The sequence below is a fragment of the Actinomadura sp. 9N215 genome (assembly GCF_044326345.1).
GTDB lineage: Bacteria > Actinomycetota > Actinomycetes > Streptosporangiales > Streptosporangiaceae > Spirillospora.
This window is the reverse complement of sequence record NZ_JBIRBA010000034.1, coordinates 57,672-110,944: the sequence shown is the minus strand read 5'-3', so window position 1 is coordinate 110,944 and position 53,273 is coordinate 57,672. Positions and strand designations below refer to the sequence as shown.

The window sequence follows — 53,273 nt, the reverse complement described above, 5'->3', positions numbered from 1 at the left end:
CCGCCACCCTGCGCGCCCACCTCGGCTACCGCGCGCGCCCACCTCGGCCAGCGTGCGCACCCAGCTCAGCCAGCGAGCACGCCCACCTTGGCCAGCATGCGCACCCAGGCTCAGCCAGCGTGCGCACCCACCTCAGCTACCGTGCGCGTTCAGCTTGATCAGTGTGCGTGCCCGAACTCAGGCAGCGTGCGCGCCCACCCCCGCCACCGTGCGCGCCCACCTCGGCTACCGCGCGCGTCCACCTCGGCCAGCATGCGCGTCCACCTTGGCCAGCGTGCGCACCCAGGCTCAGCCAGCGAGCACGCCCACCTTGACTAGCGTGCGCACCCAGCTCAGCCAGCGAGCGTGCCCCTCAGCTGCTGTGTGCGTTCAGCTTGATCAGTGTGCGTGCCTGGGCTCAGGTAGCGTGCGCACCTACCTCAGCCACTGGCCCAGCCACGCGACAACCCCAATCGTCGCGATCGCGACCGAAGGCAGGTTCGAGCTTGCGAGAACCTGATCGCGCAGCGAGCCGCTAGGCGAGTCGGATGCGATGCAGCGATCGCACCGCGTTTCTCGACGATGGAGGGCCCCCAGGGCCCGAAGGAGGAGAGAAACGCAAAGCAAACAAGAGGGCTTCCGCCACTCGGGGGCAATGGCGGAAGCCCTCGATATGGTCTTCGTCACGGCGCCCCGAGACGTTACGGATTTCAACCGAAATTTTCAGATCTTCCCCCGATCGCCCCGAACGTCCTGCATTCATGCAGGTCAGCGAGGTGCGTCCCGGGCGGGCGGGGACGAGCGAGGGCCCCGAACCTTTCTCAGCGAAGGTCCGGGGCCCTTGATCACGTCCCTGGGGCGCGTGCTAGCCGTCGCCGCCTCCGGGCCAGGGCAGCTCGGTGCCGGGGGTTCCGCCGGTCGGCGGTGTCTGGGTCGGCTTCTGCGCGACGAAGATGGTGACGGCGTCGCCCGGTGCAACCGTCGCGTCCGGCGTCGGCTGCTGGTCGTAGACGAAGCCGGGAGCGACGGGCTTGTCCGGCGGCGCCGGGCCCCTCTCGACGTTGCACCTCAGGCCGAGGCCCTGCAGCTTGGCGCAGGCGGCGCGCTGGCTGTTGTTGAACAGGTTCGGCACCTTGAGGTTCGTCGGTCCGTTGGACACGAGGACGGTGACGGACGAGCCCTTGGGCGCCTTCGAGCCGCCGGGCGGGTCGGTGCTGATGACGTTGTTGCGCGGGACGCTGTCGCTCGACTCCACCTTCTTGTCGACCTCGAACCCGCGTTCCTCCAGGAGGTTCTTCGCCGTCCCGTACGACTTGCCGGTCACGTCCGGGATCGCGATCTCCGTGGGCGGCTTCTTGCCCTTGGAGACCACCAGCGTCACCGTCGCGCCCTTGTCGGCCTCCGTGCCGGGACGCGGGTCGGAGCTGATGACGAAGCCCTTCTTGATCTCGTCGCTGTACTCGGTCTTCGGATCGCCGACCTGGAAGCCGAGCTTGGTGAGCTCCGCGTTCGCGTCGCTCTGGGACGTGTTGACGATGCTCTGCGGGACGGCGACCTGGTCGGTCCCGCCGCCGCCACCGCCGCTCAGCATCCAGCCGATGAGCGCGGCGCCGCCGATGAACAGCACGGCGAGGCCGACCCACAGCGCGGCCTTCTTGCCGGCGCCGCCGCGTTCGGGCATGTCGTCGTCGTACCGAGCGGGCGGGATGCCGTAGTCGTCCGGTGGGCGCCGCACCTGCGTGCGCGCGGGGCCGCCGCCGGGGTAGCCGCCCATGACCTGCGTGCCCTGCGGCTGCGAGCCCATCATCATCGTGGACGCGGCCGTGGACGCCACCGGCTGCCCCTGCAGGACGCGCTGGATCTCCTGCCGGAACTCCGTGGCGTTCTGGTAACGGTTTTCTGGCTCCTTCGCCATGGCCTTCAGCACGATCGCGTCCGCCCACTGCGGGATCTGCGGATCGACCCCGGACGGCGGGACGGGCTCCTCCCGGACGTGCTGGTACGCGATCGCGACCGGGGAGTCGCCGGTGAACGGCGGCTTGCCGGTGAGCAGCTCGTACAGGACGCAGCCCGTCGAGTAGATGTCGCTGCGGGCGTCGACGCGCTCGCCGCGGGCCTGCTCCGGCGACAGGTACTGCGCGGTCCCGATGACCTGCGCGGTCTGCGTCATCGTGGCGGCGGTGTCGGCCATGGCGCGGGCGATGCCGAAGTCCATGACCTTGACCTCGTGCTGCCGGGTCAGCATCACGTTGGCCGGTTTTATGTCGCGGTGGACGATCCCGCCGCGGTGGCTGTAGTCGAGGGCGCGGAGGATCCCGTCGGTGACCTCCAGGGCCTTGTCAGGGAGCAGCGCGCGGTTCTCCCGCAGCAGGTCGCGCAGCGTGCTCCCGTCCACGTACTCCATCACGATGTACGGGATGGAGTTGTCGCCGATCATGTCCTCGCCGGTGTCGTACACGGCGATGACCGAGGGGTGGTTCAGCGACGCGGCCGACTGGGCCTCGCGCCGGAACCTCGCCTGGAACGTGGGGTCACGGGCCAGGTCGGACCGTAGCGTCTTGACCGCGACGACGCGATCGAGGCGCAGGTCTCGGGCACGGTAGACCTCGGCCATGCCGCCCCGCCCGATCACCGTATCGAGCTCGTAGCGGCCGCCGAGCAGCCGAGGTTGACTCATATGTGCACTTTCCCTCGTACGTCTACACCTTGTCCTCCGAACCTAGCTTCCCGGTCTGGGTCACAGAGGGATGCGGGCTCGGAGTTGACGGAGTCGTGGCGCTCTCCGTCGGTGTGGGTGTTGGGTCTGGGGCGGTGGGCTTCGCCCTGTGCGGATTCGTAGGTGGCTTCTCTGGAGGGGACGTCTGGCGGGTCCCCGGCGTTGACGGACGGATCCTATGCGTCCGGTGCCGCTGCGTGACAGCCGGCCTGGGTGTGGCGCGGGACCGGTGCTCGGCCGAACCGCCCGGCGAGGCGACCGAACCGTCGACGGTGCCGTCCCCGACGGGCCGGGTGGCGGGGGCGTCGGGTGGGTCCCGTTCGTCTCCGCCGGATCCCGCGAAGGCGAACCCCTTCCACAGCGACCCGATCACGATGGCTGTGACGACCAGCAGCACGGCGGCGACCGACGTGTACGCCAGTGCCGTCCGCCTGCCGGGGCGCCTACCGGGGCGGTGGTGCTCGCGCACTGACCCCCTGGTGAGGTTATCCGCCGCCCTACCCTTGTCGAATCCCGACAAAGTAGTCGATTGGGTAACAATGTTGGGACTTGCCGTCGAGGGGCGGTTCGCGGGAGCCGTCCGGGCCGTCCTGCCGGTGCTGAGGCCCGCGCGGATCGCCAGGGCCCGGTCGGCGACCGTCCCCGCGTCCGCCGGACGGCCCGCGGGGTGCTTCGCCAGCATCTCCATGACCAGGTCGCGGGCGTCCGCCGGGAACCGCGCCGGCAGCTCCGCCGGCGGCTCCCTGACGTGCCGCAGCGCGACCTCCACGGGCGTCGAGCCGTCGAACGGCGGCGCCCCCGTCAGGCACTCGTACGCCACCACGCCCAGCGAGTACAGGTCGGCGGACGGCGTCAGCTCCAGCCCCTGCGCCTGCTCGGGGGAGATGTAGTGCGCCGTCCCCATGACCATCCCGGTCGCGGTCTGCGACGCCGCCGCCAGCCGCCGCGCGATCCCGAAATCGGTGATCTTCAGGATGCCGTCCGGGGACACCATCAGGTTCGCGGGCTTCACGTCCCGGTGCACGACCCCCGCCCGGTGCGCGACGGTCAGCGCCCGCCCCGCCTGCACCAGCAGGTCGAGGACGGCCTCCAGCGGCAGCCCGCCGTCCCGCCGGAGGATCCCGTCCAGCGGCTCGCCCGCCACCAGCTCCATCACCAGGTACGTCCGGCCGTTCTGCTCGCCGAAGTCGTACGCCTGCGCGATCCCCGGATGCCGCAGCTCCGCCGCGAACCGGGCCTCCGACTCGAACCGGCCCCGGGCCGACATGTCCGACACGAGCTCGCGCCGCAGCAGCTTCACCGCGACGGGCCGTCCTGCCACCTCGTCGGACGCCCGCCAGACCTCGCCCATCCCGCCGATGGCCAGCCGCTCAAGCAGCCGGTACCGACCGTCAAGGACGAGGCCCGTACTCACTTCTGCAGGACCTTGGCCATGATCGCCGCGGCGATCGGACCGGCATTGGTCGCGCCGTCGTTCGGACCCTCGGTCACCACGGCGAACGCGTAACGCGGGTTCTCGACCGGGCTGAACCCGACGAACCAGCGGGAGTTCGGGATGCCGGACGCCGCGTCCTGCTCGGCGGTACCGGTCTTACCGGCGACCCGCTTGCCCTGCAGGTTCGTCGCGGTGCCCTCCGACACCACCGCCCGCATCATCTCCGCGAGCTGGTCGGCGTGGTCGCCGCTCATCGCCTCCCCGAACTCCTTCGGGGACGCGTTGTACAGCTCGCTCTGGTCCTTGGCCCGCACCTTCTGCACCACGTACGGGTTCATGATCTTGCCGTCGTGGGCGATCGCGGCCGCGACCATCGCCATCTGCAGCGGCGTGGCCCGCACGTTCTCCTGGCCGATGCCGGAGCGGGCCGTCCCGTCCTTGCCGGTCTCGACGGTGTTGCCCTTCGCGTCCGTGACCGACACCGGGACGTCGCTCTCCGCCGCGAACATGTCCGGCTCCAGCTTGACGCGCTCCCCGAACCCGAACTTCGTGGAGCCGTCGTGCATCTGCTGGATGCCCAGCTGCAGCGCCAGCTTCGCGAACGAGGTGTTGCACGACTCGGCGAACGCGCCCTTCAGCGGCGCGGAACCGGCGCAGCTGCCGCTGTCGTGCGAGTTCGGCAGCGGACGGTTCGACTCCGGCAGGATCAGCTGTCCCGTGTCGACGGTGGACGAGATGTTCAGGTTGAGCTGCTCCATCGCGATCGCCGACGTGACCGCCTTGAACGACGAGCCTGGCGGGAACGTCTGGCTCAACGCGTTGTCGATCAGCGGCCGGATGACGCCGCTGCCCTTGTTCAGCTCCTCCAGCCGCTTCCCGCCCTTGTCGCCCGTCTGCGGCGCCACCTCGTTCGGGTCGAACGACGGCCACGACGCCGCCACCTTGAGCGCGCCCGTCTTCACGTCCATCACGACGGCGCCGCCGCGGCGGCCCTGCTGCGTCTTCGCCTTCAGTTGCTCGTACGCCGTCCGCTGCGCGTCTGGGTCGATCGTCAGCTCAAGGTTCGCGCCCTCCGGCTTCTTCCCGATGAACGTGTCGAACCAGCGCTGCTGCGTGATCCGCTTGTCGTTGCCGCCCAGCAGCGAGTTGTAGGCCCGCTCGACCTGCGTGGCGCTCCCGCTCGTCGAGAAGACCCCGGTGACCGGCGCGAAGATCGGGCCGTCCTTGTACTTCCGGCCGTACTTCGGGTTGTCCTTGCCGGTCTTCTCCGACACCACGAGGACCTCGCCGCCCGCGGAGATCTGCCCGCGGGGCGAGTTGAACACGTCCGCGAACTGCCTGGCGTTGTTGTCGTCCTCGCGCAGATCCTCCGCCTGGCTCCCCTGGACGTAGTTGACCTGCGCCATCAGTCCGAAGAACAGCAGCAACGCGAAGATCGCCACCCGCCGAACCGGCTTGTCCATGTTCATGGGACGGAACTCACCTCGTGCTCACGATCTGGGTCATGCCCTCGTCCTGGATCGCCTGCGGTGCGGGCTTGCGCGCGTCATGGCTCATCCGCACCAGGATGGCGATCAGGATCCAGTTGGCCATCAGCGACGAGCCGCCCTGGGACAGGAAGGGCGTCGTCAGGCCGGTGAGCGGGATGAGCCGGGTGACGCCCCCGACGATCACGAAGACCTGGAGCGCCAGGACGAACGACACACCGCCCGCGAACAGTTTCAGGAACGGGTCGCGCGCCGCCACGGCCGTCTTCATCCCGCGTTGCACGATCAAGGCATAGATCAGCAGCAGCACCATCAGCCCGGTCAGCCCGAGCTCCTCGCCGATCGAGTCGAAGATGAAGTCGCTGAACGACAGCGGCGTCCGCCACGGCTCGCCCTGCCCGAGGCCCGTGCCGAGCACGCCGCCCTCCGCGAGCGAGAACAGGCCCTTCATCAGCTGCGCGCTGTCGGAGTACTCGCCGCCGAGCTCGGCGCACGCGGAGAAGCCCGGCGAACCCGAGCCCTGCGCGTCGTACCTCTTGTAGATCTCGGTGTTGGGGTTGACGGGGACGACCTTGCCGCTCTCCAGCAGGCAGCCGCCGTCGAAGTACGGCTTCGGGTTCTGCCAGATGTCGATGCGCTGGTTGACGTGCCCCATGAACGGCAGCAGCGTCGCGACGAACACGCCCACCGCCAGCAGCCCGACGCCGATCACCACCCAGGAGACCCGCTGCGTCGCGATGTAGAGCATCGAGATGAACAGGCCGAAGAACAGCAGCGCGGTGCCGAGGTCCTTCTGCATGAACAGGACGCCGAGCGAGAAGAACCAGAGCACCATGATCGGGCCGAGGTCGCGGGCCCGAGGCAGGCTGAGCGGCCCGATCTTCTTGCCGATCAGCGACATGGCCTGCCGCTTGTTCACCAGATAGCCGGCGAAGAACACGACGAGCAGCAGCTTGGCGAACTCGCCCGGCTGGACCGAGAACGGGCCCAGCTGGATCCACACCCGGGCGCCGTTGATCTCCGCGCCGATGCCGGGCACGATCGGCAGCAGCAGTAGGACGACGGCGGTCAGCCCGATCAGGTACGTGTAGCGCTGCGCGGTCTTCGGCGTGAACGACAGCCGCGCGTCCGTCTTGTCGGTGTCCCGCATGATCAGCACGGCGGCGACGAACAGGCCGATGCCGACGAACGTCCACATCAGCTGGCTGGGCGCGTCCGCGGCGTCCTTGAGGATCTTCTTGCCGGCGACGGCGGCGGCCTTGCGGTCGGCGCTGGTGTCCAGGTCAAGCCGGTAGATCATCGCGAGCCCGACGCCGTTCAGAGCCACCGACAGCGGCAGCAGCAGCGGGTCGGCGTACGGGGTGAACTTCATCTGGGCGAAGTACGCGGCGAGCGCCAGCACGGCGAGGCCGCCGCCGTACACGAACAGGCCGGCGGGGATGCTGCCGTCACGGGCCAGCCCGACCTCCGCGAACGCCGACAGCGTCAGCACCATCGCGAAGATCAGCAGGGCGAACGAGGCCGCGTTGCGCCGCTGGTACGGCAGCCGCGCCCTGATCTGCTCCCCGATCGACTGCATCTACGATTTCCCTCCGTTGGAGGGACAGTCCCGAGGCTTGTCGGGTGTGCGCTGGTTGCACATGTCGCGGCGGACCGTCATCTCCTGCAGCCTGGCCTGCGCGCCCGCCCGGCCGATGATGTCCTTGACGTTGCCCTTCACGATCGCGCCGGCGTCGGACACGGTCAGCTCGGAGAACCGGACGTCGCTGGGCCTGGTCTCTTCCTTGCAGTTCTGCTGGCTCCGGCCGCGCACGATCGTGACCTTGCCGGACTGGTTGACGATGCTGTACTTGCACACCCGGTCGACGAGCATCTTCCACTCGCCGGGGCCGTCCACCGTGTAGGTGTCCTTCACCTGCTGCTGAAGGTCCTGGGGGAGGTCCTCGACCATGATCGGCTGGAGGTTCTTCGTGTTCGCCCGGCGGGACATGTTGAAGCCGAGCACGTCCTGCGGCGTCCCGCGGAACAGGACGGCCTGGCCCTTCTCCGCACCGATGTAGTAGCCGTTCCGGACGTTCTGCACCAGCACGAACCCGCCCGCCACGACACCGACGACGACCACGCCCGCGACGACGACCAGCCACGTCCAGCGGCGCATGCCGCCCCGGCGCGTCCGCATCGGCGCCTGCTGCATCGCGCCGCCCGGCATCGGCGGGCCGCCCATCGGGTCGCTTATCGGCGCGGGCGCGGGTGCCGGCGGCGGTGGCATCTCGTCGACGGCGACCGGCGGCTGTGGCCTGGTGTCGCGGAGCTGCGCGGCTCGTCCCGCTGGTGTGTCCGCAGCAGTCGTGTTCGCGCCAGGTCCCCCGCCCGGCGGCTCCGGCGGGGTGGCGTTCGCCGCCGCGCCCACCGCGTGCCCGGGCCCGCCCGTCGGCGGCTGCCGCTCCAGGTCGACGACGTCGGCGACCACGCAGGTGATGTTGTCGGGACCGCCGCCCCGGTTCGCCAGGTCGACGAGCTGCCGGACGGCCTGCTCCGGATCGTCCACGTCCGTCAGCACCTGGAAGATCGTCTCCGCGGTGACGACGCCCGACAGGCCGTCCGAGCACAGCAGGTAGCGGTCGCCGACCTGCGCCTCCCGGAGTGACAGATCGGGGTCGACCTCGCCGCGTCCGTCCAGGGCGCGCAGCAGCAGCGAACGCTGCGGATGGGACGCGGCCTCGTCGGGGCTGATGCGGCCTTCGTCCACGAGCGACTGCACCAGCGTGTGGTCGTGCGTGATCTGGAACAGGCTGCCGTCCCGCAGGAGATAGGCGCGGGAGTCGCCGATGTGGACGAGCGCGACCTGGTTGCCCGCCCACAGCATCGCCGTCAGCGTCGTGCCCATGCCCTGCAGCGCCGGATCGGACTCCACGATGCGGTGCAGGTTGTCGTTCGCCGCCTTGACCGTGTGCTCAAGCGCGGCCAGCAGCTCCGTCGCCGGCAGGTCCTTGTCGAGCGCGCGCAGCGCCTCGATCGCCGCTGCGCTGGCGATCTCGCCGCCGACGTGCCCGCCCATCCCGTCGGCGACCGCGAGCAGGTGCGCGCCCGCGTACGCCGAGTCCTCGTTGCCCTCGCGCAGCATGCCGACGTCGGAGCGCGCGGCGTAGCGGATTCCCAGAGTCATTTGCGCAGCTCGATCACGGTCTTGCCGATACGGACCGGTACGCCCGGCGGGACCGGCATCGGCCGGCTCACCTTCGTGCGTCCGAGATATGTGCCATTGGTCGAGCCGAGATCTTCCACGATCCACTGACCGTCCTGCGCATAAAGTCGGGCATGCCGGCTCGAAGCGTAGTCGTCGGTCACTACCAGCGTGGCGTCATTCGCCCGACCGATGGTGATGGGGACCCCCGTGAGGTCGATGACCGTGCCGGCCCGTTCGCCCTGCACGACCACCAATTTCGTCGGGGCGCCGTGCTGGGCGCTGCGCTGCTGCCGCGGCGGCTTCGGCTGCCGCGCCTGCCGCTCCCGGGGAGGCCGCGGCTGGGCCGCGCGCTGGGCCGCCTTCGTCGCGGCCTTGGAGCCGAACAGGTCGGCCCTGATCACGCCGACGGCCGCGATGACGAACAGCCAGAGGACCGCGAGGAACGCCAGCTTGATCAGCGTGAGGGTGAAAGGGGACATCGGAGTCGGGGTTACTCCCTATCGCGGCGGAACACAAGAGTGGTCCGGCCCATCGTGACCCGGGAGCCGTCGACGAGCGTGACCCGCCGGATCGGCTGCCCGTTCACAAACGAGCCGTTGGTCGACCCTAGATCCACGAGAGCGATTTCGGGACCTTCTACTCGTATCTCGGCATGGTGCCGTGAGACTCCGGGATCGACAAGGCGCAGGTCGCAGTCCGTGCCGCGACCGAGCAGAGTCACCGGCGTATTGATCTCATAGGTGCGCTGAGTCGTGTCCGACCCCTCGACGGCGGTCGTCACCAGCAGCCGCGGATGCCCCCCGAACACCCCCCCGCGCGCCCCCTGCGGCACATCGCTCACCGGCTGGCGGATCTCACCGCCCTCCACCGTCGACCCCCGGATCACCCCGGACCTGATGCGGAACATGCCCGTGGCGAGATCGCCCGCGTTCTCGAACCGCACGCGCACCGGACCCACGAAGGAGTACCCCTGCTCCTTCGCGTACTCGCGCGCGAGGTTCGCCAGCTCCTGGCTCAGGCTGTCGGCGTACACCTGGAGCCGCTGCCCGTCCTGCTGAGAGATCTCGACGACGAAGTCGTTCGGAACGAGCGTGCGGCCCTGCGCCACGATCGCCGCCCGATCGTCCATCTCGCGCTGCACAGCACTGGCCACCTCGACCGGCTGCAGCTCAGACTTGAAGGCACGGGCGAAGGCCCCTTCGACCATGCCCTCGAGCCGTCGCTCGAAGCGCTGAATGACGCCCACGGGCACCTCCCTTCCCCACTGGTAGACGATCGTATCGGTGCGAAGGTTCGCCTGGCGTTACTGGATACCTAACCACTGCCACCCGCGTGCTAGCCTTTTCAGGCACCCGGAAACGGGTGCACACCCATGGGCGGGTGGCGGAACGGCAGACGCGCACGGTTCAGGTCCGTGTGTCCGAAAGGATGTGAGGGTTCAAATCCCTCCTCGCCCACGAATGAGTTGGGAGTGGTGTGGTCGGAGCCCTGGGGCTCCTTCCCTGCCACTCCTTCTTTGTTTTGGCCCAGGGGGCGACCCCCTGGAACCCCCGATGTGGGGGGCTCCGCCCCCCACGCCCCCCTCCCGGTCGAGGTCGGGGGCTGCGTGCAGGGCTTACCCATATCGTGACAGAACAGGCCCGACCGGCGGCTATTGGTTGGGCCTGCTTTTGCACGGGTTGACGGTGTGTGGACCGGGCTTTGGCTCAAGAGTGCGGTCTGGTCATGCGGCTGTGCGGCGTAGGGCGTAGAGGGTGGCTCCGATGGCTAGGACGGCGGCGCCGGTTATTACGGACGAGAGCGGTAGCGCGAAGGCCAGGGTCAGGCAGCCGATCAAGCCGGCGATCGGCACCAGACGGGGTGGGCGGCCTTCAGTCGGGGTGAGGGTCCAGGCGGAGGCGTTGGCGATGGCGTAGTAGGCCAGGACGCCGAAGGACGAGAAGCCGATCGCGCCGCGTAGGTCCAGCGTGGCGGCCATGATCGCGACGATGGCGCCGATTGTGAGTTCGGCGCGGTGCGGGACCTTGTGGCGGGGGTGGACGGCGGCCAGGGCGTGCGGGAGGTGGTGGTCGCGGGCCATCGCGAGCGTCGTGCGTGAGACGCCCAGGATCAGGGCCAGCAACGAGCCTAGGGCAGCTGTTGCGGCGGCCACGCGTACCGCGGGGGCAAGGCCGGGCAGGCCTGCCTGGTCGACGGCGTCGGCCAGTGGTGCTGTTGCGGTGCCCAGGGCGGTGGGGCCCAGGACCGTGAGGACGGCGACCGCCACCGCCGCGTAGACGGCGAGGGCTATGCCCAAGGCCAGGGGGATGGCGCGGGGGATGGTGCGTGCGGGGTCGCGTACCTCCTCGCCGAGGGTGGCGATGCGGGCGTATCCGGCGAAGGCGAAGAAGAGCAGGGCGGCTGCTTCCAGGACTCCGCCGGTCGTGGTGCCGGGGTCCAGGTGTGCCGGGTCGGATGCGGTGGAGGTCAGGCAGGCGAGCACCACGGCTGCGAGCACGGTCAGGACGACGGCGACGATCGCGCGGGTGAGCCAGGCGGATTTGCGTACGCCGACGTAGTTCACGGCGGTGAGGAGTAGTACGGCCGCTACCGCGACTGTGTGGGGGTGGGCCGGCCAGACGTAGGAGCCGACTGTCAGCGCCATCGCCGCGCAGGACGCCGTCTTGCCGACCACGAATCCCCAGCCGGCCAGGTAACCCCAGAAGTCGCCCAGGCGTTCGCGGCCGTAGACGTAGGTTCCGCCGGACGCGGGGTAGCGGGCGGCCAGCCGTGCCGAGGACGTCGCGTTGCAGTAGGCGACGGCGGCAGCGACGCCCAGCCCGAGCAGCAGGCCCGATCCGGCCGCGCGCGCCGCCGGGGCCAGCGCGGCGAAGATGCCCGCGCCGATCATCGACCCCAGGCCGATCACCACCGCGTCGAAGATCCCGAGGCGGCGCTGCAAGCCGTCCGGTGGGGCCCTCATGCCGTGCTCCTCGGTGGTCGCCGACCGTCCGTTGAGGTGTGCCCGCTGACCGTTGGGGAAGGCGTTCAAATGGTCTTTGGGACGTCTGTCGAGGAGATGAACATGTCATATCCGGAGCCCCGGTACTTCGGGAACGACGGAGAGGTCAGCGCCGTCTACAGATCGGCGGACGCTGCGCCTGAGCTCGCGTCGCCGTCCGGGATGAAGACCTACTACCTGGCGACCGGCCGGCCGACGGGACGCGAGCACGGCGCGGCCACGGACGGGGAGTTCGGCCTCTACAACGTGGTCGGCCTGCCGCCGGGGGCCGGTACGGGCACCCACTTCCACAAGACGATGTCCGAATCGTTCTTCGTGACGGACGGGACGGTGTCGCTGTTCGACGGGGAACGCTGGGTCGACGGGACCAAAGGCGATTTCCTGTACGTCCCGCCGGGCGGGCTGCACTCGTTCTACAACCAGTCGGACGAACCGGCGTCGTTCCTGATGCTGTTCACGCCGGGCGCGCCGCGGGAGGGCTACTTCGAGGGGGTCGGCGCGGTCGCATCGCTCGGCGAGGAGGAGCGGAACCGGTTCTTCGTCGAGCACGACAGCTATTTCACCGACCTGCATATAGGGCCCAAGCTCGATTGATCTGGTGCGTGTGGGGGTTGTGGGCGTGGCTGGGGTTTGGGTGAGGTTTCGGGTGGTGCGCGACTTCGTCTGCGGGTGTTCGGACGATTTCGTCGCCGAGTGAGCGCAACCGGGTTGGGCGGGGTGGGGTTCATGGGGCGAGGCGCGTCCGGGAGGGGCGCGCTCGCCTATGAGAGGGGATTCCATGGACCTGCAGCTCACCGGCCGCGTCGCTGTCGTCACCGGGGCGTCGAAGGGGATCGGGCTCGCCGTCACGCGGACGCTGCTGGACGAGGGCGCCCGCGTCGTCGCGGTGTCCCGGAAATCGGGTGCGGAGCTCGACGCGCTGGCCGGTCCCGACCTGCTGCACGTGCCGGCCGACCTGATGGACCCGGACGCCCCGGCGCGGGCCGTGGAGCGCGCGGTGGAGGCGTTCGGCCGCCTCGACGTCGTGGTCAACAACGCGGGCGGCCCGCCGCCCGGCGCCGACCTGCCGCGGTTCGGATTCCTGACCCTGGCGGACGACGACTGGCGCGACATGTTCGAGTTCAACGTGCAGGTCGTCGTCCGGACGCTGCGGGCCGCGCTTCCGCACCTGCTGAACAGCGACGCGGCGGCGGTCGTGAACGTGTCGTCGGGGAACGCCCGCCGTCCCGGGCCGATGAACTACGACTACAACGCGGCGAAGGCGGCGCTGACGAACCTGGGGAAGGGTCTTTCGGAGGAGTACGGGCCGCAGGGCGTCCGGGTCAACACGGTGTCGCCCGGCCCGGTCAGGACGGCCTGGTGGACGGACGAGGGCGGCGCGGCCGACATCATCGCCGGGGCCACCGGGTCCGACCGGGACGCGGTGCTGGACGGGGGCGCCGCCGAGATGATGAACCTCACGACCGGCCGCCTCGCCACGCCGCAGGAGGTCGCCGACGTGGTCGCGCTGCTGGCGTCGCCGCGTTCGGCGAGCACCACGGGCGCGGACTTCGCCGTCGACTCGGGCTTCCTGAAGGAGATCTGAGCCGTAGCCATCTGTGCCGTAGCCATCTGAGGCGGCTCGTTGGGTCATTTGGTGTCGGCGTTTGTTGTGGTGGTTTGGCGTGGGAGGAGCAGGGCCGGGAGGACCAGGACGAGCGCGATCGCCATCGGCCGCGCCCGCGCCGCTGCGGCCCCGGCGGGGGCCTGCGTCGCGGTGGTCACGTCAGTCCCCGTAGGGCCGGACGGAACGCGCGTCGCGCAGCGCACGACCCCACCAGGTGAGCTGGTCGAGCATGCCCTTCGCTGCGGCTGCCGCGTCCTCCGCGTTTTCTGGCTGGCCGTCGTTGCCGAACCAGTTCCATGGGTGGTGGAAGCTCACCGTGTCCCGGACGGTCACCGCATGGAGTTCGGCGAAGACGGTCCGGAGGTGCTCTACGGACCGCAGCCTGCCGGCCAGCCCCCCGTACGACACGAACGCGACGGGCTTCGCCCGCCACTCGTAGAAGTGCGTGTCGATCAGGTTCTTCAGCGTGCCGGGGAAACTGTGGTTGTACTCGCAGGTCACGACGACGAAGGCGTCCGCCGCGTCGAGCGTGCCGGTCACCTCGGCGAAAGGGTCGGACGTCTTCGCCCCGAGCGCGGACGGCGGCGGCTCCGCCGCGAGTCCACCACGTCGGCGACGATGTCGCCGTGCTGCCGGGCCTGCTCGGCGAACCAGGTCCCCACGGTCGGCCCGAACCGTCCCTCCCGGGTGCTCGCGATGATGATCGCGACGCGGAGCGCTGTCTCGGTCATCGGTCTGTCCCTCTCTTCTGTCGTCGTAGCCACGGCTGATTGACGTGCTCGAAGCTACGAAGACGACCGAGGGCCGCTCATCTGTCAGCTGACTGGGGTGCCTACCTGTTCATGTCCAACTCGGCTGGGGCGGTGACCCAGGGCCGGTCGGTTTCCGTCACCTGGTCTTGGCGGACGCAGGCGCGGGCCAGCACTTTGAGTACCTGCTCTGGGTCGCACCCATATAGGCCTGCGCCCCAGGCGGCGTTCGCTTCGACGACCGCCCAGCCGCGGTCGCGGATCCGTCCGACGTCGAGCACGGTCGCCGGTGGGGTGGGTACCTCGCCGAGTACTTCGGTCACGTACTGCGTGGCCTCTTGGACGTCGTCGTCGGGGGCTTGCCAGCGTCCCTGTTCGGTTAGGGCGAGTTCTCCGTCGAGGAGGTAGGGGGACATGGTGACGACTTCGCCGTCCAGTACGTGGCATCGGAATTCCACGTCCCACCGGACGGGCTCGCAGACGAACACTGGCGTGTCGTCCGGCAGGACGTCCCGTCCGGGGAGATCCTCCGGGGACGTGTAGACCTTTCCCTCGAAGGCTTTTCGTCCGTCCGCCGGTTTGACGAACGTGGGCTCGGCGAGGGAGCGGCGCACGTCCCCCAACGCCGACACGCCAAGGCTCCGCCGTAGATGGCGCTGTGGGAGGCCGGGCAGCCAGTCAGCCGGTGCGTCGAGCAGGGCGACACCCAGCTGCGCCGCGATGACCTCGACGAACGTCGGCTCGCCGTACAGGACGACGTCCTGCCCTCGGAGCCGCTCAGGGGCCCGCCAGCCGCCCAACCGCTCGGCCTTCCACCCCATCCGGCCGGACGCGGCGCGCAGCACCTTCGAATCGTCCGTGTATCGGGGTGAAAGCACGAGAAGCGGCATCGACCCAGGGTAAAGGCCGAGATGTCACAGGTTCGGGGCGATGCGCTGTCTTCATGGCAGGAACCGCACGGAAGGAACGAACATGCGAGTCTTCGTCACGGGGGCGACCGGGGCACTGGGACGGCACCTCGTCCCCGCCCTGGTCGAGGCGGGCCACGAGGTCACCGCCACCACGAGGACGCCCGCCAAGGCCGGGCCGCTGCGCGCCGCGGGCGCCGAGCCGGTGATCCTGGACGGCCTCGAACGCGAGGCGGTCATCGCGGAGGTGCGGGCCGCCGGACCGGACGTCATCGTCCACCAGATGACCGCGCTGGCGGACATGCGGAGCCTCCGCAACGTCGACAAGGCGTTCGCCGCCACCAACGAGCTCCGGACCCGCGGCACCGACAACCTGCTGGCCGCCGCGGCACGGGCGGGCACCCGCCGCGTCGTCGCGCAAGGCCACATCGGCGCGACCGAGCGCTCCGGCGGACCGGTGAAGACCGAGCAGGACCCGCCGGCGCCGGACGCTCCGTCCCGGTCGTCGGTCAGGTCGATGGCGGCGATCAGGTACGTGGAGGAGACCGTGCCGGCCGAGGCGCCGGAGGGGATCGTGCTGCGCTACGGCACCTTCTACGGGCCTGGCGCCTCGGAGCCGTTGCTGGACGCCGTCCGGAAACGGCAGGTGCCGGTGATCGGCGGCGGGACCGGGATCTGGTCGTTCATCGAGACCACCGACGCCGCGGCCGCGACGCTCGCCGCCGTCGAGCGCGGCGCGCCCGGCGTCTACAACGTCGTGGACGACGACCCGGCGCCGGTCTCGGAATGGCTGCCGTACCTGGCCGACGTCCTGGGCGCGAAACCGCCGCTGCGCATGCCCGCCTGGCTCGGACGGCTGCTCGCCGGAGGCTTCGTCGCCGCCCAGATGATCGACTGGCGCGGGTCGTCGAACGAGAAGGCACGAGAGGAACTCGGCTGGGAGCCCCGGTACGCGAGCTGGCGGGAGGGGTTCCGTGTCTGGGCAGCCGCATGACACGGCCGGTTCCGGTTCCGCGTACTGGGCACTGCTGTTCTCCATCGCCTATGGCATGACCGGCTCGGTGGGCGACGCGGAGGACATCGTCCAGGACGCCTACCGCGGCCTCACCCGGGCCCGGCAGGCGGGAGTTGCGATCGCCGACACGAAGGCGTACCTGACGACGGCCGTGACGCGACGGGGAATCAACCACCTGAGCTCGGCGCGTGCGCGGCCGAGGATGTCCGCGGGGGACAGACGAGTCGGACAGGCAGAGCCGCCCCCCACGCCCGCCGATGATCAGAACGACGGCCCAGCCAAGCAGGCCGAGCCACCTGACCTGGCCGAGCAAGCCCAGCAGGCTGAGCGAGCCGAGCAGGCTGAGCGAGCCGAGCGGGCTGAGCGAGCCGAGCGGGCTGAGCGAGCCGAGCGGGCTGAGCGAGCCGAGCGGGCTGAAGGAGTCGAGCGGGCTGAAGGAATTGAGCGGGTTGAGCGAGTTGAGCAGGTCGAGCGAGCCGAGCGGGCTGAGCGAGCCGAGCGGGCTGAAGGAGTCGAGCGGGCTGAAGGAATTGAGCGGGCTGAAGGAGTCGAGCGGGCTGGGCGAGTTGAGCGGGCTGGGCGAGTTGAGCAGGCTGGGGTGGTCGAGCGGGATGCGCTGGCTGAGCAGGCCGAGATGGCCGACTCGCTGTCGATGGCGTTCGTCGTCCTGCTGGAGACTCTCTCGCCGGTGGAGCGGGCGGTGTTCATGCTGCGCGAGGTGTTCGGGTACAGCTACCCGGACGTCGCGGCGATCACCGGAAGGAACGAGCTTGACTGCCGCCAGATCTTCGCCGACGCCAGACAGCGCATCGCCGCCGGAGAGCGCCTCCGCGACGCCGCGTCACCCCCGTCCCAGCCTCCGCCCCCGGCCCCGCGCCCGTCCCCGTCTCCGTCTCCGCGCTCGTCCTCGTCTTCGTCTCCGCTTTCGTCACCGCGGCCGCTCCGGGCACTGGTGCTGCGGGCGGACGGGGAGGTGCATCCCGGGAAGCTCGGCCCTCTCTGACCGGTGTCCGATGGGGCGTGACTGCCCGGGAAGGAGTGAAACCCCGTCCGCCAGCCTCCCGAACGCTTGATGGCGATGCCTCGGGTTGGGCGTGACGCGTCTGTGGGGCCGTCGAACCTGAGGATCGTCGTCCGTGGGCTAAGGGTTTGGGGTTGCGGGACGCTCGCCTTCGTGTCCTCGTGGGGGCCGGTCGGATGCTCCTAGGGTGGCCTGCATGAAGCGTGGAATCTGTGCGGTTCGACCGGTACCGGATGCAGAACTCGTCGCATTACCGTGGTGCCGCTCATGAGGCCCAGGACCTGGACGGCCGTCCTCACGGTCGTGGCGCTCGCGGCCGCCGGCACGGCATGGCGGCAGTCGTGGCGAGTGTGGCCGCCCGCTCCGCACGTCGATCGTGGCCTTATCGCTGCCGCGCTGCCCGTGATCGACCGCTTCCTGGAGACGGGTCGCGCCGTGGTCTGGCCGAGTTCCATGCCTGCTCAGATGCGTCCACGCTGGTTCTGCGCAGAGGAGGCGATCGAGACGGCGCGGCGGGGATCGCGGGTGCGCGTATCGCTGGAGGTCGCGTGCAACGACTACGCCCGCGACGGCGGAAGTCTGGTGACCCACGCCGGGACGCGAACTCCACTGGTGGTGACGCTGGATCACGGTGGTGCCGTCCCGGTGGTCCAGGACGTGGCCGATCCGCTCGACGGCGCGGGGTTCCGTCCGTCCCTGGAGCGCATGTTCTCCGAACGCGGACTCGCCGAGTTCGACCGGCGCCAGCGCTTGAGCCAGGGCGTGGACGCCCCGGACGCCGAGGCGGCCCGCGCCGTCGGCCTGCCTCCCGGCGCTAAGGCACAGCAGTACAACAGCTAGGGCCTGCGTGGTTCGTGGTCCGGACAGTTCCGGAGCTACGGGCAGGCCCTAGGCCACGGCGCGGCCGGTGTTCCGGATCATCTGCCGGAGCACCTTCAAGGTCGTGACGTAGTCGGCGTCGTCGATGCCCTGGTGGATGCGGTCGCGGACGGCCGGAGCGTGCTGCTTGGCGGTAAGGCGCGCCTCCTCCCCCGCATCGGTGATCCACCACCGGGCCTCGTCGTCGCGGGTGAGCCAGCCGCGTTCCAGGAGAACCTCTGCGTCGGTCTCCAGGTCGTCCTCGGGCCTGAGGTAGGACGTCATGGCTTGCCGCAGTTCGGGGATGGTCATGCCCTGGCCGTCAGGTGAGATGTCGTTCTTCGACAGGTTGCGCAGGAGCCAGAACTGGGGCTGGGTGAAACCGAGTTCGGCAAGCCGGGCTCGCGTGAAAGCGATGAGTGCCTCGTAGGCAACTCCGGTCCAGTAGGCGGCCGGCTGGGCGGCGAGGTCGGCATCGGAGACCTGCTGAGTCGTCAAGGTGCTGCTCCCAGGTGGGTCATCAGTACTCCGAGCAGCGTAAAACCAGAAGTTAAGCTGAGGTCAAGGCGCGGCGGCGGGGCCTCGGTTGTGTTTGGTGGGTGCGGAAGCTGTCCTCGGGCACCGGCCTGATCGGCTCTCGTCCGTCCCAGGCTTCGAGGTCGCCTGCACTCGGAGGACGAGCCTGCCCCGGTGATCCAGGGTGACGCGATGACCCTGTGCCCCCGATGAACCAGGGTGACCCGTGATCCAGGGGTGACCCGGTGACCCGGTGACCGGGGTGACGCGGTGATCCGGGTTGTCCCGGTGACCCGGTGACCCGGTGACGCGGTGACCCGGTGACCCGGGGTGACGCGGTGACCCGGGGTGACGCGGTGATCCGGGGTGACGCGGTGACCCGGGGTGACGCGGTGACCCGGGTGACGCGGTGACGCGGTGACCTTGTGCCCGAGGGGTCCTTCGTGGTGGGCGAGGCGCGGTCCCCGTCGAGGGGCTAGCTGTTGATTACGTAGTCGGCGATGTCCTCGAAGCGGACGATCTCCCCGCGCGCTCCCCAGTTGCCTTCCGGCACCTCGTTGATGTGCACCCATGCGGCGGTGGCCTGGCTGAACCGTCCAGGTTCCGGGTCGGCGTCTGCGAGCACCTTGGTGACGCGCCGCACGATGTCATGGCGTTTGTCGTCGTTCATCGAACCGGCCGGAACGCCCACTCGCACCACGTACTTCGGCTTCTCTCCGGCGGGCAGCTGCCGGCCGCCGACGAACCAGGCGTCGATCTCGTTCACCACGAGCCACGAGATGGACCTTGCCGCCTCGTTGTCCGGGGCGCCCTCGGCGATCATCACCTCCGACACCAGTTGTCCACCGATCCTCTCGCGGTGTTCCTGATCGAGCGAGCCCTTGGGGACGAACAACTCCACGAACGGCACCAGTCAGTCCTTTCATTGAACTCTTGCTGTCCAGCGCAAACGTACGGCAGTGAGTTCAATGAATCAACCCTCTACACTGAAGCCATGCAACGGACCAGCTTCGCGGAGATGCACTGCTCGATCGGGCAGTCCCTGGAACGCGTCGGCGAGTGGTGGACGCCGCTGATCGTGCGGGACGTCTACCTCGGCCTGCACCGGTTCGACGACATCGCGGAGAACCTCGGCATCTCCCGCAACCTGCTCACCCGCCGGCTGGACGCGCTGATCACCGACGGCATTCTGGAGCGCAGGGCGTACCAGGAGCGGCCGCTGCGGCACGAGTACCACCTCACCGAGGCCGGGGAGGAGCTCGTGCCGGTGCTGATGGCGCTGATGGCCTGGGGTGACAAATGGGCGACGCCGGTGGGCGGTCCGCCAGTGCGCCTGGTGCACCACGAATGCGGGGCGGAATTCACGCCGCAGGTCTGCTGCTCGGCGTGCGGGAAGGCGGTGACCGCTGCCGACGTGACAGTGCTGCCCGGCCCGGGCGCCGCCTCCGGACCGGGGACCAGGGTGCTGGCCCGGCGCGGCCTCGCGCCGTACGAGAAGTCGTGACGGACGGACGGTTGCGCAACCTGCGTCGTCGTGGTGGGGGTCGGGTAAGGGTGAGGCGTGGTGGGCTGTCGTCGTCCGTCCTGCGGGTCGGTGCATGCGGATGGTCGGTGCATGCGGGTGGGCGATGGATGCGGGTGGGCGATGGATGCGGGTGATGGTCGATGTCTGAGGGTTTTCGCGGGCCAGGCGCGATCGTGACGGCTGATGAGGTCGCGCGGCACGGGCTGGGGCTCTCGCGCGGTCAGGTGCGCGTCTGCGCGAGCGACCCTCGTTGGGCCGACGTCTTTTCGCGGCTCGCGAGTGCGTTGAGGTCGGCGCTTGGGACGAAGGCCGTGTCCGTTGAGCATGTCGGTTCCACGTCGGTTCCCGGGCTTTCCGCGAAGCCGATTCTCGACGTTGCGATTGCGCTCGCGTCCGATGCCGTCACCGAGGACGTCATCGCGGCGCTGGGGCCATTGGGCTATGACTTTCGTGGTGACAAGGGTGATCAGGGAGGGTGGCTGTTCGTCCTGGAGGACCGGCCGGGGCGCCGGGTCGCCCACGTCCATGTGGTTCAGGACGGCGACCCGCAGTGGAACCGCTGGCTTTCCTTCCGTGACCTGCTTCGCGCCGACGCCCGCGTCCGCGCCGACTACGACCGGCTCAAACGAGAGCTCGCCACGCGGCACCCGCGTGATCGTCGGGCGTACACCCGGGACAAGACGTCGTTCGTCACCTCGCGGGTCACGTCCGGGGGCGGCCGGTAGACGGCAGAAAGGGGCCGCGGCTAGGTGTTTGCTGAGGTCAGCGGTGTCGGCGGGCGGGGTCTTGCTTTGCGAGGGCGGCGCCGACCGCTTCGGTAGTGACGTTGGTGTAGATCGCCAGGGAGCGGATGTGGCGTGGCCGCTGAGGCCCATCAGCATCGAGGCGGACCAGCCGTCCTCGGCCAGGTGGGTGAGCCGGGAGTGGCGGAGTTGGTGGAGGGTGAAGCCGCGTTTGCGCGGGTCGTGTTCCTTGGTGCTCTGTTTGAACAGGTATTCGGCGCGTTCGTAGGAGAGCCGGCCGCGGCCGGTGTGGGGGCACAGGTCGGCGTCGGCGGGGGTGCGGGCGGGTGCGGGGCGCCGGTCGGCCAGGAACAGCGGGCCGCTGGTGCGGCCGTTGGTCAGGCGTTGGAGGAGGCGGGCGGAGCCGGATTGCCAGTGGATCCAGCGGGTGTCGCCGCCCTTGCCGGTGATCTGGCCGCGTTTGTTGGCCAGGTCCAGGTCTTCGATGTTGAGGGCCAGGACCTCGTCGGCGCGGGCCGCCGACTCGTAGGACAGCCGCCGTAGCGTCTTGTCCCGCAGCGGCACCTTCGGGTCGGTCAGCAGGGCCTCAACGGTGTGCCGGTCGATGGCGCGGGTGCGGTCGCGTTTCTCTGGCCGCCGCTCGATCAGCGCTGCGAGGTCGATGGTGATCTGGCCGCGGCTGGCCGCCCAGGTGGTGAACGAGCGCAGTGCCGAGCGGTGCCGGTTCCAGGTCCGCGGGGCGGCCTGGTCCCACGCGGCGGTGAACGCCGCCGCGGCGTGTTCTGTGGCGAGTTGGGCGAGCGGGACGGTGTCGCCGAGCTCGCGGCGTAGCCGCCGCAGCGTCTGGCCGTAGGAGCGCAGCGTGTCGGCGTCCAGGTCGCGGCGGGCCAAGAACGCATCGGCCGCCTCGGCCAAGGTGACACCGGCGACGGGAACGGCGCGAGCGGTCATCAGATCCGGGAACTGCGCGGCCGAAGGCAGGTGCGCAGCTCAGCGTCGTTGCAGGGCACCGTCCTGGGGCTGTGGCCCAGAGGGCTGGCCAGGCCGCGGGTACGATTCTGGTCGGCCCTGGAGTTGATCACCACACCTGCCACCCTTAGCTGTCCAGATCGTCGTGGTCGAGACGGCCCGGCGTCACCACCGGGTCGTCTTGTCGGTCTCCGCCAGTTGGCGGACCTCGTCTAGGCCCACGGAAAAGCGCGCACCGCGCAGGTCCGCGCCGCGCAGGTCCGCCAGGTCCAGGTTCACGCCGCGCAGGTCCGCCTCGTACAGGTACGCGCCCCGCAGGTCCGCCTCGTACAGGTTCACGCCGCGCAGGTCCGCGCCGCGCAGGTCCGCGCCGTAGTTCCCGTCCGCAGGCGTGGGCCCGGCTCTCAGGTAGACAACCGAGCCGCTGCCCCGGTGCCCGCTTAGGCGCGCGCCGCTCAGGTCCGCGCCGCTCAGGTGCGCGCCGCGCATGTAGGCGCGGCTCAGGTCCGCGTCGGCCAGGCCCGCGCCGGTCAGGTTTGCGTTGCGCAGATCCGCGTGGGACAGGTCCGCCTCGCGCAGGTTCGCGTCGCGCAGGTCAGCTTTGCTCAGGTCCGAGCCGCGCAGGTCCGCGCCGCCGAGGGCGGCGTTGTTGAAGTGGGCGTTGCCGAGGTCCGAGCTGCGCAGGTCCGCGCCGCCGAGGTTGGCGTTGTTGAAGTGGGCGTTGCCGAGGTCGCTGTGGGGGGTGCGGATGCCGTGGAGGTCGAGGGGCGGGACGGGGTGGGGGTTGCTGGCCAGGATGGTGAGTGCGGCGGTGATGTCGACAGAGGGTTCGGGGGGGAGGTCTTTGTCCTTGGTGGTGGGGGTGGGGGCCCGGTCGCGGATGAAGCCGGCCAGTACTGCGGTGATGGCGGCGCGGTCGCGTTGGGAGTCGGCCAGGAGCCGGTTGAGAGCGTGGATGGCGGCGAGGCGGATGGTGGTGTTGTCGCTGGTGAGGGGTTCGAGGGTTTTGGCGTAGCGGTCGGTGAGCTGGCTTTCCCTGGCGATCCGCACGTTGTCCTGGGAGGTGCGCAGGTCTTCTTGGGCGGTGCGCAGGGCCAGGCCGCTGGCAACCAGGCTGCCCGCGGTGAACAGCACACCGAACAAGATCCCCAGCGAGTTGAGCCACTGGTGCCGTTCGGCCCGCTGCTGGTTGCGCAGCTCCATCCGCACCTCGGCGGGGAGCCGGTCGAGGTCGGCCTGGGTCGGCATGGTGATCCGCACTCGGGACCGCCCCGGCAGCGACCGGCTCCGCCTGGTGGTGGCCGAGGGGCGTGCGGTGCCGCCGCCCTGCCCGCGATCGTTCCGCGCCGGCTCGTCCGGATCAGTCCCACCCGGGCCGATGGGGTCGGATGGTTCGGCGGGGGGATGGTCGTCGCCGGGGCTGTGCTCCTCGGGGCCGCTCATGGCATCTGCTCCGCATGGCTCCACATCCCCGCGGCCGGCGGTCGGCGCGGTGCGGATCGGCGAGCTGTCGGCAGGTCGCCTCCTGGCGGGTCTGCGGCGGTGGCGGTGTCCTCGGGCGTGGCGGGAACGCGCACGTCGGCTCCTGGCTGGCTGGTGTGACAGGGAATGTGCCGCCTTCGACGGTACGGACCGCTACCGGCCGGCCAGGTGGGAACGGGGACGCCGGACGCGGCCGGATGCGGCCGTGACAGGGAATGGGCCATTCCCTGTCACATCACGGAAATGGTGGCTCAGGTCTTCGGCGCGAACAGCACGCGGGGTTCGAGGTCGAGCCGGGTGGCCGGGGCCTGGTCGGGCGGGGTGAGGTTGAGCGTCCAGTTCCCGAACCGGCGGACGGTGTGGGTGAGGTAAGGGGAGACGGTCGCCAGGTCGTCCAGGTCGACGCTCTGGCCCTCGGCGGCCACGTCGTTGGCGGCGTCGGTGATGTCGCATGCGGTGGAGTAGATGACGCAGTTGGCGATCAGCTCGTTGAACTTCACCACCTTCTCCTGGTGGTCGGGGTCGTTGTGGCCGATGAGCTTGCCGCCGAACATCAGCCAGTCGGCGAAGCCGTGGAATGCCTCGTTGCGGTTGGTGACCTGGGTGATCTGCTCTCTGAGCTGGGGCTCGGACAGGCGCGGACGAGTTCCTCCAGCGCCACGTTGATCAGGTCGGCCGGGTTGTCCTTGGACTGCACCGCCTTGCGGATCGCCTCCTCGGCGACCTGCCGGACCCGGGCCGCCTCATAAGTCGCCCCCAGGCGCGTGCGCACGAACTCGCGATGCCGCTTGGCCGACCGCGTAGCCGCACGCTCCAGCTGCACGTCCTGGGCCAGGCCCAGCGCAGCGCACCGCGAACATGGTCGACTACGACCGCCGGGACATCCTCGACCTTCGGGAAATAGCCGAGCCGCTGGTAAGACCTCAGCCACACCGCCAGCGCCAGCAGATGACGCTCATCCTGGGTACGGCCACGCGCCCACTCGATCTCGGCCTCGGCTGGCGTGAACGACTCCGCCAACTCCCGCGCCGAGACCACCCTCGCGAACGCCGGATACGCGGTCCGATCGACCGAGGTCACCCTCAACCCCCGACACCACCACCAACACGACGCCGATCACCTAACCAGCATCGATCAGCCCGCGGCCCCTTTCTCCCGTATTCCGGCCGCACCCGACGTTTGACGGCATGTAGGTCTGAGGCAGATCGTCTGCAATTAAACTATCTGCTATCGTTCTGGTGAACGGGTGGGGCATGACCCCATGCCTCCCTCCTCGCTCCCGCGCGGCTTGATGCGCGGTGCTTGGCGGGGCCTCCGTCACTGGAAGGGCTTGATCGACATGACTGAGAACACCACGGAATACCGTCCTGGGCAGGGGCCCAGTCCTCGCGCGATCACTGAGGAGGAGGCGGTTCGGATCCTTGGCGGGCAACAGCTGGGCGTGCTGGCGACCCTGAAGCGCAACGGCCAGCCCCATTTGGCCTCGATGGTCTACAACTGGGACCCGAGGAGCGGATCATCCGGATCCCGTCGGTGGCCGGACGCATCAAGGTGCGCCATCTCCTGGCGGATCCGCGTGCGACCTTCCAGGTGCAGGGAGAGACCGTCCTCTCCTACGCCGTCGCCGAGGGCGAGGCGGTGGTCTCGGAAGCGACGGAGCAGCCGGGCGACGCTGTCGGCCGGGAACTTCTGTCGGCGTTCCGGGTCGCGGACTCGGCAGATGAAGCGGAGTTCTTTGAGCGGATGGTGCGGGACCACCGCCTGATCATCAGGCTCCGGGTTTCGCACCTCTACGGAATCGCCCTTGACGGCCCCGTGACGCAATAGCGAGCACGACGGACGACGGGCTCGCCGATGTCGCGATGTGTTCGCAGAGAGATGGCTGACCGCACGCCCCCAACGCGACAGATGGTGATTTGAGCCTTTTCGCCTAGATTCCGAGAAATCAGATAATCCTGGGTGAGCCAGTGGCTCACCGTGACCTGGTTCCCGGCCAACGGTCATGGACTGCCGATCCTCAAGCACAGATACATCACCAAGGAAAGGGAAACGGCGCGGTTTGCCGCCAGGCTGAAATCGACGCCACCTCAGCCGGAGGCACCCATATGCACTTGGCCTCGTACACGGTGATGAAACGATGCTGGACGTTGCGGTCATGGCCGTCTCCGCTGCTGGTGCCGGTGAAGCCGCCGTCATCACGGCCTGCGACTAGCGCCATCGCCCAACCTGCTGCCGGGCACGACTTCTATTAGCGTTGTGGCCTGCATTTCCTTTTGTGTGGCAGGTATCGCGTCAACGCGTGGGTGTGTCCGAGTCGAACGTCCGGAAAGTTCGTGGCGGACGCTCGCCCCGGCTTGCGCCGTCCATCCGAGCGTCTTCTTAATTGGGATCGTTTCTTGTAGCGCGCCATTCCCTCGGTGGTGACTGCGAAGAGTGGTATATGGAGATTTCGTCACTCGTTTGGCTCGTCCGGCCACGTCGAGAAATCGTCCTTGTGTAGGTCTTCGCCGGTGACGGTTCGCCTCTGCTTTGGTGAAGCTGATCTTTACATCGGGTGTTGGGTTGTCAAGGTTTCTGTGGAGCTGGTTGGGCACGGCGGGCGGGTTTGGGGGGCGCGCAGCGTACCTGACGGCTCTGGTGGCAGCGCGCTCCGTGTCTTCGATTCCCATGGGCGAAGGCGGCGGGCGGCGGTGTAAAACGCCTGGTCTTCGTCCTGTCGGGGGTGTCATCGGCGGCCGCCGAGAGGGGCGCGCATTCAGGACGTCCTGAAATTTCAATGATGGGTTGAAATCTGGTTGTTGACACTGCATCGAAGTACGTTGCTGCCAACACGACGCCTTTACCACCAGGCTCGTGGCCCCCCGCCAACCCCCGAGAGATGCCGTCGACAAGGTGGTCGGCGGCGAAAGGTGGAACCAGAGTGAACCGTGGATCGCACCTCCAACGCGCGGTGACCCCGCTGTTGAGTGCCGCGGCGCTGATCACGCTCCCCGCGCTCGGGACCGTTCCCGCAACGGCCCAGACCCACTCCACAGGGACCGTCCAGCTCGCTCACCTCCCGCAGACGGCGCTGGCCGATCAGCTGACCGGCCGGCTCGGCTCCCAGCACGCAGGCTCCTTCGTGGACGGCGCCGGCAACCTCGTCGTCAACGTGACCAGCGCGGCCGCCGCCGAGCGGGTCCGCGCTGCGGGAGTCCAGGCCCGCATCGTCGAGCACGGCATCAAGCCGCTGACCGCCGCCAAGACGAAGCTCGACCGGCTCGCCGGGACGTCCGGCACGACCGGGCTGTCCTGGGGCGTCGACGTCATGTCGAACGCCGTGGTCGTCAGCGTGCCGAAGAACGACAACGACGCCGCCACCACGGCGTTCGTCAAGCGGGCCCGCGCCATCGGCCAGACCGTCCAGATCAAGCGCGTCCCGGCGGCGCCGCGGCTGACGCTCGGACCCGGCGACGCCATCACCACCGGCGGCTCGCGCTGCTCGGTGTCGGCGATCGGCGTCGCCGGCGGTGTCGAGTACGTCATCACCGCCGGGCACTGCACCAGAATCGGCGCCACCTGGTCAGCGGGCGGCCAGACCGTCGGCACCCGGGAGATCAGCAGGTTCCCGGGCGACGACTACGGCACGATCCGCAGCGCCGGCCAGATCCAGCTGGACAACGCCCAGCTCACCGAGGTCGGACGTCCGGCGGTCGGAACCCAGATCCAGAAGAAGGGCTCCACGACCGGCACGACGTCCGGGCGGCTCGTGGGCTACGACCGGACGGTGAACTACCAGGAGGGCGCCGTCCGCCAGATGATCGAGACCACCGCCTGCAGCCAGCCCGGCGACAGCGGCGGCTCGCTGCAGAGCGGCAACATCGCCGTCGGGATCACCTCCGGCGGTACCACCGGCGGCTGCGGAAGCAACTTCCAGTCGTTCTTCCAGCCGCTGGACGAGGCGCTTCAGGCTCAGGGCGCCACCCTGAAGTGATCTGAGCTCCGTCCATGTGGGGCTCCCGGCGCGCGCCGGGAGCCCCACATCCTTTCCGCACGTGAGGGGTGGTCGGACGCCGATGCCGGTGTTGCTCGGCAGCGACGGTTGCGGTGGCTGCGGCGGCTGGGCGGCAGGGCGGCAGGGCGTCAGCGGCTGGGCGTCAGCGGCTTGGGACGGGGACGTCGTCGGGCGTGGCGGCCGGGTGTTTCGTTCGGGGGGCGGCGGATGGCGCGTCCTGCCCGGCGAGGCCGACCTGGGTGGCCAGGCGGTCGCGTAGGCGGGTGAGGCGGGCGATCTCCGCGTCGAGGGCGTCGAGCCGGCGGCGCGCTATCCCGGAACCCTGCCCGCATCCCGTGCCGTTGTGCGGCGGCGTCGTGTCTTCGTCCAGGAGGTGGAGGAGGCCGGCGCAGCCGCGGAGGTCCTCGACGGTCAGTCCCACGGACAGCAGCCGGCGGATGGTCCGCACCCGCGCCACTTCGCCCGGCCCGTACCGGCGCTGCCCGCCCGAGGTGCGCGTCGGCGGCGGCAGCAGGCCGCGCTGCTCGTAGAACCGCAGTGCCCGCGGGGTGGTCCCGGCCGCCGCCGCGGCGTCGCTGATCCGCATCGGTGCTCCGTCCTGACGCCTACAGTTCGACGATGACGGTCCCGAGGTGCCGTCCGCCGATCATCTCGTGCAACGCGCGCGGGGCGTTCTCGATGCCCGCGACACGCACATGCGGGAAGGTGATCTCCCCGGAGCGCAGCCAACCGCCGAAGCGCTCGGTCCATTCCGGGCCCGCCGCGTCCTCGGCGGAGCTGCCGAAGCCGCGGATCTCGATCCCCTTGACGATCAGCTGGAAGGTGTCGATCTCGACGGGCGCGGTGGCGCCGGCGAGGTCCGGCGACAGCTGCCCGGCCAGGGTGCCGACGATGGCGAACCGCGCGCCGGGACGGGCCACGGCGATCGCGGCCTGGAGTTGCTCGCCGCCGACGTTGTCCACGAGGACGTCGATGCCGTCCGGCGCGGCCTTCGCGAGCTGGTCGACGAATGGATCCGTCCCGCCGGGCACGACCGCCTCGCGGTGGGCGTCCGCCCCAGCGAGGGCGCCAGTCCCGCGATGCGTGTCCGTCGCGGCGAGTGCGTCGGTCCCGGCGTGGGCGTCCGTTGCGGCGAGTGCGTCGGGCTCGTGCTGCGTGTCCGTTGCGGCGAGTGCGTCGGGCTCGTGCTGCGTGTCCGTTGCGGCGAGTGCGTCGGGCTCGTGCTGCGTGTCCGTTGCGGCGAGTGCGTCGGTTACGGGGCGGGCGTCCGTTGCGGCGAGTGGGTTCGTCTCGTCATGCGCGTTCGTCTCGGGGTGCGCGTCGGTGGTGCCGAGGGCGGGGGTCCTGCGGAGGACGGCGGCGTCGTAGCCGAGTTCGGTCACGAGCCGCTTCGCCTTGTCCGGCGAGCCGGTGCTGCCGATGACGCGTCCCGCGCCGAGCGCCCGGGCGATCTGCCCGGCCAGCGACCCGATCCCGCCGGCGCCACCGGACACGAACACGGTGTCGCCGGGACGCAGCCGCGCGTCCCGCGTCAGCGCCGTGTACGCGATCGCCGCCTGCCCCAGGTGGGCCGCGGGATCGGGCAGTGCGTCGTCCAGCGGTGACCACTGACCGGCGGGGACGGCCGCGTACTCCCGCCAGCCGAGCCAGGGCTGGACCAGATCCCCGGGCTGCACGCCCGCGTCCGGCGGCGCCGACATGACTTCGGCGATCGCCTTCCCGTACAACGTGTCCCCGGGACGCAGCCGCGGGAACGGCGCGCCCTTCACGCTCCCGCCGATCAGGGTGCGCAACGCCGGGGAGACGTGGAAGAAGCGGTTCCGGACCAGCACCTCGCCGTCCCCGGGGACCGGCATCGGCGCCTCGACGACGGCGAAATGCTCGGGTTTCGGCAGGCCATCGGGCTGGACGGCAAGCTGCACTTCGCGAGATCTACCGGGCATTCAGGACGCTCCCAACGCATAGACCCTGCACGACCTCGCGACGCTAACCCCTGACCCGTGCGTCAGAGTCAAGCCCGGAACACCGTCCGTCCCGGCGGCGGGCGGAAAGGGGGATGTCAGCTCGCGTCGATGAACTGGTGGTCGGTGCGGATACGGCCTTCGCCGTCCAGGGAAAGGACGTCGAGGCCGCCGCCGACGGTCTCGCGGGTGCGGGTGGACAGCATCGTCCACCGGAGGGCCACCACATCGGGCGAGAGGACGGACGGATCACCGGCCGCCTCGAAGACGTGATCACCGGACGCGATGAACATGTCGTAGGCGCGTGTCACTCTGGCGTCCAAGGCATCGTGGCCGCGGACCTCCAACGGCGGCACGGGAAAGGCGAGCGATGCGGCGGCCTCCCGCATCTCCTGAGGGGGGTCCACCAGGACGTGCACTCCGTCGGGCGCCCACAACCGGCGGACGAGCGCGCTCCGCGCCGCCGGGTCGGGCTCGTTCCACTGGGCGACGAAACCGTCGACCAGACGCTTCACATCGATTGGGTTGCTCATGAGCAGCAGTGTTGGGCGGGCGACGGCGGTCCCGCGATTCCCTGCGGGGAATCGCGGCGGCGCGGACGCTCAGTATGAATGGAGACATGACGGTGCTCGCGGGATCCGGCCAGTTCGGCCATGAGCTGCGACGATGGCGGACACGACGCCGCGTCAGCCAGCTCGACCTGGCGATCCGAGCCGACACGACCCAGCGCCACCTGAGCTTCCTCGAACGGGGCCGATCACGGCCCGGACGCGCCATGGTGGTGCGGCTCGCCGAAGCCTTGGGGCTGTCGTTGCGGGAGCGGAACGAACTGCTGCTCGCCGGCGGTTACGCGCCGGTCTACGCCGAGACGAGGCTCGACGCGCCCGAACTGGGGCCGGTGCGTGAGGCGCTGGACCGCATCCTGGACGGGCACCTGCCTTACCCGGCGGTCGTCGTCCGTTCGTACGGGGAACTGGTCGCGGCCAACGCGGCGTTCGGCGTCCTCACCGAGGGCGCCGCGCCCGCACTACTGGAACCACCGGTCAACGTGCTGCGCCTCGCCCTCCACCCGGACGGCATGGCCCGCCGGGTCGAGAACCTCACCGAGTGGGGCCGCCACATCACCGGCAGCCTCCGCGACCGGGCTCGGCGAAGCCCCGACCCAGCACTGGAGCACTTCATCGCCGAACTGGACGGCTACGTGCCCGACGCGGAACCGTCCGCCGACCACCTCGGCTTCGCCGTCCCGCTGCGCCTACGGGTCGACGAGGGCGAACTGCGCCTCATCACGACGCTGACTTCGTTCGCCACCGCCGTGGACGTCACATTGTCCGAACTGCGCCTAGAGGCATTCCTACCCGCCGACGAGAAAACAGCGACCATCCTGGCCCAACACACCTGAACCAACTGCCTTGCGCTACGCCAGCACCCCCCGTCCCTCTCGCCATCAACCGCGCGACCAGCAGGCCGCCCCGTCCCTTTCGGTATCGACCGCGCGACCGGCTGTCGCGACCTCCGGCAGCGGGTCCTCGTCCAGGAGTGCGAAGAGCGCGGTGAGCAACGAGAGTGGGTCGTGTGCGCTGGCCGCCGACGTGGCGGCGGCAGCCCGGACCCGGCCGTCGTCGTGGCGGAACATCGTTCTCAGCAGGTCCGCGGGGTCCTGTTCGTCGCCGAGCGCGTCGACATGGACGGGTATCGCGGCGGCGAGCAGTTCGGCGTCCCGCTGGCCGGGGGCGCACAAGGCGCCGGTGACCTGCCTGATCCGCGGCCACTGGCTTCGAGGGATGAGCCGCGCCGGCAGGTTCTGCAATGCCTGGAGGCCGACCAGCACATCGTCCGGCCGTTCGCCGCGGCAGAGGGCGAGCGCCTGCTCGACGACCGCTTTGACGTCGAGGTGAATGAGCTCGTCGAGCGCCGCGAAACGCTGGGTCGAGCCCGCGGGGTGTGCGCGGGCGCGGTCGAGCGCGTCGGCGGCCTCCGCTTCACGTCTGGTCCTGCGTCCGAGCACGCTTGAATCTTCCGGCGAGGCCGCTCCCGCTGTCCCTTGTGGATCTTGGCATATGCGGTCATGCCGGATAGATCAGGTCTGATGCGAGGCGGCGGCCGGGCCGGTTTATTCGTTTGCGATCGTGCCGTGCGGCGGATGACGATGCCCGTGTGCGGTATTCGATCAACGTCCCGAACTTCGGGGACTTCGCCGACGTCAGGACCGTGGCGCGGGTCGCGTCCGCGGCGGAGCAGGCCGGCTGGGACGCCCTGTTCGTCTGGGACCACGTCGTCTACGACAAGGTCGAACGCAAGACCTTCGGGGATCCTTGGATGCTGCTGACGGCGGCGGCGCTGGCGACCACCCGGATCAAGCTGGGCACCCTGGTCACGCCGGTCCCGCGGCGGAGACCGCAGCAACTCGCCCGCCAGGTCGCCACGCTCGACGCCGCCAGCGGCGGACGGGTGATCTTCGCCGCGGGCCTGGGCGGGCCGGTCGCGGACGAATACGGCGCCTTCGGTGAACCGACCGACAAGGCCCTGCTGGCCGAACGCCTGGACGAAGGCCTCGACCTGCTCGCCCGCTTCTGGTCCGGGGAGCCGGTGACCCATCACGGCCGCCACTACCAGGTCGAGGACGTGACGTTGCTACCCGCCACGGTGCAGCGGCCCCGTCCACCGGTCTGGACCGCCGGGTTCTGGCCGAACCGCCGTCCGATGCGCCGCGCCGCCCGCTGGGACGGCGCCGTCCCGCTGTTCGGCCCCGATTCGCATGGCTATGCACCGTCCGCCGAGAACGTCCGGGACCTGGCCACCTACGTCCACCAGCACCGAGGCGAGGGGAACGGGCCGTTCGAGATCGTCGTCGGCGGCGTCAGCCCGGCCGGTGCCGCCGAGGCGCGCGACCTGATCGGCCCGCTGAGCGACGCGGGCGCCACCTGGTGGGACGAACGGCAGCGCATCGACACCGACGACATCGACAAACTCACACCCGTCCTCCGCCGCATCGAACAAGGCCCACCGGTCCTCTAGCCACGCTCCCGCCAAGATCTGAATCAACCACCGCTGAGCGGCGCTCGTGCATGTGCCGCCACCGGCGAATGGCGCTCGTTCGTGTGCGGTTAGTGCGAGTGCTGGTCGTTCGTCGGCGGTTGGTGGCGAGTGGCGGTGATTTGGTGTGGCGAGTGGCGGTCTTTGTGTGCGGCGAGCGGTGAGTGGTGGTCTTTCGGGTGCAGTCGGTGGTGAGTGGTGGGCGGTCGTATGCGCTTAGTGGTGGTTGTTTGTGTGTGGTCAGTCAGCGGGTGGTTGTTTGTGTGCGGTCAGCGGTGGGCGTTGAGGACTTCGCGGGCCAGGGCGGTGCGTTCGGCGGCCTCCTGTGCTGCGGCCTTTCGCTCGGCCTCGACGCGGGCGTCGTAGGTGGCGCGGGCGGTGGCGATCGCGTTCTGGTGCGCTTCCGTCCAGGTCACCAGGGAGCGGATGGTCTCGTGCAAGGTCGAGCCCATGGGCGTGAGGGCGTAGTCCACGCGCGGCGGGACGGTCGGGTGGACGGTTCGGCTGACGAGCCCGTCCCGCTCCAGGTGCCGCAGCGTCCTGGCGAGCATCCGCTGGCTGATGCCGTCGATCCGGCGGCGCAGCTCGGTGAAGCGGAGCGACCGCTGGTCCAGCAGCGCGATGACGAGCAGCGACCATTTGTCCGCGATGCGGTCGAGGATCTGCCGGACCTCGCAGTCGTTGCGGGTGTCCCACTGCAGGACGTCCTCCTCGGCGGCGGTATCCCCGCAGTAACCAGGGGGCGCGAAAGTTCCGTCTTCCATGTCTCCCGATGGTGACTGAGGATGCAGTCGGTAACAAGAGGGAACCGGCGTCCCGTTCGGGAACCGGGCTCTCGTCGAGAGAGGAGCCTGCCCATGTCCACATCCGCGGCCCGCCTGGACGGACGCGCCTGGGCGTCGCTGTTCGTCCTGTGCGGCGCGGTCTTCCTGGAGGGAATCGACGTCGCGATGCTGAACGTCGCGCTCCCGTCGATCCGGGCGGACCTGGGTTTGTCGACCGGGATGCTCAGCGGCGTCATCAGCGCCTACGTCGTCGGCTACGGCGGGTTCATGCTGCTCGGCGGACGGGCCGCGGATCTGCTGGGCCGCCGCCGCGTCTTCCTCTTCTGGCTGGTGGTCTTCCTCGCGTTCTCCGGACTCGGCGGGTTCGCCACCGAAGGCTGGATGCTGCTGCTCGCCCGGTTCGTCACCGGCGTCGCATCGGCGTTCATGATGCCCGCGGGGCTCGCGCTGGTCACCGCCACGTTCCCGGCCGGTCCCGTGCGCACGAAGGCGCTCGGCGTCTACGCGGGGACGGCCGCGGGCGGCTACACGCTCGGCCTCGTCGCCGGTGGGCTGCTGACCTCGATCGGCTGGCGCTGGGTGTTCTTCGCCCCGGTCATCCTGGCGGCGCTGATCCTGATCGCCGCGGTCCCGCTGATCAAGGAGCCGGACGCCGCCGAACCTCAGGCCCGGTCGGACACCGCCGGGCCCCAAACCGGCTCGGACGGCGTCCAGTCCCGCGCTGGTATGGACGGCGTCCAGTCCCGCGCTGGCTCGGGCGCTGGCGAGCCCTACGCCGGGTCGGGCGGTGCGGGTGGTGCGGGTGGCGGGCTGGGCGTGGGGAGGCGCAGGCACTCGGGTGGTGGGTTTGATCTTGTGGGGGCGTTCAGCGTCACCGGTGCGATGCTGCTGCTCGCGTACGGGGTCGTCCGGCTGGAGCGGCCGTCCCACGGTGCGGCGCTCACCGGCTGCGTCTTCGCCGGCGGGCTGGCGCTGCTCGCCGCGTTCGTCGTGATCGAGCGCCGGGCCGCGAGCCCGCTCCTGCGGCTCGGAATCCTCCGCTCAGCCGCGCTCGTCCGGACGAACCTCAGCGCCGCGCTGTTCCTCGCCGCGTTCGCCGGGTTCCAGTTCCTCATGACGCTGTACCTGCAGGAACTCCGTGGTTGGACGACCTGGCAGACCGGCCTCGCCATGCTCGTCCTCGGCATCGACACCGTCCTCGCGCCGACGCTCACCCCGCGCCTGGTGGGCCGCTACGGCAACCTCCGCGTGCTGCTCGGCGGACTCGTCCTCGCGGCGGTGGCGTACGGGCTGTTCCTGCCGGTCGGGCTCGACTGGGCCTACACGATCATGTTCCCGATCATGGCGCTGCTGGGGATGGCGTTCGCCCTCGCGTACGGGCCGCTGACCATGGCCGCCACGGACGGCGTGGACGAGAGCGAGCACGGCCTGGCCGGCGGCCTCTTCTACACCGCGATCCAGTTCGGCACGGCGCTGGGCCTTTCCACGGTGACCGCCGTCCAGGTCGCGGCGCTCGGCGGCGAAGGATCCCGGGACGCGGGCCTGGACGCCATCCGGACCGCGCTGGCCGTACCGTTCGCCGCGGCCCTGCTGGCGGCCCTGGTCACGGCGTTCGGCCTCCGCACCCGCGCCGCCGCCCGGCCTCCCGAGAGTGGCGACCCCGCCCACGACCCTGTCGAGACCGCCGCTTGACCGATCTCGTCGAGACCGCTGCTTGACGGATCCGTCGAGACGGCCGCTTGACGGATCTCGTCCAGACCGGCGCTTGACCGATGCCGGGCCGCAAGCGTAGTTACCCGATCGTAATCCATTAGGCGCGGCTCGGTAGACTCGTCGTCCGGTACGCCTGACCCCGATCCGAGGAGCGCCACTCGTGGCCCTAGTCGTGCAGAAGTACGGTGGCTCCTCCGTCGCCGACGCCGACGGCGTCAAGCGGGTCGCCCAGCGCATCGTCGCGACGAAGAAGGCGGGCAACGACGTCGTCGTCGTGGTGTCCGCGATGGGCGACACGACGGATGATCTCATCGATATGGCCAAGCAGGTCAGCCCGCTGCCGCCGGGACGCGAGCTGGACATGCTGCTCACCGCGGGCGAGCGGATCTCGATGGCCCTGCTCGCCATGGCCATCGCGAACCTGGGCCATGAGGCCCGCTCGTTCACCGGCTCCCAGGCCGGCGTGATCACCGACGGGTCGCACGGCAAAGCCAAGATCATCGACGTGACGCCCGGACGGATCCGCACCGCGCTCGACGAGGGCTCGATCTGCATCGTGGCCGGGTTCCAGGGCGTCTCGCAGGGCACCAAGGACATCACGACCCTCGGCCGCGGCGGGTCCGACACCACGGCGGTCGCGCTGGCCGCCGCGCTGGACGCCGACGTCTGCGAGATCTACTCCGACGTGGACGGCGTCTTCACCGCCGACCCGCGCATCGTGTCCGCCGCCCGCAAGATCCCGAAGATCTCCTACGAGGAGATGCTGGAGATGGCGGCGAGCGGTGCGAAGATCCTGCATCTGCGCTGCGTGGAGTACGCGCGCCGCTACAACATCCCGATCCACGTACGGTCCTCGTTCAGCCAGAAGGAGGGCACGTGGGTCGTCGACAGCAGCGAGATCGAAGGACAGGACGACATGGAGCAGGCGATCATCTCCGGCGTCGCGCACGACCGGAGCGAGGCGAAGATCACCGTGGTGGGCGTGCCCGACAAGCCCGGTGAGGCCGCCACGATCTTCACGGTGCTGTCCGATGCCGAGATCAACATCGACATGATCGTGCAGAACGTGTCGGCGGCGTCCACGGGGCGGACCGACATCTCGTTCACGCTGCCGTCCACGGACGGGCAGAGCGCGCTGACCGCCCTCAACAAGCTGAAGGAGCGGATCGGGTTCGAGTCGCTCCGCTACGACGACCGCATCGGCAAGGTGTCGCTGATCGGCGCCGGGATGCGCTCGCACCCCGGCGTCACCGCCACCCTGTTCGGCGCGATCGCCGAGGCCGGCGTGAACATCGAGATGATCTCCACGTCGGAGATCCGGATCTCCGTCGTCGTCGCCCAGGACGACATCGACACCGCGGTCGCCGCCGCGCACCGCGCGTTCGACCTCGACGCCGAACAGGTCGAGGCCGTCGTCTACGGCGGCACGGGCCGCTGACTCCGAAACACCGCCCGTCCGTCGGACCGTCCGCTGATCGCTGACGACGGCCTTGTGCGTTTGTGGGCCTTGCGCGTCACGTGACGCAGTCGGGCGGATCGGACGGTGGCAGCATCCTCCGGGAACCGGTCGGGGACGACGGAAGTTCAGAGGATGTGAGTGCGACGATGGACTCGGCTTCCGGGCTGCCGACGCTCGCGGTCGTCGGCGCGACGGGGGCGGTCGGGGCGGTGATGCTCGATCTGCTGTCCACCCGCCGGGACGTGTACGGGGAGATCCGGCTCGTCGGTTCGGAACGGTCCGCCGGGCGGGCGCTGAAGGTGCGCGGCCGGTCGGCGGAGTCCGTGGCGCTCGCCCCCGAGGTCTTCGACGACGTCGACATCGCGACGTTCGCCGTCCCGGCGCCGGTGGCCGAGGAATGGGCGCCGGTCGCGGCGGGGCGCGGCGCCGTTGCGGTGGACGGCTCGGGCGCGTTCCGGATGGGACGGGACGTGCCGCTCGTCGTCCCGGAGGTGAACCCCGAGCGGGTGCGTGATCGTCCGCGGGGCATCGTCGCGGGTCCCGGCTGCACGACGCTTTCGATGATCGTCGCGCTGGGGGCGCTGCACGGGCGGTACCGGCTGCGGGAGCTGGTCGTCGCGTCCTACCAGGCGGCGTCGTCGGCGGGACGGCAGGGGATCGACACGCTGTACGCGCAGATGGAGAAGGTCGGTGGAGACCGGACACTCGGCAACCGCGCCGGCGACATCCGCGGCGTGGTCGGCGAGTTCGGACCGTTCCCGGCGCCGCTCGCGATGAACGTCGTGCCCTGGGCGGGGACGCCCGAGGAAGGCGGCTGGACGTCCGACGAGCTGGCCATCAGGGACGAGACGCGCAAGATCCTCGGGCAGCCGGAGCTGAGGGTGTCGGCGACGTGCGTCCGCGTCCCGGTGGTGACCGCGCATTCGGTGGCCGTCCACGCCGTGTTCGAGGAGCGCACCGACCAGCGGGAGGCCCAGGAGATCCTCGCGAGGTCCCCGGGCGTGGTGCTGTGCGACAGCCCGGAGACGCACGAGTTCCCCACCCCGTCCGACGTCGTCGGCACCGACCCGACGTGGGCGGGACGCGTCCGCCGCTCGCTCGACGACCCGTACGCGCTCGACCTGTTCCTCTGCGGCGACAACCTGCGCAAGGGCGCCGCGCTGAACACCGCTCAGATCGCCGAGCTCGTCGTCGCCGAGATCACGGGGTGAGGGCCGCGAGGACCGCGGACGTGTCCAGATAGAACGGCCGGAACTCTGTGACCAGGCCGTCCCGCACCGTGATCCACTGCATGATCGACGTTTCCAGCGTGCGCCCGGTCGGACGGGACTGGAAGACGCACCGGTTGTAGGTCGCGACCGTCTCGCCGTCGACGGCGAAGCGCTGTTCGAGGAACGCGAGGGACGACCACGCGTCGCTCATCGCCGCCATGAACCGCTCCATGCCGTCGTGTCCGCGCCACGTCCCGCCGTAGGGAAGCACTTCGGCCTGGTACATGACGACGTCCGGCGCAAGGTGCGCGGCCATGCCACCGAAGTCGGCCTTGCCGGGCCCACCGGCGGACAGATATTCGGCTTCGGCGGCATAGAACCCGTGAAGCGCGTCGAGTGCGTCCGTCATGCCAGGTAAACACCGCCTAGGACGAACACGTTGCGGCACAGAGAACGTTCCCAGGGCACGGTGACGTCTTCGCGTCAGGTGCGGGGGAGGGCTCCGCATCGGTGGGACGGCGGGACGGCGGGGTGGGGCCGTAGGGTGGCATGCGTGACCGAGACGAAGGCCGTGAAGTCCGAGCAGACACGGTCCCTGATCGTCGAGACGGCGCTGAAGCTGTTCAGGGACCGCGGATACGAGGCGACGACGATGCGCGCGATCGCCAAGGAGGCGGGCGTCTCGGTCGGCAACGCCTACTACTACTTCGGGTCCAAGGAAGAGCTGATCCAGGCGTACTACGACGAGCTGCAGGACGAGCACGTCGCCGCCTGCCGCGCCGTCCTGGACGCGGAGAGGGCGTTCGCGCCGCGGCTGCTCGGCGTCCTGAAGGCCCGGGTCGACACGATGGTCCCGTACCACGAGTTCGCGGGGAAGTTCTTCAAGTTCGCCGCCGAGCCGACCAGTCCCCTCAACCCGTTCAGCGCCGAATCGGGCCCCGCGCGCGAGTCTGCGGTCGCGATCTACCGCGAGGTCGTGGACGGCTCCGACCTGAAGATCGACAAGGAGTTCCGGGCGGAGCTGCCCGAGCTGCTGTGGATCTACTCGATGGGCATCGTCCTGTACTGGGTGCACGACAGCTCGCCGGGCTGCCGCAAGACGTACCTCCTCGTCGAGCGGACGGTCCCGCTGGTCAACCGCATGGTGTCGATGTCCCGCATGCCGGGCTTCAAGTCGGTGACCCGGGAGCTCGTCGGCATCATCCGCGAGGTCCGCGCCTGACACCCCCGTGCGACGGGTTAGCGGAAGGTGATGTCCCAGTGGTCCTTCTCGCGGGCGAACAGGGTGCCGTCCGGTGAACGGTAGAGCCGTGCGCCGTCGCCCCGGACGCCCGCCGACGGGTAGCGCTTGATCGCACGGTCGACGCACGCGCTCGTCGCGATGTCGAGTTTGTAGCCTTTCCAGTGGCTGTAGGGGCCGTCGGCGTGGCCGCGTTCGGTGCCGCCGGTGACGGTGATCTCGCAGCCGCTCGACTCCGCGAACCCGATCAGGCCCTTGATCGTCCCCCAGCGGACGTTCTCGAACGAGGTGCAGGACGTGATCGTCCGGTCGGAGCAGCCGCCGGTCGAACTCCACTGGATGCCGTTGCCGCGCAGGACGTCCTCGGCGACCCGATGCCGCAGGCGCACCGACTTGGGCATGTCGTGAACGAGGTCCCCCGCTGCGTTCAGCGGGCTCGCCGCCCCGGGCTCCGGCTGCGGCTCCGTTGCGGTTCTGGGATGGGTCGGGGACGGCGGAGGCGCGACGGGGCGTCCAGCGGGGACGGCCTCGCGGTCGGGAACGCCCGCGCCCGGCACAGGCGGGGCGGCTGGTGGAGCCGGACGTTCGTCTGTGGCGACGTCAGGCTGTTGGGCGGGGGCGATGGCCGTGGCGGCTGCGGTGTCGCGGTTGGGAGCGGGTGCGTGCGGCAGTACGGCGCCGCCGGCCGTTCCGGTGGCGGGCGGCCCCGGACGTCGTGCGGGGATGGCACGCCGGGCCGGCGCGAATCTGCTGATCGATGCTGGACGTGAGATCGCTGCGGGCCTGGCGGCCGAAGCCGGCTGCCGGGACGAGGGCCTGAGGTCGGCGGCGGCCGACGCCTTCGGAGGTGCGGCGGCGAGGGCCGTGGTCGCCATCGCCGCGCCGGTCGCCAGGGCCGTCAGGCGATATGCCGGGCCGTGAGCCGCGGGTATTCGGTGACGGGCGGCGTGCCGGACGAGCGCATGGACGTGGAGAAGCCGTGTCATGTGATCCCCCCGATCGATGACGGACGAGCGCCGGGGGGCAAGCCGTGTCCATCACGGCTCATTGCTCACAAGCGGCCGATCAGAGGAGTGCCCGAGCCTTTGATCTTGTAAACCCCGTCCCAGACGGCGCCGGGCCGAGGACGACCGGGCGACGGGCGGCGCCGATGGGCAGGAGTACCGGCGCGAGCCGGCGCCGCCGATGAAGTCCGCGGTGCCGTAGGCGAGGGCCGACGAGAGCGCGAGGAGGATTCCGAGGTTCGTGGGCGTGGGAGATCACCGTCGAGAAGACCGGCGGCTACATCTACTCGCGGGCGAGGACGGCCAGGGGGACGGCCAGGGAGGACGGGTCTTGCCGCAGCCGAACGGGGCCGACGAAGTCACGCTTACTGGGCTCCACCCGGTTCACGACCGTCCCGCCGATGCTGGCGACGGGGCCGGGCGATCGTCCGCAAGCCGCAGGCGTTCCTGCTGGACGAGCCCCCGTCCAACCTAGACGCGAAGGACCTGGAGATCACCGACGGCGAGTTCATGATCTCCCCCGGGAAGATCAGGACAGACCCAGATGCTTGCGGGCGAAGTCCATTTCGGCGGCCATCTGGGTGATCCGCTCCTCGACGACGAGCGAGCCGTGACCGGCGTCGTACCGGTACACCTCGTGCGGACGGTCCAGCTCGGCGAGCCGCCCGAGATAGTTGTCGATCTGCCGGATCGGGCAGCGCGGGTCGTTCTCCCCGGCGAGGATCAGCACCGGCGCCTTCACCTGCGAGACGTAGGTGATCGGGGACGACTGGCGGTACAGGTCGGGCACCTCGTCCGGGGAGCCGCCGAACAGCGACCGGTCGAACGCCTGCAAACCCTCCATTTCGTCCTCGTACGCGGCGACGTAGTCGGCGACCGGGACGGCGGCGACCCCGACGCTCCAGTCGTCCGGCTGCGTGCCGATGCCGAGGAGGGTGAGGAACCCGCCCCACGAGCCGCCGGTCAGGACGAGCCGCGACGGGTCGGCGAGCCCGCTCGACACCGCCCAGTCGCGGACGGCCTTGATGTCCTCCAGCTCGGTGAGCCCGACCCGTCCCTCGATGGCGTCGCGCCACTCCGACCCGTAGCCCGTCGAGCCCCGGTAGTTGACGCGGACGACCGCGAACCCGTGGTCCACCCAGGCGGCGGCGGACGGGACGAACGAGTCGTCGTCCTGCGCCGTGGGCCCGCCGTGGACGTCGAACACGGTCGGACAGGGGCGGTCGCCGTCCGGTTTGCTGACCAGCGCGTGGATGCGCCCGGCGGGACCGTCCACCCACACGTCCTCGACCGGGACGGACGGCGGCGCGACAGGCCCCGGCGGCGTGAGCACCACCGCTTCGTCCCGAGGGGTTGGCCCGCCATCAGGGCTCGTGCCGGACGTCGCCCTGATCACCGGCGGCTCGGCGGCGGACGACCAGGAGAACTCGACCGTCCCGTCCGGCCGGACGCCCGCCGCGCCGATCACCCCACGCGGCGTGTCGATCCTGGTCAGGGCCTCGCCGGACAGGTCGTACCGGTACAGCTCGTCGCGCGCCTCATACGAGTGGGAGATCAACAGCGCCGTCCCGTCCGGGTACCAGTCGGCGCCGATCTCGCCGGGCAGGTCGAGGACGATCTCGCGTTCCGTGCCGGCGACCGGGTCCCAGATCAGCATTTCGTCCCGGCCGCGCCGCTCATGGTTGACGAGAAGCCGCGCATCGCCGTCCACCGGGGCGAATCCGGCCCCGTAGACGCCCTTGCCCGGCCCGTCCCACAGGTCGGCGACCGTGGAACCGTCAGGGCGCAGCACGCGCAACGCCATGTGGCGGCTGTCGCCGTGCTCGCTGTGTCCGATCGCTATCAGCGACTCGTCCCGCGACAGCGCGGCGATGTGCGCGTCCTCTGCGTGGTGGTAGAGCACCTCCGGCGACGCATCGGGGCGACACAGATGGATCGTGTTTCCCGCGTCGGTCGTCCGTCCGACGACGGCGAGACCAGTACGGCCTAGGGACAGCCCAGACGGATACGACGGCTCCAGCCCAGGGACGGCCGGAACGCTCTCCGCGCCTTCATCCGCGTTGAACGGGACACGTTTCCATACACCGAACTCGTCGCCGTCCGTGTCCGCGAACCACCACACCCATTCACCGGACGGATCGAGAGTGCCGATCCAGGTGCCGTTGGGCCGGTCGGTCACCTGACGTTGCGCGCCGGTGTCACGGTTCCACGTGTAGATCTCCCACGTCCCGGTGACGTTCGACCGGTAGATGCTGTGGTTCGGGGCGTCACGCGCCCATCGGGGCAGGCTCATCCGGGCGGCACGGAAACGCGCCTTCCAACGCTCGTCATCGACCATGCCCACCAGTATCGCGGCCCATCAGACGACGCCGAGCTCACGAAGCCCAAGCCTGCCCTCCCCCATCGACCGTAAGCGTCGACCGTCCGCGTGCGGCGTTCCGCATTGGCGTTCCGCGTCGGCGTTCCGCGTCGGCTGTTCGCGTGCGGCGTTCCGCGTCGGCTGTCCGCATCGACCGTCCGCGTCGGCTGTTCGCGTCGGCTGTTCGCGTCGACCGTCCGCGTCGGCCGTTCGGATCGGCCGTCCGTATTGGCCGTCCGCGTCGGGCACTGTATCGGCGGCCAGGTGATCTCGCATCGCCGATTACGCAACAGCCTGGACTGACGCCTCGGTGGGTGCTCGGACGTGGCCATGGAACGCAACACGCGAGCGACGCGACGACCTAATAGGCCTGCTGGGGGAGCACTTCAGGAGTCCATCAGGCTCGTTGGAGGTGGGCAGGTCGCCTCGGCACTTGTATCGGCTTTCAGCTGGTCAGGCGGCCGAGGCTCTGGTCGATCGCGGCGCGGACCTGGCGGTCCATGGCTCGGGCGAAGCCCGCATCGACCATGATCTGGGCGTCCGGACGCAGCCGGGCGAAGGCCTCGGTGAGGTGGCCGAGGTCCTGCTCGCCGATGCGTCCGACGACGTGCGTGGCGATCAGGCGGACGAACATCGCGGCCAGGTCGTCCATGCTGCGCTGGAGTTCCCGCCCGGCCGACAGCACTTCCTCCAGCGGCACCCCGGCCCGGACGAGTGTCACGGTCGCGTCCAACTGTCGGCGGCTCCAGTAGGTGACGTGGTCGCCGTCCAGCTCGATGTGACCGAGCGCGACGGCCCGCTCAACGAATTCTGGGTCGGCCTCACCGGGGAAGAGCGCCGTCAGTTCGTCCAGCGTCATGGTCACCGAGACCTCGTTCGACCACGGGGTGGTGACCGCCCTCTCGACGCCGAGGACGGTCCCGATGTCGCGGCCCTCCTCCCATGCGGACAGCAGTTCCCGGATGCCTTCGAGGGTGTGGCCGCGCTCAAGCAGATTCGCGATCATGCGGAGGCGCGCCAGATGGTCCTCGGAGTAGAGGCCGATCCGTCCCACGCGGCGCGGCGGCGGCAGCAGCTTGCGCTCCTGGTAGTAGCGCAGCGTCCGCACCGGGACGTCGGCGACCTTCGCGAGCTCGCCGATGCGGTACTCGCGCCCACGACCGGGGGCGCCGTCGTGGTCCTCCGTCGGCACTTCGCACACGGCCGCAAGCATAGGCGGTCACGCCCCGTGTACCCCGTCCACGGCCGCACTCGCACGCTCACCCATCGCGTAGGGGGAGGCGGTGTCGGTGACCCCACTGTCGGGGCCAGAGGCTCAGGACGAGGGCTCGGATCTGGAGGGCCTAGGGCTCAAGCACGTGACCTGAGGCCGGTCCCAAGCCCGCCGCGTCCGGACCCCAAGCCTGCCGCGTCCAGGCCCGGAGCCTGCCGCGTCCAGGCAAGGCCTGCCGCGTCCGGACCCCACGCCTGCGCGTTCAGGCCTCACGCCTGCGCGTTCAGGCCTCACGCCTGCGCGTTCAGGCCCGGAGCCTGTCGCGTTTGGGGCGAACGCGAGGGCGGGTCGAACGCGAGTATGGACGGGGTGTGGGGGAGATTACCGACTTGGGTGGTTTGTTGGTTCGTCAGGCAGGGTCGGGTGGAGGTCGCACGATGGCGGTGCCGGCGTCGAGATCGATGCGGGTGCGCGGGGGCGCGCCGTCGCTCTCCTCGTCCCGCAACATCAGCGAGGACCGCCGCTGCTCCTGCTGGTGACGGTGAGTGCCGTTGAAGAAGGCGTCCAGTTCGCCTACCGCGATCGCCGAGACGGGGCGGCCCGTCTCGTCCCGCCTCCAAGGCAGCCGGAACCTGCGGTTCGCCCACAGGCCGGCGCGATCAAGGACGGCGAACGCGACCAGCGCGATCACAAGGCCAGGGATGGTCATGAAGACAATGAACGCCACGTCCCTCCAACGAACCTGCCCTGTCAGCGGTTGCGTGTCCCGGCGGTTGCACTCACCAGGCCGAGACGAGCTCATTCGAAGGAGCGCCCGCTACGAAGGGGTGTCCGGCGGACCTGGCCATGCAACGGCCCTGGCAAGCCGGGACGAGATCACGCTTGTGAACTCGTGTGTCCGCCTCTCGCCCGCAAGCGTTAGGCAGGTGCGGCGGCCGCGCGTGCCAAGCACAGCATGCGAGAAACGCGGGCGGACGAACAGCCCGGCCGACGACGCCCAGCCGCCCGGCCCTAGAACGCGTGGGCCGGAGGACGAGGGGCGAGGGGAATGAAGCGTGCGGTGCGGGGCCGCGCTAAGTGACGCGGCGGACCGTCAAGGTCTTGCGTTGTCGGCGCGGGCGCCTTTCATTCGTGACCTGGGACGCCTCGGCGGCGAGCAGGTCGCGGAGCGAACGCGGGACGATGTCCTCGCGCCGGTCGGTGAACTGTGAACGCATCAGATGTCCTCCTTGCCGCATGGCGGCGGTGGTCAGGCGGCGGTCGTGAGTTCGCGGTACGCCTCGGACACGGTGGAGAGGGCCCAGCGCATCCGCGTGATGTAGGTCTCCGGGTGGTCGCCGGCCTCCTGGGCGACGACGGCGACGCAGACGGAACTGTCGCCGTCACAGGCGCCGATCCGGGCGTCGATGGCCTTGCGGACCTGCTCGGGGGAGGGGTGGTCGGACTCCTGCAGCCCGCAGCAGAACAGGATCTCCGCCAGGTCGGCTGTGTTGAGCGAGGTGGGGGGCGTGTTCGACATCTTGTGCCTTCTTCCTGCGGAGGGGGCCTCGTCCCCCTGCTGCTGAATATGACTCTGCCGGTTCGGCAAACTCATCGCCATAGGGGAAAACCCCCATTCATGGTGGAGTAATCCCCCGGTAGACCCGTAGTCCGGATCCTTTGCACAGCACCAAGTCTAACAGAACGGAACGTTTTGTTCCATAGCTCCTGGATGTGAGGTCGGACCTCTGACCTGCGGGCTCGCAACAGGTTGAGCTACTACCGTGGCCGCCGGACGGCCCTGATCCGACCCTGACCGTGCACCCTTAGGGACGCGCGTCGTCCGCTCCGGCTCATCGCGCCGACAGCGCATCGCACCGTGTCGGGGAACGGTTCCGCCAAGATCGGCGGCGCCGTCACCCTGCTGACCCCCAAGACCGACCAAAGATCACCAACGGCACAACGCCCGGAGACTTCGCCCGGTTCGGGAGTTCGCCTGGGCGTTGACACTTCGCCCGGGCTTTGCGCGCGCATCCCCGACCGCCAGGCTGTCAGCCGCAGCCGGATCCGGCCGCCCACCACCAGCCGCAATGGCCGCCTTGCCCCTTCCGGACTCCCTGGTCTGTGGTGGGCTTTCATCGGGTGCAGGGCCGGAGAGCCCTGCGAGGCCCCGCGGGGCGCGGGCGCTTGGACTGGACCGGCGCAGCTTGTGACGTCGTCGTCATCGCACTACGTCGTAGACGAGCTTCGCGACGCCGTTGGAGTAGGTGGCGGAATCCCGGAGCCTCAGATTCCGCTTGTCCAGGTCCTGGCGGCTGAACAGGCTCTTTCCGGCTCCCAGCAGGACGGGGAAGACGAGCAGGTTGTATCGGTCGATCAGATCTGCGCCGGCCAGGCGCCGGGCCAGCTCCGCACTCCCGTGGATGAAGATCGCCCCGCCCTGGCCCCGCTTGAGCGCCGCGACGTCCTCGTCCGAGCGCAGGATCGTGATCGGACCCCAGCCGTCGACCAGGTCGTCGTCCGCGAGCGTCGTGGACACGACGTACTTCGGAAGGTCCTTGTAAGCCGCATGGTCTTCAGATCCTGGCCAGATCGGCGCGAAGGCGTCGTAGCTGCGACGGCCGAACATCAGGGCCGTCGTCTCGGCCAGCTCCTCCGCTTTGAGCGAGTAGGCCTCCGGCACGAACTCGGTACGCAGCACCCACCCGCCGCTGCGGTGGCCCTCGGCCTCCCCGCCCGGCGAGTCCACCACACCGTCGAGCGACATGAACCCCGTGTAGACCAGCTCTCGCGTCATCCTTCTTCCTTTCAGAACCGGCTGCCTGATCGGCTGCCTGCGTGGGATTCACCCTGCCAGCAGCCGTTTACCGTTTCCTTACCGCCTCCCGCCAGGCCACCGGCGGCGACGTCGCCTGGGCGTCGCCCACGCACCCCCCCGCCCGCCGGCTTCACTGGGCACCCACCACTAGCCACAATGGCCGTCCGCCGCCAGCGCCCGGACCGCCCGCCGCCAGCGCCCGGACCGCCCGCCGCCGCTGCTTCTTCTGTGCGGCCCTACCTGAAACGGGACACACCACGTCCGTATCGGGTAAACCCGACGTCAGCTGAGCCGCCCGAACACGGGACGCGGCCGCGGAAGCCGTCCACCCACCCCTCCGGCCGTTGCGTCGACTGTGGCGTTCGCCGTGACCCCGGCTGTTCTCTGGGCTGTGCTCGCCGTGGGCTGGGCCGTGGGCTGAGCTGTCACCTGGGGCGTCAGTTGGGCCGTGAGCTGGGCGGAGGCATCGGGGAGGAACGGATTCAGGAGTTCGGCGACCGTCCGGCAGGCCCTGACGAGCACGGCCAGGACGGCGTCCAGCCGCGCTGGATCGTCGGACTTCGCCAGCTCCCAGGGCCGGACGCGGTTGATGTAGCGATTGGTCTCATCGACGATCGTCCAGACCGCCGAGGTGGCGCGCCGGAAATCGAAGTTCTCCAGTGCGGCGTCGACGAGCGCGGGCGCGTCGCGGCATACCTCGTCCAGCGGCTCGAATAGGTCGTCGCAGGCGGGAACGACCCCGTCCCGGTACCGGTGAACCATCGAGACGACCCGATTCACGAGGTTCCCCAGCCCGTTCGCCAGCTCGTCATTCGCGCGGGCTATCAGCCGCTCGGCGGTGAAGTCCGCGTCCCCGACCCTCGGCACTTCGCGGAGCAGCCACCACCGCACGGCATCCACGCCGTATTCATCGACCAGCGCGGCAGGGTCAATGGTGACACCGCCGGACTTGCTGATTTTCCGTCCGTTCGCCGTCAGGTATCCGTGCACCAGAATCTCGTCCGGCAGCGGCAGCCCGGCCGACAGCAGTATCGCTGGCCAGTACACCGCGTGAAACCGCAGCACGCCTTTCCCGACGAGATGGGTGCGCCGGCCACCTCCCGTCCACCACCGCTGGAACTCCTGACCGTCGCCGCCGTAATCGAGCGCGGTGATGTAATTTCCCAGCGCGTCCCACCACACGTAGATGACCTGCTCGGGATCGCCGGGCACCGGAATCCCCCATCCCCGCGCCCGCTCGACCGAACGCGACACCGAAAAATCCTCCAGACCGCCCGCGATGAACGACAGGACCTCGTTACGGCGCTCAACCGGCTCGATCCGCAATGCGCCACCACTGATGAGGCCGTGCAACCGCTCCGCGTAACGCGACAGCCGAAAGAACCAGTTCTCCTCCGACACCCGCTGTGGGACGGTCCCATGCTCAGGACACAGTCCCTCGACCAGCTCGCTCTCCCCGTAGAACTGCTCGCAACCGACGCAATACAGTCCCTCATAATGCCGCCGATACAGATCGCCTGACTCGGCGCACACCCGCCACAGCCGTTCGACCCCGGCCCGGTGGCGCGGATCGCGGCTTGTGCGGATGACGTCGTCCACCGACAGCGACAGCGGTCCGGCAAGCGCGATGAACTCCGCGGCCAGTTCGTCCACGAACTCCTGCACGCCGATACCGGCGGCCTCGGCGGCCAGTACGTTCTTGAGCGAGTTGTCGTCCGTCCCGGCTTGGAACCTGACGGCCTCTTCGTCACGCCGCCTATGCCGGGCGAGCACGTCCGCCTGGACGAGTTCCAGCGCGAACCCGAGATGCGGCCGCGCATTGACGTACGGGATCGTCGTCGTGATGTAAGCACCCATGGGAACCTCCAGAAGAGCCCGGAGCCCCAAATAGGAAGAGGCCCCGCGAACAGGGCCTCGAAAACGTCCGTCCAGCGTCAGCGGCCCCGCGAGCGGGGCATCATCACTTGGCGACCGGACGTCTTCATACTCCCAAACTACCAACCGGCACTGAGCCGACGGCATCCATTTTCGTCGACCCCCGGCTACGGCATCTCGGAGCGCGCGGCGCGGAACGCGACGAAGCAGTCGCTCAGGACGGCATGGTCGAACTCCGCGTGACCGGCGAGATGGTCGCGACAGGCCACCGAAACCGCCTCCTAATCAGGTCGCAATACTCGGACGGCGTAGAGATCGGACACCGCGAGCCGCTTGCGCCACCTCCCCCGCATCTCGATCAGGCCGCGCCCGACGGCGTCGCGCCGACACAGGCCGAACACCACGAAACACGGGTCCGCCGCCTCAGAGCGGAACTGAGGCCAGGCCTGTCGTCGCCCTCGCGTGCCCAGCCGCCCGCCAGCCCAGCAGGACGGCCCGCGGCCCACCCACCACAATCATCGGACGGTCGAACCGTCGAGTTGGTCGGCGGCCGCTCGTCAAGCACGATCAAGTGCGGTGCTCAGGTCGTCCAAGTACCCGGAGACCGGGCCGAGGGTGATCAGCCCGCTGCTTGCCCCGGCCAACTCTCCCGCCGCCGGGACGAGCTCACTGTGTGCGCGTCTCATCAACTCGCGATCGTCTACGGCGATGGCGGCCCGGGCAATCAGGCACCACATGGCCTCGAACAGCAGATCGCGCGGCGGCTGCGGCACTCTCCGAAGCGTCGCCAACGCCTCAGACCGCCGACCTCGGGCCAAGGACACCAACGGGCGGACCCACGGCTCGTAAGGCCCCCAATCCGTGCGGGCGTCCGTCTGGGCGGGCAGCCCCTGCCGCACGCGCAGGCACAGCCGCGAAAGCGCAGGCAACCCACTCTCAAGGCCGGGCATCCCAGCCCCGTCCAGCCGCGCGACTGCGTCCTGATAGGCGGCGTCCACCTCGGCGTTGACCTCTCCCGCCGCCTCGCTGGACGCCGCGAGCCGCAGCGCCCGGTACCACTGCGTGAACACGCTCACCAGCGGCAGCTCATGGCGCGCGGCAAGTTCATCGGCGGCGGCCGCGTGCCGGTCGGCTCCGGCGAAGTCCCCGAGCGCGCTCCGCGCCTGGACGCGGACGAGATGCCCGAGCACCTCGAACGTGACCAGCCCATGCCGTCCGGCCAACCCGACCAGCTCGGCCCCGATCTCGTCCCGCTCCGGCGCGAGCCCCGCCCGCTGGAACGTCTGCATGTAAACACCGTTGAGGACGAACGCCAGCAGCCCAGGATCGTCCAGCCCCCGGGCGATCCGCTCCGCCTCCAACGCCGCCTCGCGCCCGCGCCCCGAACGGTCCCCGCGCGACTCCAGCGCCACCGTAGCCAGCAACCGCGCCCGCAACACATCACGCCCCCGCGTGGGTACGTTGCGCGCTCGCGCGTGCTCCTGTGCGGGGAGGGCGGTGAGGGTGCGCTCTGCAGCCGCCACAACTTCAGCGGCCTGGCGCGGATCGTCCGAACGCGTCCAGATCGCCGGGACGTCGTACGCGCCGATCACCCGCGCGGTCAGCTCCGCGTCGCCCAGTTCCTCGGCCGCCGCGATCGCGGCCGTCCGCTGCTCCCGGGCCGCCTCCAGCCCGCCGCCGCCCGTCACCGCGAGGTCGCGCAGGATGCCCACCGTCGACTCCAGCCGCGCCCGCGCGCCGGATGCCACAGCCCGGTCATAGGCCGCGGTCGCCCGCGCCCACACACGCGCCGCCGCATCCTCCCTCAGGACGGGCCGGTCGGCCTCCCCTAGGACGGGCCGGTCGGCCTCCTCCAGGACGGGCCGGTCGGCCTCCTCCAGGACGGGCCGGTCGGGCTCCCCCAGGACCGGACGGTCGGGCTCCCCCAGGACCGGACGGTCGGCCTGACGCAGGATGTCCTCCTCCAACCGGCGCAACGCAGGGCCGGGATCGAGCCCGAGCTGCTCGGCCAGCAGTGTCCGCGCCCGGCGCAGCACCGCGAGCGCGTCCCTCTGACGCCCGGTGTGGTAGAGCGCGAGGGCCAGGAGCCGCCAGGCATCTTCACGCCAGGGGTGCTCAGCGACGTGGGCGTCCAAATCCGGCACCGCCTCGGCGGCGCGCCCCAGATCCAGCTTCGCCTCGGCCAGCCGCTCGACGGCGCGCAGCCGCAGCTCCGCGAGTCGGGAGCGCTCCGCCCTCGCCCACCCTTCGTCTGCGAACTCGGCGTACGCGGGGCCGCGCCACCACCCCAACGCCTCGTCCAGACTCGCGACCAACTCCCCCGCCGGACGCGACGCCGTCACGACCTGCTCGAACCGCCAGGCATCCACCTCCCTCGACCCGACCCGCAGTGCATACCCCGGACCCTCGGTGACGAGCACCCGCGGCGGCGCCCGCGGCGGACGCTCCGGCTCCACCGCCCGCCGCAAAGCCGCCACGAAGGTACGAACGGCACCCATCGCACCCACCGGCGGGTCGATCCACAGATCATCGACCAGCCGTCCCACCGGGACGACCCGTCCACGCGCCACGATCAGCCGCGCCAGCACGGCCCGATGCTTCGGACCCTTCAACGCGATCACGTCACCGGAGCCATCCCAGGCTGTCACCGGCCCCAGCACCCCGAACACGACCCCCACACCGGCCACGCTATAGCGCTCATCAGATGCTCATCCAACTTCGGCAGCCTGTGGATATGTACGAGACCACGCCGAGCATCCCCGGCTTCGAATACCACCGCATCCCCGTCGCGGACGGCGTCTCCCTCAACACCGCCATCGCGGGCTCCGGCACGCCGATCATCCTCCTGCACGGCTTCCCGCAGACCCACCTCATGTGGCGCCACGTCGCCGCCGACCTCGCGTCCGACCACACCGTGATCTGCCCTGACCTGCGCGGATACGGCGCCAGCGACAAACCGGGCGACAGCTACTCCAAGCGCACCATGGCCGCCGACATCGTCGCCCTAGCCCGCGCACTCGGCCACGACAGGTTCGCCCTCGCCGGCCACGACCGCGGTGGCATCGTCGCCTTCCGCGCCGGCCTCGACCACCCGTCGACGATCACCCACCTCGCCTGCCTGGACGTCCTGCCGACCCTCGACATGTGGGACGCGATGCACGGCGTCACCGCCGCGGTCGGCTTCCACCTCTACCTGATGGCCCAGCCACCCGGCCTCCCCGAGCAGTTGATCGCCGCCTCCCCGGACGCCTTCTTCGGCCACTTCCTCGACCTCTGGGCGAACGATCCGTCCGCGATACCGCCCGACATCCGCACCGCCTACCTGGACGCCTGCCGTAACGCGATCCCGTCCATCGTCGCCGACTACCGTGCGTCCGCCGGCATCGACATCGAACACGACCAAGCCGACCGCGACGCAGGCAACCAGATCCCCATGCCCGTCACCGTCCTCCAGCAAGACTGGGGCGCCGCCCTGGGCTTCGACGCCAAAGCCCTCTGGCAAGCCTGGGCCAAGGACCTCCACCACGAAACCGTCCCCCACGGCCACTACATGGCCGAAGAGTCCCCAGCCGAAATCACCAGGACCCTAAAGGCCCTCCTGACCCGTTAAGCAACGCACCGGCCGCCACAAGCGAGCACCCGTAGTCGTCCCCAGGAACAGACAAGCCGCTCAATCAAACAAACCTGAAGGAAGCTGCCACCAAGATCCTCTGCGCCTCCCCCACAATGGTCGGCTAGAAGAAAGGCGGCCCACCCTGGGTCGCCGCCCACGCCCACACATAGATGATGAATGCGGTCGCCACTAGTCCCAGCAGCATTTCCCAGTTGAGCGGCGCGCCGCTCCGTCCACCCCTGTGGGCCATGACCACCACCCGTTTCGTCCGGCCGTCACCGTCATCCCCTCACATAGCCGGACGACCTCCTAACAACCCCACCATCCAGTCATGTTTCGGTGAACATCCCCACCCCGCCCTCACAAGCAGGCCACCGCCCCGACCGACCACAGGCACCGAAGTCAACCATTCACAACCTTCGGAGCAACCGCGATTCCCCAAAACACCACACACACCGGCCCAGCCAACCCCAAAGACGGGGACCTCCCTCCAAACACTCAGGAACGCGGTATTACTACGACGCCCACTGGACAACCCACACTCCCGCCAGGCAGGAGGATCAGACACCTCAAGTCGCGGCGACACAGAAGCCGACTCGGCCCGAGCCGGCCCTCTCCAGTCTCCGACTCACTGAATCCGAGACAAGACTTTCCCGTCGCATCCCCACAGACCAGACACCGCACCGTCCGCTCCCCGCCTCGAACCATCCGACATCCGGACATGTCAAAATGCCATATCTAAGCCACCCACTATTTGTTTCAAGTGACGGCTCCCGCCTCACCGCCAACGCCTGATACTTTCAGCGAGGCAGTACGGTAGCGCAAGGTACACAAAGGAGTCGCGAGCCGTGAACGGCAACTCGGAGGAGTTCGGCCGCCCGTCCGGGATCGACACCACGGTGGCCCACACCGCCCGGATCTGGAACTACTGGCTCGGCGGCAAGGACTATTACGAAATAGACCGGCTGGTCGGCGACCAGATCAAACGCCTGCACCCCAGCGTCATCGACTACGCACGCGCCGACCGCGTGTTCCTCGGTCGTTCGGTGCGCTTCCTAGCGGAAGAAGTCGGCATCCGCCAATTCCTCGACGTCGGGACCGGTATTCCCACCCACGACAACACGCACGAGGTCGCACAACGAGTAGATCCCTCATGCCGCGTCGTATACGTCGACAACGATCCGCTGGTCCTAGCCCACGCTAACGCACTCCTGACCAGCACCCCAGAAGGCGCCACCGCCTACCTGCACGCCGACCTTCACGACCCCGACAGCATCCTGGAACAGGCCGCCGACACACTCGACTTCACCGAGCCGACCGTGCTCACCCTCCTGGGCGTAGTCATCTTCATCGAGGACGACGAAAAGGCTTACAACGTCGTCCGCCACCTAGTAGACGCGCTCCCATCAGGCAGTCACCTAGTCCTCTCCCACACCATCACCAGCCCCACGATGCCTGACGTGGACGAAGCAGTCGCGTACTGGAACAAGCACGGCACCCCCAAACTGACCCAACGCACCCCCCAACAAATCACCCGCTTCTTCGACGGCCTAGAACTCCTGGCCCCAGGCGTAGTCTCCTGCTCCCGCTGGCGCCCCGAAGCCACCCCTTGGGGCGACCCCGAAGAAGTAGCCATGTACGGCGCCGTTGCCCGCAAACCCTAACCTCAAGAACCGCCCACGAAATCATAGGCAAGACAGCATCGCCATATCGCCGAACTCATCGAAGGAGGCGATAGCCACTCAAATTCGCAGAGAACCTGGAGGAGCGCGCACCTGCGCTGCCCCTCGAGTTGCCAGGTTGGCCGAGCCTGTTC

Annotated in this window: 50 protein-coding genes, 1 tRNA gene and 2 pseudogenes; 20 read left to right on the top strand and 33 right to left on the bottom strand. The window is 69.7% G+C overall.

Going from position 1 to position 53,273, the window contains the following annotated elements; genetic code table 11:
* Window positions 1-844 precede the first annotated feature (844 nt).
* The 7 genes from pknB to ACH34T_RS38545 are packed head-to-tail and all read right to left on the bottom strand — an operon-like array spanning window position 845 to window position 10,050.
* Window positions 845-2,656 (bottom strand): Stk1 family PASTA domain-containing Ser/Thr kinase, encoded by a 1,812-nt coding sequence (gene pknB, locus ACH34T_RS38575; protein WP_396025938.1) that lies wholly within the window; start codon window positions 2,654-2,656, stop codon window positions 845-847.
* Window positions 2,657-2,678: 22 nt separating this feature from the next.
* Window positions 2,679-4,109: a serine/threonine-protein kinase gene (locus tag ACH34T_RS38570; protein ID WP_396025937.1), complete on the bottom strand. Its 1,431-nt coding sequence runs from the start codon at window positions 4,107-4,109 to the stop codon at window positions 2,679-2,681.
* Window positions 4,106-5,599 (bottom strand): peptidoglycan D,D-transpeptidase FtsI family protein, encoded by a 1,494-nt coding sequence (locus tag ACH34T_RS38565; RefSeq protein ID WP_396025936.1) that lies wholly within the window; start codon window positions 5,597-5,599, stop codon window positions 4,106-4,108. Before ACH34T_RS38565 ends, ACH34T_RS38570 begins: the two co-directional genes overlap by 4 nt.
* 10 nt (window positions 5,600-5,609) lie before the next feature.
* Window positions 5,610-7,196: an FtsW/RodA/SpoVE family cell cycle protein gene (locus tag ACH34T_RS38560; protein WP_396025935.1), complete on the bottom strand. Its 1,587-nt coding sequence runs from the start codon at window positions 7,194-7,196 to the stop codon at window positions 5,610-5,612.
* Window positions 7,197-8,783 (bottom strand): Stp1/IreP family PP2C-type Ser/Thr phosphatase, encoded by a 1,587-nt coding sequence (locus ACH34T_RS38555; protein ID WP_396025934.1) that lies wholly within the window; start codon window positions 8,781-8,783, stop codon window positions 7,197-7,199. It abuts the gene before it with no gap.
* The gene (locus ACH34T_RS38550; protein WP_396025933.1) at window positions 8,780-9,283 is read right to left on the bottom strand and encodes an FHA domain-containing protein; all 504 of its coding nucleotides are present in this window, start codon (window positions 9,281-9,283) and stop codon (window positions 8,780-8,782) included. The genes ACH34T_RS38555 and ACH34T_RS38550 overlap by 4 nt, the downstream gene beginning before the upstream one ends.
* An 11-nt stretch (window positions 9,284-9,294) precedes the next feature.
* A complete protein-coding gene (locus ACH34T_RS38545) occupies window positions 9,295-10,050 on the bottom strand; it encodes a DUF3662 and FHA domain-containing protein (RefSeq protein ID WP_328360038.1) in 756 nt (251 codons plus the stop codon).
* 128 nt (window positions 10,051-10,178) lie between these two features.
* Between ACH34T_RS38545 and ACH34T_RS38540 the strand changes: the two genes are divergently transcribed.
* Window positions 10,179-10,261 (top strand) — tRNA-Leu (locus ACH34T_RS38540).
* A gap of 266 nt (window positions 10,262-10,527) precedes the next feature.
* Here the strand turns inward: ACH34T_RS38540 and ACH34T_RS38535 are convergent.
* Entirely contained in the window at window positions 10,528-11,766 is a 1,239-nt protein-coding gene (locus ACH34T_RS38535) for an APC family permease (RefSeq protein WP_396025932.1), read from the bottom strand.
* 102 nt (window positions 11,767-11,868) lie between these two features.
* On the opposite strand from ACH34T_RS38535, the gene ACH34T_RS38530 reads away from it, so the two are divergent.
* Together ACH34T_RS38530 and ACH34T_RS38525 are read left to right on the top strand one after the other, a co-directional pair.
* Window positions 11,869-12,399, top strand: coding sequence for a cupin domain-containing protein (locus ACH34T_RS38530; protein WP_396025931.1), 531 nt, complete (start codon window positions 11,869-11,871; stop codon window positions 12,397-12,399).
* Window positions 12,400-12,583: 184 nt separating this feature from the next.
* Window positions 12,584-13,390 (top strand): SDR family NAD(P)-dependent oxidoreductase, encoded by an 807-nt coding sequence (locus ACH34T_RS38525; RefSeq protein WP_396025930.1) that lies wholly within the window; start codon window positions 12,584-12,586, stop codon window positions 13,388-13,390.
* A 44-nt stretch (window positions 13,391-13,434) separates the two neighbouring features.
* Here ACH34T_RS38525 and ACH34T_RS38520 read toward each other — a convergent pair whose 3' ends face one another.
* The 4 genes from ACH34T_RS38520 to ACH34T_RS38505 form a co-directional block, all read right to left on the bottom strand.
* Entirely contained in the window at window positions 13,435-13,569 is a 135-nt protein-coding gene (locus tag ACH34T_RS38520) for a hypothetical protein (RefSeq protein ID WP_396025929.1), read from the bottom strand.
* A 1-nt stretch (window position 13,570) separates the two neighbouring features.
* Window positions 13,571-13,951: an NADPH-dependent FMN reductase gene (locus ACH34T_RS38515; RefSeq protein WP_396025928.1), complete on the bottom strand. Its 381-nt coding sequence runs from the start codon at window positions 13,949-13,951 to the stop codon at window positions 13,571-13,573.
* Window positions 13,948-14,142, bottom strand: coding sequence for a hypothetical protein (locus ACH34T_RS38510; protein ID WP_396025927.1), 195 nt, complete (start codon window positions 14,140-14,142; stop codon window positions 13,948-13,950). Before ACH34T_RS38510 ends, ACH34T_RS38515 begins: the two co-directional genes overlap by 4 nt.
* Before the next feature lie 101 nt (window positions 14,143-14,243).
* Window positions 14,244-15,050 (bottom strand): ATP-grasp domain-containing protein, encoded by an 807-nt coding sequence (locus ACH34T_RS38505; RefSeq protein WP_396025926.1) that lies wholly within the window; start codon window positions 15,048-15,050, stop codon window positions 14,244-14,246.
* Between the two features lie 82 nt (window positions 15,051-15,132).
* Here ACH34T_RS38505 and ACH34T_RS38500 point away from each other — a divergent pair, with 82 nt between their 5' ends.
* The 4 genes and pseudogenes from ACH34T_RS38500 to ACH34T_RS38485 all read left to right on the top strand — a co-directional run bounded on the left by ACH34T_RS38500 (window position 15,133) and on the right by ACH34T_RS38485 (window position 17,944).
* Window positions 15,133-16,062 (top strand): NAD-dependent epimerase/dehydratase family protein, encoded by a 930-nt coding sequence (locus tag ACH34T_RS38500; RefSeq protein WP_396025925.1) that lies wholly within the window; start codon window positions 15,133-15,135, stop codon window positions 16,060-16,062.
* Window positions 16,043-16,261: pseudogene (locus ACH34T_RS38495) on the top strand (sigma factor); the annotation flags it as partial. The gene ACH34T_RS38500 and the pseudogene ACH34T_RS38495, both read left to right, overlap by 20 nt.
* 420 nt (window positions 16,262-16,681) lie before the next feature.
* Window positions 16,682-17,086 (top strand): sigma factor-like helix-turn-helix DNA-binding protein, encoded by a 405-nt coding sequence (locus ACH34T_RS38490; RefSeq protein WP_396025942.1) that lies wholly within the window; start codon window positions 16,682-16,684, stop codon window positions 17,084-17,086.
* Between the two features lie 285 nt (window positions 17,087-17,371).
* Window positions 17,372-17,944, top strand: coding sequence for a hypothetical protein (locus ACH34T_RS38485; protein WP_396025924.1), 573 nt, complete (start codon window positions 17,372-17,374; stop codon window positions 17,942-17,944).
* A gap of 48 nt (window positions 17,945-17,992) precedes the next feature.
* On the opposite strand, the gene ACH34T_RS38480 is transcribed toward ACH34T_RS38485, so the two are convergent.
* A complete protein-coding gene (locus tag ACH34T_RS38480; protein ID WP_396025923.1) occupies window positions 17,993-18,460 on the bottom strand; it encodes a MarR family transcriptional regulator in 468 nt (155 codons plus the stop codon).
* Window positions 18,461-18,953: 493 nt separating this feature from the next.
* Window positions 18,954-19,388: a 4-oxalocrotonate tautomerase family protein gene (locus tag ACH34T_RS38475; protein ID WP_396025922.1), complete on the bottom strand. Its 435-nt coding sequence runs from the start codon at window positions 19,386-19,388 to the stop codon at window positions 18,954-18,956.
* An 84-nt stretch (window positions 19,389-19,472) separates the two neighbouring features.
* On the opposite strand from ACH34T_RS38475, the gene ACH34T_RS38470 reads away from it, so the two are divergent.
* Both ACH34T_RS38470 and ACH34T_RS38465 read left to right on the top strand, forming a co-directional pair.
* Window positions 19,473-19,982: a winged helix-turn-helix transcriptional regulator gene (locus tag ACH34T_RS38470; protein ID WP_396025921.1), complete on the top strand. Its 510-nt coding sequence runs from the start codon at window positions 19,473-19,475 to the stop codon at window positions 19,980-19,982.
* A 194-nt stretch (window positions 19,983-20,176) separates the two neighbouring features.
* The gene (locus ACH34T_RS38465; protein WP_396025920.1) at window positions 20,177-20,728 is read left to right on the top strand and encodes a GrpB family protein; all 552 of its coding nucleotides are present in this window, start codon (window positions 20,177-20,179) and stop codon (window positions 20,726-20,728) included.
* A gap of 186 nt (window positions 20,729-20,914) precedes the next feature.
* Here ACH34T_RS38465 and ACH34T_RS38460 read toward each other — a convergent pair.
* The 4 genes and pseudogenes from ACH34T_RS38460 to ACH34T_RS38445 form a co-directional block, all read right to left on the bottom strand.
* A pseudogene (locus ACH34T_RS38460) lies at window positions 20,915-21,697 on the bottom strand (tyrosine-type recombinase/integrase); the annotation flags it as partial.
* A 183-nt stretch (window positions 21,698-21,880) separates the two neighbouring features.
* Window positions 21,881-23,158, bottom strand: coding sequence for a pentapeptide repeat-containing protein (locus tag ACH34T_RS38455; protein WP_396025919.1), 1,278 nt, complete (start codon window positions 23,156-23,158; stop codon window positions 21,881-21,883).
* A 290-nt stretch (window positions 23,159-23,448) separates the two neighbouring features.
* Window positions 23,449-23,832 carry a Tn3 family transposase gene (locus ACH34T_RS38450; protein ID WP_396025941.1) on the bottom strand — a complete coding sequence of 128 codons (384 nt, stop codon included), beginning with the start codon at window positions 23,830-23,832 and terminating at the stop codon, window positions 23,449-23,451.
* A gap of 31 nt (window positions 23,833-23,863) precedes the next feature.
* The gene (locus ACH34T_RS38445) at window positions 23,864-24,277 is read right to left on the bottom strand and encodes a DUF4158 domain-containing protein (RefSeq protein WP_396025918.1); all 414 of its coding nucleotides are present in this window, start codon (window positions 24,275-24,277) and stop codon (window positions 23,864-23,866) included.
* A 453-nt stretch (window positions 24,278-24,730) separates the two neighbouring features.
* On the opposite strand from ACH34T_RS38445, the gene ACH34T_RS38440 reads away from it, so the two are divergent.
* Window positions 24,731-25,024 (top strand): hypothetical protein, encoded by a 294-nt coding sequence (locus ACH34T_RS38440; protein ID WP_396025917.1) that lies wholly within the window; start codon window positions 24,731-24,733, stop codon window positions 25,022-25,024.
* 1,093 nt (window positions 25,025-26,117) lie between these two features.
* Window positions 26,118-27,170 (top strand): S1 family peptidase, encoded by a 1,053-nt coding sequence (locus tag ACH34T_RS38435; RefSeq protein ID WP_396025916.1) that lies wholly within the window; start codon window positions 26,118-26,120, stop codon window positions 27,168-27,170.
* A 163-nt stretch (window positions 27,171-27,333) separates the two neighbouring features.
* Here ACH34T_RS38435 and ACH34T_RS38430 read toward each other — a convergent pair whose 3' ends face one another.
* The 3 genes from ACH34T_RS38430 to ACH34T_RS38420 all read right to left on the bottom strand — a co-directional run bounded on the left by ACH34T_RS38430 (window position 27,334) and on the right by ACH34T_RS38420 (window position 29,685).
* Window positions 27,334-27,777, bottom strand: coding sequence for a MerR family transcriptional regulator (locus ACH34T_RS38430; protein WP_396025915.1), 444 nt, complete (start codon window positions 27,775-27,777; stop codon window positions 27,334-27,336).
* Window positions 27,778-27,796: 19 nt separating this feature from the next.
* Window positions 27,797-29,134, bottom strand: a complete 1,338-nt coding sequence (locus tag ACH34T_RS38425; protein ID WP_396025914.1) for a zinc-binding dehydrogenase — start codon at window positions 29,132-29,134, stop codon at window positions 27,797-27,799.
* A 116-nt stretch (window positions 29,135-29,250) separates the two neighbouring features.
* The gene (locus ACH34T_RS38420) at window positions 29,251-29,685 is read right to left on the bottom strand and encodes a hypothetical protein (protein ID WP_396025913.1); all 435 of its coding nucleotides are present in this window, start codon (window positions 29,683-29,685) and stop codon (window positions 29,251-29,253) included.
* A gap of 86 nt (window positions 29,686-29,771) precedes the next feature.
* Between ACH34T_RS38420 and ACH34T_RS38415 the strand changes: the two genes are divergently transcribed.
* Window positions 29,772-30,554, top strand: a complete 783-nt coding sequence (locus ACH34T_RS38415) for a helix-turn-helix domain-containing protein (RefSeq protein ID WP_396025912.1) — start codon at window positions 29,772-29,774, stop codon at window positions 30,552-30,554.
* Between the two features lie 45 nt (window positions 30,555-30,599).
* On the opposite strand, the gene ACH34T_RS38410 is transcribed toward ACH34T_RS38415, so the two are convergent.
* A complete protein-coding gene (locus ACH34T_RS38410) occupies window positions 30,600-31,160 on the bottom strand; it encodes a hypothetical protein (RefSeq protein WP_396025911.1) in 561 nt (186 codons plus the stop codon).
* 149 nt (window positions 31,161-31,309) lie between these two features.
* Here ACH34T_RS38410 and ACH34T_RS38405 point away from each other — a divergent pair, with 149 nt between their 5' ends.
* A complete protein-coding gene (locus ACH34T_RS38405) occupies window positions 31,310-32,170 on the top strand; it encodes an LLM class flavin-dependent oxidoreductase (RefSeq protein ID WP_396025910.1) in 861 nt (286 codons plus the stop codon).
* A 287-nt stretch (window positions 32,171-32,457) separates the two neighbouring features.
* Here the strand turns inward: ACH34T_RS38405 and ACH34T_RS38400 are convergent, their stop codons facing one another.
* Window positions 32,458-32,952, bottom strand: coding sequence for a winged helix-turn-helix transcriptional regulator (locus ACH34T_RS38400; protein ID WP_396025909.1), 495 nt, complete (start codon window positions 32,950-32,952; stop codon window positions 32,458-32,460).
* Between the two features lie 93 nt (window positions 32,953-33,045).
* Between ACH34T_RS38400 and ACH34T_RS38395 the strand changes: the two genes are divergently transcribed.
* The 3 genes from ACH34T_RS38395 to ACH34T_RS38385 all read left to right on the top strand — a co-directional run bounded on the left by ACH34T_RS38395 (window position 33,046) and on the right by ACH34T_RS38385 (window position 37,356).
* Window positions 33,046-34,665: an MFS transporter gene (locus tag ACH34T_RS38395; protein WP_396025908.1), complete on the top strand. Its 1,620-nt coding sequence runs from the start codon at window positions 33,046-33,048 to the stop codon at window positions 34,663-34,665.
* Window positions 34,666-34,846: 181 nt separating this feature from the next.
* Entirely contained in the window at window positions 34,847-36,124 is a 1,278-nt protein-coding gene (locus tag ACH34T_RS38390) for an aspartate kinase (protein WP_396025907.1), read from the top strand.
* 167 nt (window positions 36,125-36,291) lie between these two features.
* A complete protein-coding gene (locus tag ACH34T_RS38385) occupies window positions 36,292-37,356 on the top strand; it encodes an aspartate-semialdehyde dehydrogenase (RefSeq protein ID WP_396025906.1) in 1,065 nt (354 codons plus the stop codon).
* Here the strand turns inward: ACH34T_RS38385 and ACH34T_RS38380 are convergent.
* A complete protein-coding gene (locus tag ACH34T_RS38380; protein WP_396025905.1) occupies window positions 37,346-37,765 on the bottom strand; it encodes a nuclear transport factor 2 family protein in 420 nt (139 codons plus the stop codon). The genes ACH34T_RS38385 and ACH34T_RS38380 overlap by 11 nt on opposite strands.
* 144 nt (window positions 37,766-37,909) lie before the next feature.
* Here ACH34T_RS38380 and ACH34T_RS38375 point away from each other — a divergent pair, with 144 nt between their 5' ends.
* On the top strand, window positions 37,910-38,578 hold the full coding sequence (locus ACH34T_RS38375) for a TetR/AcrR family transcriptional regulator (protein ID WP_396025904.1): 669 nt from the start codon (window positions 37,910-37,912) through the stop codon (window positions 38,576-38,578).
* Window positions 38,579-38,595: 17 nt separating this feature from the next.
* Here the strand turns inward: ACH34T_RS38375 and ACH34T_RS38370 are convergent, their stop codons facing one another.
* The gene (locus ACH34T_RS38370) at window positions 38,596-38,997 is read right to left on the bottom strand and encodes a hypothetical protein (RefSeq protein ID WP_396025903.1); all 402 of its coding nucleotides are present in this window, start codon (window positions 38,995-38,997) and stop codon (window positions 38,596-38,598) included.
* A 322-nt stretch (window positions 38,998-39,319) separates the two neighbouring features.
* Between ACH34T_RS38370 and ACH34T_RS38365 the strand changes: the two genes are divergently transcribed.
* Entirely contained in the window at window positions 39,320-39,517 is a 198-nt protein-coding gene (locus ACH34T_RS38365) for a hypothetical protein (RefSeq protein ID WP_396025902.1), read from the top strand.
* A 612-nt stretch (window positions 39,518-40,129) separates the two neighbouring features.
* On the opposite strand, the gene ACH34T_RS38360 is transcribed toward ACH34T_RS38365, so the two are convergent.
* The 8 genes from ACH34T_RS38360 to ACH34T_RS38325 all read right to left on the bottom strand — a co-directional run bounded on the left by ACH34T_RS38360 (window position 40,130) and on the right by ACH34T_RS38325 (window position 50,522).
* Complete coding sequence (locus tag ACH34T_RS38360) at window positions 40,130-41,938, bottom strand: prolyl oligopeptidase family serine peptidase (RefSeq protein ID WP_396025901.1); 1,809 nt, start codon at window positions 41,936-41,938, stop codon at window positions 40,130-40,132.
* A 466-nt stretch (window positions 41,939-42,404) separates the two neighbouring features.
* Entirely contained in the window at window positions 42,405-43,160 is a 756-nt protein-coding gene (locus tag ACH34T_RS38355; RefSeq protein WP_396025900.1) for a MerR family transcriptional regulator, read from the bottom strand.
* A 421-nt stretch (window positions 43,161-43,581) separates the two neighbouring features.
* Window positions 43,582-43,881 carry a DUF6191 domain-containing protein gene (locus ACH34T_RS38350; protein WP_396025899.1) on the bottom strand — a complete coding sequence of 100 codons (300 nt, stop codon included), beginning with the start codon at window positions 43,879-43,881 and terminating at the stop codon, window positions 43,582-43,584.
* Window positions 43,882-44,245: 364 nt separating this feature from the next.
* A complete protein-coding gene (locus tag ACH34T_RS38345; protein WP_396025898.1) occupies window positions 44,246-44,389 on the bottom strand; it encodes a hypothetical protein in 144 nt (47 codons plus the stop codon).
* A gap of 32 nt (window positions 44,390-44,421) precedes the next feature.
* On the bottom strand, window positions 44,422-44,691 hold the full coding sequence (locus ACH34T_RS38340; protein ID WP_396025897.1) for a hypothetical protein: 270 nt from the start codon (window positions 44,689-44,691) through the stop codon (window positions 44,422-44,424).
* A gap of 681 nt (window positions 44,692-45,372) precedes the next feature.
* Entirely contained in the window at window positions 45,373-45,948 is a 576-nt protein-coding gene (locus ACH34T_RS38335; protein ID WP_396025896.1) for a dihydrofolate reductase family protein, read from the bottom strand.
* 303 nt (window positions 45,949-46,251) lie between these two features.
* Window positions 46,252-47,991, bottom strand: coding sequence for a class I tRNA ligase family protein (locus ACH34T_RS38330; RefSeq protein WP_396025895.1), 1,740 nt, complete (start codon window positions 47,989-47,991; stop codon window positions 46,252-46,254).
* Between the two features lie 410 nt (window positions 47,992-48,401).
* Window positions 48,402-50,522 (bottom strand): BTAD domain-containing putative transcriptional regulator, encoded by a 2,121-nt coding sequence (locus ACH34T_RS38325; RefSeq protein ID WP_396025894.1) that lies wholly within the window; start codon window positions 50,520-50,522, stop codon window positions 48,402-48,404.
* A gap of 56 nt (window positions 50,523-50,578) precedes the next feature.
* Between ACH34T_RS38325 and ACH34T_RS38320 the strand changes: the two genes are divergently transcribed.
* The gene (locus ACH34T_RS38320) at window positions 50,579-51,454 is read left to right on the top strand and encodes an alpha/beta fold hydrolase (protein ID WP_396025893.1); all 876 of its coding nucleotides are present in this window, start codon (window positions 50,579-50,581) and stop codon (window positions 51,452-51,454) included.
* An 851-nt stretch (window positions 51,455-52,305) separates the two neighbouring features.
* Window positions 52,306-53,121, top strand: coding sequence for an SAM-dependent methyltransferase (locus ACH34T_RS38315; protein WP_396025892.1), 816 nt, complete (start codon window positions 52,306-52,308; stop codon window positions 53,119-53,121).
* Window positions 53,122-53,273 lie beyond the last annotated feature (152 nt).

Excerpts from the sequence above, each read along its gene's own strand:
- ACH34T_RS38500 (WP_396025925.1), top strand. The coding sequence starts at position 15,133 with ATGCGAGTCTTCGTCACGGGGGCGACCGGGGCACTGGGACGGCACCTC.
- ACH34T_RS38555 (WP_396025934.1), bottom strand. The coding sequence starts at position 8,783 with ATGACTCTGGGAATCCGCTACGCCGCGCGCTCCGACGTCGGCATGCTG.
- ACH34T_RS38385 (WP_396025906.1), top strand. The coding sequence starts at position 36,292 with ATGGACTCGGCTTCCGGGCTGCCGACGCTCGCGGTCGTCGGCGCGACG.
- ACH34T_RS38470 (WP_396025921.1), top strand. The coding sequence starts at position 19,473 with ATGCAACGGACCAGCTTCGCGGAGATGCACTGCTCGATCGGGCAGTCC.
- ACH34T_RS38510 (WP_396025927.1), bottom strand. The coding sequence starts at position 14,142 with ATGACCGAGACAGCGCTCCGCGTCGCGATCATCATCGCGAGCACCCGG.
- ACH34T_RS38425 (WP_396025914.1), bottom strand. The coding sequence starts at position 29,134 with ATGCCCGGTAGATCTCGCGAAGTGCAGCTTGCCGTCCAGCCCGATGGC.
- ACH34T_RS38350 (WP_396025899.1), bottom strand. The coding sequence starts at position 43,881 with ATGACCATCCCTGGCCTTGTGATCGCGCTGGTCGCGTTCGCCGTCCTT.
- ACH34T_RS38395 (WP_396025908.1), top strand. The coding sequence starts at position 33,046 with ATGTCCACATCCGCGGCCCGCCTGGACGGACGCGCCTGGGCGTCGCTG.
- ACH34T_RS38370 (WP_396025903.1), bottom strand. The coding sequence starts at position 38,997 with ATGCCCAAGTCGGTGCGCCTGCGGCATCGGGTCGCCGAGGACGTCCTG.
- ACH34T_RS38330 (WP_396025895.1), bottom strand. The coding sequence starts at position 47,991 with ATGCCGTCGGCTCAGTGCCGGTTGGTAGTTTGGGAGTATGAAGACGTC.
- ACH34T_RS38485 (WP_396025924.1), top strand. The coding sequence starts at position 17,372 with ATGAGGCCCAGGACCTGGACGGCCGTCCTCACGGTCGTGGCGCTCGCG.
- ACH34T_RS38560 (WP_396025935.1), bottom strand. The coding sequence starts at position 7,196 with ATGCAGTCGATCGGGGAGCAGATCAGGGCGCGGCTGCCGTACCAGCGG.
- ACH34T_RS38550 (WP_396025933.1), bottom strand. The coding sequence starts at position 9,283 with ATGTCCCCTTTCACCCTCACGCTGATCAAGCTGGCGTTCCTCGCGGTC.
- ACH34T_RS38335 (WP_396025896.1), bottom strand. The coding sequence starts at position 45,948 with ATGACGCGAGAGCTGGTCTACACGGGGTTCATGTCGCTCGACGGTGTG.
- ACH34T_RS38505 (WP_396025926.1), bottom strand. The coding sequence starts at position 15,050 with ATGCCGCTTCTCGTGCTTTCACCCCGATACACGGACGATTCGAAGGTG.
- ACH34T_RS38345 (WP_396025898.1), bottom strand. The coding sequence starts at position 44,389 with ATGCGTTCACAGTTCACCGACCGGCGCGAGGACATCGTCCCGCGTTCG.
- pknB (WP_396025938.1), bottom strand. The coding sequence starts at position 2,656 with ATGAGTCAACCTCGGCTGCTCGGCGGCCGCTACGAGCTCGATACGGTG.
- ACH34T_RS38565 (WP_396025936.1), bottom strand. The coding sequence starts at position 5,599 with ATGAACATGGACAAGCCGGTTCGGCGGGTGGCGATCTTCGCGTTGCTG.
- ACH34T_RS38455 (WP_396025919.1), bottom strand. The coding sequence starts at position 23,158 with ATGAGCGGCCCCGAGGAGCACAGCCCCGGCGACGACCATCCCCCCGCC.
- ACH34T_RS38365 (WP_396025902.1), top strand. The coding sequence starts at position 39,320 with ATGGCACGCCGGGCCGGCGCGAATCTGCTGATCGATGCTGGACGTGAG.
- ACH34T_RS38380 (WP_396025905.1), bottom strand. The coding sequence starts at position 37,765 with ATGACGGACGCACTCGACGCGCTTCACGGGTTCTATGCCGCCGAAGCC.
- ACH34T_RS38320 (WP_396025893.1), top strand. The coding sequence starts at position 50,579 with ATGTACGAGACCACGCCGAGCATCCCCGGCTTCGAATACCACCGCATC.
- ACH34T_RS38525 (WP_396025930.1), top strand. The coding sequence starts at position 12,584 with ATGGACCTGCAGCTCACCGGCCGCGTCGCTGTCGTCACCGGGGCGTCG.
- ACH34T_RS38530 (WP_396025931.1), top strand. The coding sequence starts at position 11,869 with ATGTCATATCCGGAGCCCCGGTACTTCGGGAACGACGGAGAGGTCAGC.
- ACH34T_RS38360 (WP_396025901.1), bottom strand. The coding sequence starts at position 41,938 with ATGGTCGATGACGAGCGTTGGAAGGCGCGTTTCCGTGCCGCCCGGATG.
- ACH34T_RS38535 (WP_396025932.1), bottom strand. The coding sequence starts at position 11,766 with ATGAGGGCCCCACCGGACGGCTTGCAGCGCCGCCTCGGGATCTTCGAC.
- ACH34T_RS38340 (WP_396025897.1), bottom strand. The coding sequence starts at position 44,691 with ATGTCGAACACGCCCCCCACCTCGCTCAACACAGCCGACCTGGCGGAG.
- ACH34T_RS38415 (WP_396025912.1), top strand. The coding sequence starts at position 29,772 with ATGACGGTGCTCGCGGGATCCGGCCAGTTCGGCCATGAGCTGCGACGA.
- ACH34T_RS38420 (WP_396025913.1), bottom strand. The coding sequence starts at position 29,685 with ATGAGCAACCCAATCGATGTGAAGCGTCTGGTCGACGGTTTCGTCGCC.
- ACH34T_RS38430 (WP_396025915.1), bottom strand. The coding sequence starts at position 27,777 with ATGCGGATCAGCGACGCCGCGGCGGCGGCCGGGACCACCCCGCGGGCA.
- ACH34T_RS38400 (WP_396025909.1), bottom strand. The coding sequence starts at position 32,952 with ATGGAAGACGGAACTTTCGCGCCCCCTGGTTACTGCGGGGATACCGCC.